The organism is Streptomyces sp. TAA040 (assembly GCF_000424845.1).
Genome location: NZ_AUKR01000005.1, coordinates 342,779 through 387,583, shown reverse-complemented (window position 1 = coordinate 387,583; position 44,805 = coordinate 342,779). Strand labels below are relative to the sequence as shown.

Genomic DNA, 44,805 nt, shown 5'->3' with positions numbered 1-44,805 from the left:
CACCGGTGACGAGACCACGAAGCGCCGGGAGGCCGCGGCCTTCCTCGCCAACGCCAGCCACGAGACCGGCGGCCTGGTGCACATCGTGGAGCAGGACACCAGCAACTACCCCCACTACTGCGACACCGGCCAGTCCTACGGCTGCCCTGCCGGTCAGGCCGCGTACTACGGTCGCGGCCCGGTCCAGTTGAGCTGGAACTTCAACTACAAGGCGGCCGGTGACGCGCTGGGCATCGACCTGCTCAACAACCCCTGGCTGGTGGAGAACGACCCGGCCGTCGCGATGAAGACGGCGCTCTGGTACTGGAACACCCAGAGCGGCCCGGGCACCATGACCCCGCACAGCGCGATGGTGAACGGCCACGGCTTCGGTGAGACCATCCGCGCCATCAACGGCTCGCTGGAGTGCAACGGCGGCAACCCCGGCCAGGTGCAGAGCCGGATCGACACCTACCAGCACTTCGTGCAGGTCCTGGGCACCACCCCGGGCGGCAACCTGAGCTGCTGAGCACACAGGGCCCGCCGCGGTGCGGGCCGGTGGGCGCGGCCGTCACGACGGCCGCGCCCAGCTCCACGTCCGGAGCCCTCGCCCCGACCGTCCGCGAGAGCCGGAGGGCCTGTGCACCACCGCCGCGGTCGCCGCCGCGAGCACCGCCGCCGTGGCCGGAGCGGCGTACCCGGCCCCGCCCCGCCGTTCCGCCGCCTGCCCGCAGGCCGCCGCGCCGACCGAGATACCGGTCAGCAGGGCGGTGACCGCCCAGGCCGTGCTCTGGTTCAGCCGGGGTGGCGGTGGCAGTCGCTGCACCAGGGTCATTCCGGTGACCGGGCGCGGACGCCCGGTAGTCGGCCGGGTCGGCTCCTGCGGGGCGTGTGCAGGACGAACGGCTGACACCCACCGATACCAAAGTGTCATCTGTTTTCATTACCATGTTGTGCAACCTTGTCCAGGGGTGTTGTGTCTGGAGAGTGGAAACACTGTGAGCCCGGGGGCGAGTGCAAGACGTGAGTAGAAGCGACGAGGCCGGAGCGAGCGGCGGTCAGGCGGACACGCCCGATTCCTCCGGCAGGTCAGAGATATCCGACGGACCCGTCTTCGTGGACGGGAGCGGCCGCCGCCGCCGGACGCTGCGCCGTTTCGGCTGGCTGCTGGGCCTGGCCTGCGCCTGCTATGCGGTGGTGCTCGTGGTCAGCCTGGCAGGCGGCAACTCGACCGCTCCCTGGCTGCCGATCACCGGACAGGAGGGCCCGAAGGCCGAGCGGGTCACCGTCGAACCGGAACCGGAACCGTCCGGGACGGTGAGCAGCCCCCCGACGGGGACGATGGACTCCACGCCGGTGGCGAACCCGTCCGTGCTGCCCGTCGACCCGGGCTCCGACCCGGAGGGGCGGCAGGCGGAAGCCCCTGCGGCCCCTGGGGGAGCCGAGCAGGACGGCACGACGGGCGGCGCCGAGGAGTCCCCGGACGCGTCCCCGAGCACGGGGACGGGCAACGGCGGTGGCGAAGGTGCCGGCGGCGGTGGCGGCGACACCGGCGAGGAGCCGGACGACGGCACGGGTGAGGGGACCGGCGACCCGGACGGGGAGCCGAGCCCGGAGGAGCCCTCGGAGGAGCCTGACCCCGGGGAAGAGACCGGCCAGGCGAACAGCAGTGGGGACAGCCCGTGAGTCCTGCCACCCGCAAACACAGCCGGGCCCGCCGCCGGCCGCGCCAGCGGCTCCCCCTGCGCTACCTGCTGCCCGCCCTGCTGCTCCTCGCCGTCGTGACCATGCTGCTGCTGCGCGGCTACGTGCACAGCGAGTTCCTCGCCGACCACCGGGTGAGCCCTCCGGTCGCCCAGGACCAGGTGCCGCAAAAGGTGCTCGAAGGGGGCCCGGTCGTCGACGCCCGGGGCCCCGACCCGCTGTCGTACGAGATCCCCGACGACACCATCGTGCTGACCTTCGACGACGGCCCCGACCCCGAGTGGAGCCCGAAGGTGCTCGACCGGCTCGCGCGGTACGACGCGCACGCGGTCTTCTTCGTCACCGGCACCATGGCCTCCCGCCACCCCGACCTGGTGCGCCGGATGATCGACGAGGGGCACGAGGTCGGTCTGCACACCTTCAACCACCCCGACCTCTCGCTCCAGTCGAAGGCCCGCATCGACTGGGAGCTCGCGCAGAACCAGCTCGCGCTGGCGGGCAGCGCCGGTGTCCGCACCTCCCTGTTCCGGCCGCCCTACTCCTCGCACTCCGACGCGCTGGACAACGCCTCCTGGCCGGTGACCGAGTACATCGGCAGCCTCGGGTACATCAGCGCCTTCAACGACACCGACAGCAAGGACTGGGCCAGGCCCGGCGTCGACGCGATCGTGGAGCGCGCCACCCCGAAGAAGCCGGGAGACGGCGCGGTCGTCCTGATGCACGATTCCGGCGGCGACCGCTCCCAGACAGTGGCCGCACTGGACCGGCTGCTGCCGCAGCTCAAGAGCGAGGGCTACCGCTTCAGCAACCTGACCGAGGCGCTGGACGCGCCCAGCGCCCACACACCGGTCAGCGGGTTCGACCTGTGGAAGGGCAAGGCGTTCGTCGGCGCGGTCGGGGTCTCCGAGCGCGCGATGTCCGTGCTGACGGTGGCTCTGGCGGTGGTCGGCTCGCTGGTGTTCGCCCGGTTCGGCCTGATGCTGGTGCTCTCCTTCGTGCACGCCCGCCGGGTGCGCCGGCCGGGGTTCCGCTGGGGCGAGCCGGTCACCGAACCGGCCACCGTGCTGGTGCCGGCCTACAACGAGGCCAAGTGCATCGCCAACACGGTCCGCTCGCTGATGGCCGGCGACCATCCGATCGAGGTCGTCGTCGTCGACGACGGCTCCTCGGACGGGACGGCCGAGATCGTCGAGGACCTGCGGCTGCCCGGGGTGCGGGTGGTGCGGCAGGTGAACGCAGGCAAGCCCGCGGCGCTCAACAACGGGATCGCGCACGCCTCGCACGATCTGGTCGTGATGATGGACGGCGACACGGTCTTCGAACCGTCCACCGTCCGGGAACTCGTCCAGCCGTTCGGCGATCCCCGGGTCGGGGCCGTGGCGGGAAACGCCAAGGTCGGCAACCGCGACAAGCTGATCGGGGCCTGGCAGCACATCGAGTACGTGATGGGCTTCAACCTCGACCGCCGGCTCTACGACGTGCTGCGCTGCATGCCCACCATCCCCGGCGCCGTCGGGGCCTTCCGCCGTGAGGCGCTGGAACGCGTCGGCGGCATGAGCGAGGACACCCTCGCCGAGGACACCGACATCACCATGGCCATGCACCGCGACGGCTGGCACGTCGTGTACGCGGAGAAGGCCCGGGCGTGGACCGAGGCGCCGGAGTCCGTGCAGCAGTTGTGGTCCCAGCGCTACCGCTGGAGCTACGGCACCATGCAGGCCATCTGGAAGCACCGCGCCGCGCTGCTCGAACGTGGCCCCTCCGGCCGGTTCGGACGGGTCGGGCTACCGCTGGTGTCGCTGTTCATGGTCGTCGCGCCGCTGCTGGCGCCGCTGATCGACGTCTTCCTGCTCTACGGGATCATCTTCGGCCCGACCGGCAAAACGGTCGCTGCCTGGGCGGCCGTCCTGGCGATCCAGGGAGCCTGCGCGGCGTATGCCTTCCGCCTGGACCGCGAGCGGATGGTCCACCTCCTCTCGCTGCCGCTTCAGCAGATTCTCTACCGCCAGCTGATGTACGTGGTGCTGCTCCAGTCGTGGATCACCGCGCTCACCGGCGGCCGGCTGCGCTGGCAGAAGCTGCGCCGCACCGGCGCGGTCGAGTCCGCGCCGCCGCGCGCCGGGAACGCCGCTCCATCGTCCGTGCACCGCGACAAGAGGCCCGTCGGATGACCGCCAACCCCGCCGGCACGGCCGGCTCCGACCGCCTCCCGCACCCCGCGGATCCCATGGACCCGGCCGCCCCGGCCGCCGACCCTGCGGGCGGGGCGCCGCCGCAGGCCGCCGCCCGGCCCGCGGGCCCGGTGCGGGACCGCTACCTGGACCTGCTGCGTGCACTGGCATTGCTGCGGGTCGTGCTCTACCACACCTTCGGCTGGGCCTGGCTGACCTTCCTCTTCCCCTCGATGGGCGTGATGTTCGCGCTCGCGGGCTCGCTGATGGCCCGTTCGCTCCAGCGCCCGGCGCTCGGCGTGCTGCGCAGCCGGGTCCGGCGGCTGCTGTTGCCGCTGTGGCTGTACGGCGTCCTCGTACTCGGGCTGCTCTTCGCCCAGGGCTGGGGCCCGGCCAAGGGCGAGGAGGGCTGGTTCTGGCTCCGGCTGGTGTGCTGGGTGGTGCCGGTGGGCAGCCCGCCCTTCCCCTGGCACATCGGCTCGGAGAGCGGTCTGCTGGACGAATCCTGGGCCGTGCAGGCCGCCGCCCCGCTGTGGTACCTGCGGGCGTACTTCTGGTTCGTGCTGCTCTCGCCGCTGCTGCTGAAGGCCTTCCGCCGGATGCCGTGGGCGACGCTGCTGGCGCCGCTCGGCCTGACGGGGGTGTTCGGCGCCGGTCTCGTGGAGATCCCCGGCCAGACTGGCAGTGCGGTCACCGACTTCGCGACCTTCGGCGCCTGCTGGGTGCTGGGCTTCGCCCACCACGACGGGCTGCTGCGTCGCATCCCGGCCTACATCGCGCCCTCGCTCGCCCCGTTCTTCATGGGCTTCGGACTGTGGTGGGCGTTCGGGCACCCGGGGGCCGACGGACTCGACCTCAATGACATCCCGCTGGCCCAGGCGTTCTGGTCCTTCGGGTTCTGCGTGCTGCTGCTGCGGATCAGTCCGTCCTGGGAGCGGCTGCCGGGATGGCTGGCGCGCTGGGACAAGCCGATCACGCTGGCGAACAACCGGGCGGTGACGCTGTACCTGTGGCACGAGATCGCGCTCATCGCGTCCATTTCGCTGCTCGACCCGCTCTGGAGCATCCCCGGAGTCTGGCCCGCCCACGCCGACCTGCTCACCGCCCTCTACCCGGTGCTGATGTTCGTCCTGATCTGGCCCCTGATCGGGGTGTTGATCCTGGCCGTCGGATGGGCGGAGGACGTCTCCGCGAAACGCCGGCCGCGGCTGTGGCCCACCGGGCGCCGCTCGCAACCGCAACCGCGTGGGCGTGCGGCGCGCCGGGGGTGATGACCGCCGCCCCCGGCCCGGTGCGTCCGGGGGCGTCCGTCCCGCCGCCCCGGTCAGGCGGGGCGAGGGGAGGACGTGCGGCCGGGTGGCAGCCCGGCGTCCGCCGCCCCGCCGCCGGTCCGCGCCTCCAGGTCGCGGCGCGTCTCGTCGCCGTAGGAGCCTGCCACGTCCCCGGTGACACCGAACAACGCCTGGTAGCGGGCGACGGCGCGGGCCAGGTCGTCGTCGAAGGTGCCGTCCACCCGGCGCTGTGGGTACACCTCGGGCAGACCGCTCAGGCGGGTCTGGATGTCCGCGACCTCCGGTCCGCTGTCGCCGAGTCGGAGCGGCTGTCCGGCGGGGGGCGTCTGCGGCGCGGGGGCGGCCGGAGGCGCCGGGTCCGCCGGCGGCAGGGGCGGGTCAGGGGCCGGTGCGGCGGGTCCGGAAGGCGGCGCACCGGGCTCCGCCGGTGACGAGGGGGCAGGCGAGGGCTCGGGCCCGGTCGGGCCCGCCTGCGGGGGGCCCTCCGGCAGGCCCCACTCCGAGACCGGAGCGATCGCCCCGGTCGTCTGGAGCACGAAGGCCAGCGCGAAGCCGGCCGCCCCGGTCGCCGTCGCCATGGCCAGCCCACGCAGCACCCGGAAGGGGCGGCGGTCGTCCCGCCACTCGACCGAACCGCCGACCGGGTCCTCGTCCACCAGCCGCCCGGGCGGCAGCAGCGGGGCCTCCATCAGCCGGGTGGGGTCCTCCGGCGGCGGGACGGGCCCCGGTGCGCCCCCGTCCGGGCGGAACAGATGAAGATCGTCCGCCCACCAGCCGGACTGCGGCCCGGATGACATCACTCGGCCTCCTTCCACGGGGTCCGTCGGAAGAGGTACGCACCGGAACGGCCGGGCGCTCAGACCCCACCGGGCGGGTGCCCCGCCGCCCGGCCCGTCTGCAGTGGGGCCGGCACAACCGCTTCAGGAGAGCCAGCCGTTCATGGCCGCCCGCACGCCGGCCTGGAAGCGGCTGGTCGCCCCCAACCGGTCCATCAACTGGGCGACGATCCGGCTGACCGAGCGTGGCGAGATGCCCAACTGGTGGGCGATCACCTCGTTTTTCTTCCCGTCGGCCATCAGGAGCAGCACGTCGCGCTCCAACTCGTTCGGCTCGATGCCCGGTTCCTGATCGGGGGCGGCGAAGGTCAGTCCGCGCTCCCAGTGGTGCTCGAACAACCGGTTCAGGAAGCTCAGCACCGCGGCGTCCCTGATCAGCACCGCGCCCGCCGCGGTGTGCTCCGGGTCCAGCGGGATCACGGCCGCTGACATGTCGTAGATCAGAACCCGGGACGGCAGGACCCCGCTGCTGCGCACCTCGGCACCGGCGGCGCCGAGGGTCGCGGCGTACTCGGCGGTCGGACGGTGCGTACGGGCGCTGTGCTGGAACAGCGTGCGCACCCGGATGCCCCGGCGCAGCTTCTCCAGGTCCAGCGGCGTTGCCGACCGGATGGCCTCCTCGCTCTGGCCGCCGCCGGGCACCATGGAGTCCAGCGAGCTGGTGCAGGTGCGGGCCAGGTCGTCGATGACCCACCGGATCCGGTCGATGCCCTCCACCACCTCGACGCTGCTCTGCGCGGAGTGCAGGCTCCTGGCCTCCAGGTAGTCGCCGGTGAGGGCGTGCAGCCTCGCCCTGGCGGTGGCGATCGCCGTCTGCCGCTGGAGCACCTCCTCCTGGGCCGGGGCGAGCAGCGCCGCCGCGGCCGTCTCCGGGCTGACGGCCGCCCAGCCGCCGGCCGGGGACGGCTGGAGCAGGCCGAGGGCCACCAGCCGGGCCTCCGCGTCCCGCACCTCGTCGGCGGCCAGTTCCGCACGGACGCCGAGTTGCTCCGCCGTCTCCGTGGCGTGCAGCACACGCAGCCGGTAGACCCGGGTGGCGACGGCGTCGATCTCGCCGAACTCCTGCACGGTCCTCACCTTCCTCGACGGCATTCTCGACGGTCTCCGCCGATCGGGCGACAACCTGCCAGGCGACATCTCGCCAGGGTGCAGGTCTTGGCTCCCGGCTGATTGCTCCGGATCATCGAATAGCAGTGCGGTAGTTCGGCATCCCCGATTGGACGTGGAAGAGAAACGCCATGAAGAAGATCTTCGCTGTTGTCGCCGGTGCGCTCTTCGCGCTGGTCGTTCCGCTGTCCGCTGCGGCGAGCGCCGCCGCGGACAGGGAGGCCGGCAGTATTTGGGACAGCCCGGCCGTCTCCGCCCCGTCGGCGACGGACGGGAGTATCTGGGACTGATCTCCCGGAGAACCCACCATGAACACGCTCGTCATCAACGGCGGACCCGGCAGCGACTTCGCGGAGATGCTCCCTGAACTCGCTTCCGAAATGGTGGTGTTCACCGCGAATCCGTTGCCGGCCCCGGAACGCTACGGGCATTACGAGCTGGTGGCCGGCTGCGGGTCGGTGCCGTACCCGGAACTGGCCGCGCTGCGAATGGCGACCAGGCGGGAGAAGCCGGCCTCCTTCACCCACGTACTCACCGGATACGAGTACGACCTGGAGCGGGCCGGACGTCTCCGGGATGCGCTGGCCGTGCCCGGCCAGAGCGAGGCGGGTGCCCGGGTCTTCCGCGACAAGGTCCTGATGAAGGACCGGGCCGCGTCGGGCGTGCCGGTGCCCGCCTACGCCCGGTTGCACCGTTTCACCGATCTGCTGGAGTTCCTCGGAGCACGGGATTTCCCGGTGGTCGTCAAGCCCGTGAGTCAGGGCGGCGCCCGGGATGTCGCGGTCCTGCGCTGTGAGGCCGACCTGCTGGCCTTCAGCAGCCGGGAGTGGCGGCCCGACCTGATGGTGGAGGAGTTCGTCCGGGGTGAGGTCTACCACCTCGACGCGGTCCTCGCACCCGACTTCAGGTTCGTCTCGACGGGCCGCTACTACACCGGCTGCCTGGAGGTCCTGTCCGGGGCCAACAACGGGTCGGCTCTGCTCCACCCGCACGAGCCCATGGCGGCGCGTCTCGCCGACTTCTTCGACGCGCTGCTGAAAGTTCTGCCGACGCCCGAGGTCGGCGCCTACCACCTGGAGGTCTTCCACACTCTTGATGATCGCCTGTTGCTCTGCGAGATCGCCTCGCGGGTCGGCGGAGCCCGCATTCCGCAGCTCATCCGCCGCACCTGGGGCATCGACCCGCAGGAGACCTGGTTCCGGCTGTCCACCGGCCTTCCGTTGCGGGCCGAGCCCGTCGAGGTGCCGCGGGCGGTGCACGGCGACATCGCCCTCACGCCCCGGCCGGGTCCCGTCACGACGGTGCCGGACCGGCCGCCGTTCGACTGGGTCAGGGCGCACGCGCAGACCGCGGTACCCGGTGACCACAGCGCAGGTCCGGTGCACAGTGCCTCCCACCTGTGCTGGACGGTAGTCGCCGGCGACGATTCCAGCCAGCTCATGGACCGACTGCACGCATGCGAGGGCTGGCTCGGGGAGTGCCTGGTCCGGGGCGCTCCGGAGCCGGCCACGTGAGACCACCCCCCACACCACCCCCCACACCACCCCCCACACCGCCCCCCCCCACGCCCACTGCCGTTCTGCTCAGCCCCCGCCTGCAGACGGTACGGGCGGCCCGCGGGGTCGGGGCCCACACTCTCGTGGTGGGCCCCGACCTCGCGGCGCCAGGCATGAGCCGCACCGTCGCCGCCGCCGACGGCGCGGTCGTGGTGGACTGGTCCGACCGGCGGCGGCTGACCGCCGCGCTGGGCGGATTCGCCGGCCGCGGACGAGTGGCCGTCTTCGGCTTCGACGAGGCCGGTGCGCTCTCCGCCGCCTGGGCCAACGCGATGCTGCGGCTGCCCGGGAACACGCCGCCCGCGGTCGCCGCGCTCGCCGACCCCGCCGCACTGCGCGACCGGGCCAACGCCTTCGCCGACCGCCCGGTGCGCTACGAGATCTGCACCGCGACCGCGCTGGCCAAGGCGGCCCGGACGATCGGCTTCCCGTGCGTGGTCAAACCGCGCGGACCCGGTCGCGCAGGGGTCCACCACCTTCCGGACCCGGGCGCCCTCCCCGCGGTGGCCCGGCTGCTCGCCGACCGGGCGGACCTGGTCGTCGAGGAGTACCTGCCCGGCCCCCGCTACCGGCTGGCGACCCACTCCTTCGCCGGTGCGCACACCGTCCTCTCGCTACTCCCGGCCGATGCCGCCCCATCGGCGGACGGCGGTGCGGAGGACCCCGACCCGCCCGTGCCGCACGGCCTCGACGTGCGGACCGTCGCGGGGATGTGCCGGCTGGTCGGGGACGTCCTGGACGCCGCCGACTACCGGATGGGCTCCTCCCTCAGCACGGTCGCCGCGACGCCGCGGGGACCCGCGCTCCTCGGCGCCCGGCCCTGCCCATCCGGGAGCAGCCGCCTGCACGCCCTGTCGGTGGCCGCCGCGCTGGACCTGCCCCAGCCGGCTCACCGCGCCGTCACCGGCTAGGTGAGAGCAAGGTTGCGCCGACGTCACGTCGGGGCACAGCCCGGAAACGCGCGCTCCCTACCTTCGGGACCGACAACCCGAAAAGGCCGAGGGCCGTCCCGCCGGCTCCGCGGGCCGGACCTCAGGGAGGCGCCATGACAGCACCGGTCATCACGCGCGGCACAGGCCGCTGGATCCAGCGATGGGACCCCGAGGACGAGACCTTCTGGCGGCAGGGCGGGGAGCGCGTCGCCCGGCGCAACCTGCTGCTGTCCATCCTTTCCGAGCACATCGGCTTCTCGATCTGGACGCTGTGGTCGGTCCTGGTGCTCTTCATGGGCCCGGAGTACGGGGTGGACCCGGCGGGGAAGTTCTTCCTCGTCGCGATGGCCACCCTGGTCGGCGCCTGCATCCGGGTGCCCTACACGTTCGCGGTGGCCCGGTTCGGCGGCCGGAACTGGACGGCGTTCACGGCGCTGCTGCTCCTGGTGCCGACCCTGGCGGCGTTCGCCGTGATGGAGCCCGGCACCTCGTACAGCACCTTCATGACGGTCGCGCTGCTGACCGGCATCGGCGGCGGCAACTTCGCGTCCTCGATGACGAACATCAACGCCTTCTTCCCGCTGCGCAGCAAGGGCTGGGCGCTGGGGCTGAACGCCGGGGGAGGCAACATCGGAGTGCCGGTGATCCAGCTGGCCGCCCTGGCGGTGATCGCCACCGCGGGGGCGGTATCGCCGCGGGTTCTGCTGGCGGTCTACCTGCCGCTGATCGTGCTGGCGGCCTTCTGCGCCTGGCGCTGGATGGACAACCTCGCCCCGGTGCGCAACGACACCGGTGCGGCGCGGGAGGCGGCACGCGACCCGCACACCTGGATCATGTCGTTCCTCTATGTCGGCACCTTCGGCTCCTTCATCGGCTACAGCTTCGCGTTCGGCCTGGTCCTGCAGAACCAGTTCGACCGGACCCCGCTCCAGGCGGCCTCGCTGACCTTCCTCGGCCCGCTGCTGGGCTCCCTGGTCCGGCCGCTCGGCGGCCGGTTCGCCGACCGCTGGGGCGGCGGCCGGATCACGCTGTGGAACTTCCTCGGCATGGCCGTCGCCACCGCCGTGGTGGTCGCCGCCTCACTGCGCGCGTCGCTGCCGGTCTTCCTGGTCGGTTTCGTCGCCCTGTTCGTCCTCACCGGCCTCGGCAACGGCTCCACCTACAAGATGATCCCGGGCATCTTCCACGCGAAGGCCCGTACGCTGGGGCTCTCGACGGAGGAGGCGTCGAGCCACGCCCGACGGCTGTCCGGTGCCGCGATCGGGCTGATCGGCGCGGTCGGCGCGCTCGGCGGGCTCGCCATCAACCTGGCCTTCCGGCAGTCCTTCCAGACCTCCGGGTCCGGCACGGGCGCCTTCGCCGCCTTCCTGGTGTGGTACCTCCTCTGCGCCGTGGTGACCTGGACCGTATACCTGCGGCGCGTCCCGGGGACGGGGGAGGGGAGCCCCGCCGCCGCGGGCGCGGAGGATGCCGGCGACCCGGCCTTCTCCGCCGGGGGCGCGGGCGCGGAGGCCGGGAGCCGTGCGCCGGCCGCCCGCCCGAAGTACATCGGGGTGTGAGCCGTACAGGCGGGCCGACCCGCCTCCCGTAACACCCGGGAAACCCCGGTGAACCGGGCCTGTCACCCTTCGGCGGCAGGCTCGGTGCACTGCCCGGGACAGACCGCAGGACGAGGGCCACACACATGCAGGAACTCAAACCGCTGGACGGCTTCACCATCGGCGTCACCGCCGCCCGACGGGCGGAGGAACTCGGGGCGCTGCTCCGGCGTCGCGGTGCGGAGGTGCAGCACGCCCCCGCACTGCGCATCGTCCCGCTCTCCGACGACCGGGAACTGATGGCCGCCACCGAGCAGCTCGTCGCCCACGCCCCCGACACCGTCATCGCGACCACCGCCATCGGCTTCCGCGGCTGGGTGGAGGCTGCCGAGGGCTGGGGGCTCGGCGAGGCGCTGCTCGCCCGCCTGGGCACCGTGGAGCTGCTGGCGCGCGGCCCGAAGGTCAAGGGCGCCATCCGGGCCGCCGGGCTCACCGAGCAGTGGTCGCCGGTGTCCGAGTCGATGGCCGAGGTACTGGACCGCCTGCTGGAGCAGGGGGTGGAGGGACGCCGCATCGCCGTGCAGCTGCACGGCGAACCACTGCCGGGGTTCAGCGAGTCGCTGCGCGCGGCCGGGGCCGAGCTGGTGTCCGTCCCGGTGTACCGCTGGCTGCCGCCGCTGGACCTCGCCCCCGTCGACCGGCTGCTCGACGCGGTGGTCGCCCGGGGGTTGGACGCGGTGACCTTCACCAGCGCGCCCGCCGCCGCCTCGCTGCTGCGGCGTGCCGAGGAGCGAGGGTTGTTGGACGGACTGCTCGACGCCCTGCGCCGCGACGTGCCGGCGGTCTGTGTGGGACCGGTGACCGCGTTGCCCCTCGGCGCCCACGAGGTCCCCACCGTGCAGCCCGAGCGTTTCCGGCTGGGACCGCTCGTCCAGCTGCTGTGCCGCGAACTGCCCGCGCGTGTGAAGCCGTTGCCGGTCGCCGGGCACCGGGTGGAGATCCGCGGCCACGCCGCGGTGGTGGACGGCGAACTGCGGGCGGTGCCGCCCGCCGGGATGGCGCTGCTGCGCTGCCTGGCCCGCCGCCCCGGCTGGGTGGTGCCGCGCGCGGAGCTGCTCCGGGTGCTGCCCGGGAGCGGGACCGACGAGCACGCGGTCGAGACGGCGATGGCCCGGCTGCGCGGAGCGCTGGGGGCGCCCAAGCTTGTGCAGACCGTGGTCAAACGGGGCTACCGGCTCGCCCTCGACCCCTCGGCCGACACCAAGTACACCGATCACGCAGCTGGTTGAGCGAGCAGCCGGGGCCCTCCGGCGCGTTGGGCGGGGCGGATTCCCGGCCCCGCTGAACACCCGCGCGCAGAACTCCGTATGAGAGTGACAAGAAAGCCTGCACTTCTCGACCGGGGGGCACGTGTGAGTGAGGATGCCGTCGTGGCCGACAGAACGTCCCAGGACGATGTCCTCATGAAAGCTCTCTACGACGAGCACGCCGGGCCCCTGCTCGGATTCGTCCTCAGGCTGGTGGGCGGGGACCGCCACCGGGCCGAGGACGTGGTGCAGGAGACTCTGCTGCGCGCCTGGCGCAACGCGGAGCAACTCCAGCGGGCTACCGGGTCGATCCGGCCGTGGCTGGTGACCGTGGCCCGTCGGATCGTCATCGACGGGCACCGCAGCCGCCAGGCGCGTCCGCAGGAAGTCGACGCGGCGCCGCTGGAGTCCATACCGGCAGCCGACGAGATCGACCGGGCCCTGCGCCTGATGACCATCTCCGAAGCGCTGGGGGACCTGACGGACGCGCACCGCGAGGCGCTCGTGGAGACATACTTCAAGGGGCGAACGGTGAACGAGGCGGCAGCGGTACTCCAGGTGCCTGCGGGTACGGTGCGGTCGAGGGTGTTCTACGCCCTGCGCTCCATGAAGCTCTCGCTCGAGGAAAGAGGAGTCACGGCATGACGTCGCAGCACACCGACGTCGGCGCCTACGCGATCGGGGCGCTCGACGCCGCCGACGCGGCCCGCTTCGAGGAGCATCTCGCCGCCTGCCGGAGCTGCGCGTTCGAGCTGGAGGAGCTGATGGGCCTCGGCCCGCTGCTGGCCGAGTACAGCTATACCGCACCGGACATTCCCTCGCTCACCCCGCGTCCCAGCCGACGGCTGATGGACAACCTGATGGGCGAGGTCGCCAGCCACCGCAGGCAGGGCCGGCGCCGCAGGCTGTACGTGGTCGCCGTCGCGGCGGCCCTGATCCTGGTCGGGCCCCCGGCCGGCGCGGCGCTTCTCTCCGACGACTCCTCCGGGAACGTCGACAGCTCCGTCCAGGCGATGTTCTCCGAGGGCGAGAAGATCAAGGGTGTCGATCCGGAGACCGAGATCGACGCCACCGTCTCGCTCAACGACAAGGAGTGGGGCACCGAGGTCGCGGTGAAGCTGGCCAACGTCTCCGGCCCCCGGGTGTGCGACCTGGTGGCGGTGGGCAAGGACGGAACCGAGCAGACCGTCACCACCTGGTCGGTGCCCGGGGAGGGCTACGGCTGGGAGGAGCCGCGCTACTACCACGGCGGTGCCGCCTACCAGCGGGAGGAGATCGACCGCTTCGAGGTCCGCACCCTGGACGGCGAGCACCTGGTGACGGTGAAGACCTGAGTCCGCGGCACCCGTCCTCCCGGCCCTCGGGAGGGTCCCGCCCGTCCAGGGCGGCCCCCACGCTCCTCCCGGTCCCGGCCGTCGTCCCCACCCGTGCGCCGCACCCGCCGCCCCGTCCGCCACGAGTGACGTGCCGTCCTCGCGTCCGCGTGTCCTTTCGCCCTCCGTTCGCGTACGGTTGACGGCTGCCCTGAGTACAGCAGAAGGGGGCCCTCGCGTGGAGACGCAGGACACAGGCGTGCGGGACCGGGAGGTCCGTCGCGAGCAGGCTCATCTGGACGCGGTGTACCGCCGTCTCGAGGAGAAGATCGACGAGGCGGAGTTCCTGATGGACGACGCGTCCCGGCGCGCCCAGGTGGGCACCCCCGGGGCGCTGGCCGAACGGGACGCCCAGGTGTTCCAGGCCGGGATGCACCTCAACCGGCTCAACAACGAGTTCGAGGACTTCCTCTTCGGGCGGATCGACCTCCTCGCGGGCAAGGACGGAGTGCGGGGGCCGGACGGTGCGTACACCTCGGTGGAGCCGGCCGACGGCACGGTGTCCGGGGACGGCTCCGCGGAGGTCGCCGAGACGCTGCACATCGGCCGGATCGGGGTGCTCGACTCCGAGTACACCCCGCTGGTCATCGACTGGCGGGCCCCGGCCGCCGCGCCGTTCTACCGCTCCACCCCGGTCGACCCCGGCCGGGTGGTCCGCCGCCGGGTGATCCGCTCCCGGGGGCGCCGGGTGCTCGGTGTCGAGGACGACCTCCTGCGGCCCGAACTCAAGGCGACACTGGGCGGCGAGGAGCTGCCGGCGGTCGGCGACGGCGCGCTGATGGCCGCCCTCGGCCGGGCGCGCAGCCACACCATGCGGGACATCGTCTCCTCAATCCAGGCGGAGCAGGACCTGGTCATCAGGGCCCCGGCCGGCTCGGTCACGGAGGTGGCCGGCGGCCCCGGCACGGGGAAGACGGCGGTGGCCCTGCACCGGGCCGCGTACCTGCTCTACCGGGACCGGCGGCGCTACGCGGGGGGCATCCTGATCGTCAGCCCGACCCCGCTGCTCGTCTCGTACACCGAGGGCGTGCTGCCCTCGCTGGGGGAGGAGGGCCAGGTCGTCATCCGCGCCCTGGGCTCGCTGGTGGACGGAGCCGAGGCCACCGACCTGGGCGCGGGGCCGGGCACGGCAGTCTTCGACCCGCAGCCGGTGGCCCGCGTCAAGGGCTCGGTGCGGATGGCGAAGGTCCTGCGCCGTGCCGCCCGCGGCACGCTGGAGACCGTGGCCGCCGGTCCGCCCCGGTCGGACGGCCCGTCCGATGGCGAGCGGCTGCGGGTGCTGGCGTTCGGGACGCGGGTGGAGCTGGGTGCCGAGGAGCTGGCGGGCGTCCGGGAGGGCGCGCTGAGCGGGACGGCCCCGGTCAACCTGCTCCGTCCGCGGGCCCGGAAGCTGCTGCTGGACGCGCTGTGGGAGAAGTCGGGTGCCCGCAGACACCACCCGGGCCCGGAACTGGCCGCGGAGGCACGGGAGGCGTTCGACGAGGACGTCTCCGCCGAGGACGACTTCCTCGACTTCCTCGCGCGCTGGTGGCCCGAGCTGACACCGCGCCTGGTACTGGCGGCGATGGCGGACGAGGAGCGCCTCGCCCGCTGGGCCCGCAGGCTGCTCCGTCCCCGTGAGGTCCGGCTGCTGGCCCGGTCGTTGGGACGGCTGGACGGGACGGGGCACGGGCCGCTGTCGGTGCACGACGTGGCGCTGCTGGACGAACTGCACACCGTGCTCGGCGCCGCGTCGCGTCCGCGGCGGCGCGAGGTCGATCCGCTGGAGGCCCTCACCGGCCTCGACGAGCTGACCACCTTCGCCGACCGGGACCCGACCCGGCGCCGGGCGCGGGCCGATCGCCCCGAGGAGGAGCGCCGCGACTACGCGCACGTCATCGTCGACGAGGCGCAGGACCTGACACCCATGCAGTGGCGGATGGTCGGGCGGCGCGGCCGGCAGGCGACCTGGACGGTGGTCGGCGACCCGGCGCAGAGCTCCTGGTCGGACCAGGAGGAGGCGGCCGAGGCCAGGGACGAGGCGCTCGGCGCCCGTCCGCGCCGGCGGTTCGAGCTGACGGTGAACTACCGCAACCCGGCCGAGGTGGCCCGGCTGGCCTCACGGGTGCTGGCGCTGGCGATGCCGGGCACCGAGCCGCCGCGGGCGGTCCGCTCGACAGGGCTGGAGCCGCGGTTCGCCGTGGCCGAGGAGCGGGCGCTGGACACGGCGGTGCGCGGCGAGGCCCGGCGCCTGCTGGCCGAGGTGGACGGCACCGTCGGGGTGGTCGTGGCCATGGCGCGGCGTGCGCAGGCCGCCGCATGGCTGGCGGACCTCGGCGAACGGGTGGTCGCGCTGGGCAGTCTGGAGGCCAAGGGACTGGAGTACGACGCGACGCTGGTGGTCTCGCCGGCCGAGATCGCCGACGAGTCCCCGGCGGGGCTGCGCGTGCTGTACGTGGCCCTCACCCGTGCCACCCAGCAGCTCACCCTGCTCTCCGCCGAACGCGACCTGCCGGACGCGGACGGGGTCCCGGACCTGCTCAGGGAGTGAGTGCCACCGGGGGCGGGTCCGGTCGGTCGACGGACCCGCCGCAGGGGGAGTGAGATGCGGCGGGTCTTTGTTAGCCTGGGGGTGGCACCGGCCCGATCCATGCCCCCGGGCCCAACCATCGTCGCTTCGAGCGACCACTTGCCGCGAGGCGAGCTGGCGGGTCGGTGCCACCCTTCATACTCCCTTCTCTTTCTCTCTCTCCCCCCCCCGGGAGCCGCTGCGGCCCCGCCTTCGCGGGCGGCTGTGGCATGGCGCGCACCCCTCTCGCATCGCGGAAACTTTATTTCCAAAACCTCGGGGCGGTTACCTCGTACCAGGCGGTAGGTGCGACTATTCGGGGGAACGGCGCGCGTGCGCGATTCAGTGGAGAACAGAGGAACACGACCATGGCAACGGCGCCCAGCGTCTCGTACTCGATGACCGTCCGGCTGGAGCTCCCCGCGGGGGGCAGCACGATCAGCCAGATCACCACGGTCGTGGAATCCTCCGGAGGCCACGTCACCGGTCTCGACGTCACCGCCTCCGGTCACGAGCGGCTCCGTATCGACGTCACCGTCGCCGCCTCCTCGACCGACCACGCGAACGAGATCGTCACCGCGCTCGGCGCCCTGGAGGGCGTCTCGCTGGGCAAGGTCTCCGACCGTACCTTCCTGATGCATCTCGGCGGCAAGATCGAGATGAGCTCCAAGCACCCGATTCGCAACCGCGACGACCTTTCTATGATCTACACCCCCGGAGTGGCCCGGGTGTGCACCCAGATCGCGGCGAACCCGGAGGACGCCCGCCGGCTCACCATCAAGCGGAACAGCGTCGCGGTGGTCACCGACGGCTCGGCGGTCCTCGGCCTCGGCAACATCGGCCCCAAGGCGGCGCTCCCGGTCATGGAGGGCAAAGCCGCCCTGTTCAAGCGCTTCGCGGGCATCGACGCCTGGCCGCTGTGCCTGGACACCCAGGACACCGAGGCCATCGTCCAGATCGTCAAGGCGATCGCGCCGGGCTTCGCCGGGATCAACCTGGAGGACATCTCCGCGCCGCGCTGCTTCGAGATCGAGGCCCGGCTGCGCGAGGCCCTCGACATCCCGGTCTTCCACGACGACCAGCACGGCACCGCGATCGTCGTCCTCGCGGCGCTGCACAACGCGCTGCGGGTGGTCGGCAAGGACCTCGGCACGGTGCGGGTGGTGATGTCGGGCGCCGGAGCCGCGGGGACCGCCATCCTCCGGCTGCTGATGGCCGCAGGGGTCAAGCACGCGGTCGTCGCCGACATCCACGGCGTGGTGCACGCCGCGCGGGCGGACCTCGTCGACGCGGAGGAGGGCTCCGCGCTCCGCTGGATCGCCGACCACACCAACCCCGAGGGCGTCACGGGCACCCTGCGGGACGCGGTGGCCGGCGCGGACGTCTTCATCGGCGTCTCGGCCCCGAACGTGCTCGGCGCCGAGGAGGTGTCCTCCATGGCGGAGGGCGCCATCGTGTTCGCGCTTGCCAATCCGGACCCGGAGGTGGACCCGGCGGTCGCCCGGCAGACCGCCTCGGTCGTGGCCACCGGCCGGTCGGACTTCCCGAACCAGATCAACAACGTGCTGGTGTTCCCCGGTGTCTTCCGCGGCCTGCTCGACGCCCAGTCGCGGACCGTCAACGACGTGATGATGCTCGCCGCCGCCCGCGCCCTCGCCGACGTGGTGGGCGCGGACGAGCTGAACGCCAACTACATCATCCCCAGCGTCTTCAACGAGAAGGTCTCCGGAGCGGTCGCGGACGCGGTCCGGGAAGCCGCCAAGGCCGAGACGGAGCCGGTCGAGGGCGGTGTGAGCACTGCCACGACGGTCTGAGACCGGCGCGTCGCGGGCCCCGTTACCCGGATGGCCCCCTTAGGGTTGCGGGAGACGTAACGGGAGCAACCCCTACGGAACGTCACCTCCGTGAGACACCGGGGCTTTTCGTGCGACTCGGCAGAGCAGCGGATTGGCTTTCCCGCCACTGGTGGGGGCAGGATGCGTTTCGGGCGCGAGGGTCTGAGTGCAGACCCGGGTCCGGGGACTGTCCGAAGGCCCTGGCAGCATCGGCTTCGATCTCACGCCTCATCGGCAAGAAGAACACGGGAGTAACAGACTATGAACCGCAGTGAGCTTGTGGCCGCTCTGGCCGACCGCGCCGAGGTGACTCGCAAGGACGCCGACGCCGTACTGGCCGCCTTCGCCGAGACCGTCGGCGAGATCGTCGCCAAGGGCGACGAGAAGGTCACCATCCCGGGTTTCCTGACCTTCGAGCGCACGCACCGTGCCGCACGCACCGCGCGCAACCCGCAGACCGGCGACCCGATCCAGATCCCGGCCGGGTACAGCGTCAAGGTCTCCGCGGGCTCGAAGCTCAAGGAAGCCGCCAAGGGCAAGTAAGCCGTTCGGGGCGGGCCCGGAGCTCACCCCGGCAGCGGGCGACGGGGCGGTGTCCACGGGACGGGCGCCGCCCCGCGGCCTTGCCTTGTGCGCGGGGCGCGGGGCCGGGCAGCCGGGCCCGTCGACCGGTCCCGGGCGGCGGATGCCGGCGCAGCCCACCCGCGGTGATCTCCCCGGAGATGCCGACCACGGCGGAACTGCGCGACCGGGCCGGTGAGGGCGAGGAGAGGGAACACGGGGACGCCACCCCGGCGTTCCAGGGCCCGCCCCTGTCGTGGTGAGCCCTCCATGAGGCCTGCCGGCAGCCCCGCGAGGACGCTGCTGCCGCTCCGTGCAGCACTGCACGAAGCCTGGTTCTGCTGTGCGACCGAGCGGGCCGCGTGCACTGCGCTGTCCCGGCCGAGGGCCCGGCGTCCTCACCTGTACACCGGATCGGCCGAGACCGGGGGACGTTGCTCGGAAGCGGTGACGCGTGCGTCGACGGGCGGGTCGGAACGGGGAATCGGGAGGAGACCGAGAGCGCGAGAGTGTCGCGGGGGCGGGAGGGCGCACCCCCGGGTGTTCGCGCGGCACGCGTCGACCGCCGGTGCCCGTGGCGAGCGCGGCGGGCGAGGGCGCGCGGCCGATGAGCGTCTCACCTGCGCCTCGCATTCACACCATTGGGGTGTTTATGGAGAATTATGACCTCATGGCCTCTCAGTGCCCGGATGATGGTGTTCGAGGGGAGTTCCGCTGTGGGGGTCCCCCGACGCGAGAGGACATTCATATGCGAGGCAGACGGGTAATCGGCGCGGGCGTTCTGGCTCTGGCCCTGGTGTCCGGTGCAGGCTGGGCGGCCCAGGCAACCACCAGTGAGTCCGTGGTCGGCCAGGCCGCCGCAGCCAAGGCGCCGACGCGGGCCGCAGCCGTGGACGGCTACCAGATCGTTCGGCTCCCCAACGCCAACGTGCCCAACTTCCAGCGCCGGACCGTCTACTGCCCGGGGGGCAAGCAGGTCATCGGCGGCGGTGCCGAGGCTCAGGGCAACGGCGCCGTGCTGGTCGGCAGCTTCCCCACGGAGGACGGGCGCGGCTGGATCGGGCTCGGTCGACAGGACGGCTACTCCACCGTCGGTATCAGCGTGTACGCGATCTGCGCCAACCCCTGACCGGTATCCCTGATACGGGGTGGCTCCCGCCGGCGGGAGCCACCCCGTATCACATGGGGTACGGAAGCACCCGTCTCTTTCGAGGCACCCCCGCGTGCCTCGCGCCACCGACGTCTCCGGACAGCGCACGGTGGTCAACGCGACGAGGTGGGAGACGCACAACGCGAGCGTCGCCGGGCGCCGGCCATCCCGCTTGAAGGCCCTCAGGGGCGTTCCACCTTGGCGCCGAGGGCCGGGAGCTTCTCCATGAAGTTCTCGTAGCCGCGGTTGATCAGCTCGATGCCGTGCACCCGGGAGGTGCCCTGGGCAGCGAGCGCGGCGATCAGGTACGAGAAGCCGCCGCGCAGGTCGGGGATGACCAGGTCGGCACCCTGGAGCTTGGTCGGGCCCGAGACCACCGCGGAGTGCAGGAAGTTGCGCTGCCCGAAGCGGCACGGCATGCCGCCCAGGCACTCCCGGTAGAGCTGGATGTGGGCACCCATCTGGTTGAGCGCCTCGGTGAAGCCCAGCCGGGACTCGTACACCGTCTCGTGCACGATCGACAGCCCCGAGGCCTGGGTCAGCGCCACCACCAGGGGTTGCTGCCAGTCGGTCTGGAACCCGGGGTGCACGTCCGTCTCCAGGGCGATCGCCTTGAGCGGTCCGCCAGGGTGCCAGAACCGGATGCCGTCGTCCTCCACCTCGAACTCCCCGCCGACCCGGCGGAAGGTGTTGAGGAAGGTCATCATCTCCCGCTGGCTGGCGCCGCGGACGTGGACACTGCCCTCCGTGGCCAGTGCCGCACACGCCCAGGAGGCCGCCTCCAGGCGGTCCGGCAGTGCGCGGTGGTTGTAGCCGCCGAGCTTGTCGACGCCGGTGATCCGGATGGTCCGGTCGGTGTCCACCGAGATGATCGCGCCCATCTTCTGCAGGACGCAGATGAGGTCCTCGATCTCGGGTTCCACGGCGGCGTTCGAGAGTTCGGTCACACCCTCCGCCAACACGGCCGTGAGCAGCACCTGTTCGGTGGTCCCGACCGACGGGTACGGGAGCTTGATCCTGGTGCCGCGCAGCCGCTGCGGGGCCTCCAGGTACTGCCCCTCGGGCCGCTTCTCGATCACCGCGCCGAACTGCCGCAGCACGTCGAAGTGGAAGTCGATCGGCCGGCCGCCGATGTCGCAGCCGCCGAGCCCCGGGATGAAGGCGTGGCCGATCCGGTGCAGCAGCGGGCCGCAGAAGAGGATCGGGATGCGTGAGGAACCCGCATGTGCGTCGATGTCGGCGACGTTGGCGCTCTCCACGTGGGACGGGTCGAGCAGCAGCTCAGCGGCCTCCTCGCCGCCGCGGACGGTCACGCCGTGCAGTTGGAGCAGTCCCCGGACCACCCGCACGTCGCGAATGTCGGGAACGTTGCGGAGCCGGCTCGGCCCGCTGCCCAGCAGGGCGGCGACCATGGCCTTGGGCACGAGGTTCTTCGCGCCGCGAACACGGATCTCGCCTTCCAGCGGGGTTCCGCCGTGCACGAGCAGGACGTCATCGTTGCCGGTCATGGAACTCGCGATCTCTTGGAGCGGGCGGGGACAAATGGAATGGTAATGGTCGAGCGGCGTGCATCCGTAGAACGGTGCGGGGACCGGTCGCGAGGCGGCACGCTCCGCTCGCGGGCGACCGCCGAACGTGACGACCGGAACCCGCGGAGCCCCGGCGCGGTACCCGTGCCGCGGGGGTGTGCCGAAACCGGGTCCGCACTTCGCTACCCGCGAGCGGCGGGTGTGCGGGATCATGGGGGCATGCCCGAGGCGTCCTTGCTCACGGGCCGGCTGCTGGTCGCGACACCGGCACTGGCCGATCCGAACTTCGACCGCGCGGTGGTGCTGCTCCTCGACCACGACGAGGAGGGCTCGCTCGGCGTGGTGCTGAACCGACCCACCCCGGTCGGCGTGGGCGACATCCTGGAGCCCTGGGCCGAGTTGGCGGGCGACCCCGGCGTGGTCTTCCAGGGCGGGCCGGTCTCACTGGACGCAGCGCTCGGAGTGGCGGTCATCCCCGGAACCGAGGGTCCGACGGGATGGCGCCGGGTGCACGGCGCCATCGGGCTGGTGGACCTGGACGCGCCGCCCGCGATGCTCGCCGCCGAGCTCGGGTCGTTGCGGATCTTCGCCGGGTACGCCGGGTGGGGGCCGGGCCAGCTCGCCGAGGAGCTGTCGGAAGGGGCCTGGTACGTCGTCGAGTCCGAACCGGGGGACGTCTCCGCGCCCGAGCCGGAGGGGCTGTGGCGGGCGGTGCTGCGCCGGCAGCGCAGCGAACTGGCGATGGTGGCCACCTACCCGGACGACGCCACGCTCAACTGATCCCCGCCCGCGGCCGCACGGGCGTTCCCCCGCGTCGTCCCGGCACCGTCGCCGGTGCTCGTGGGGGCGCGCCGGCGGCGCGGGGCGGCGGTTGCGGGCGGAGTCCCGCAGGGGGCACGGTGGCCAACGGGCTTGAGTACCCTTGGACACCATGAGCACTCTTGAGCCCGAGCGCGGAACCGGGACCGGCACCCTCGTCGAACCGACTCCCGAGGTGTCACACGGCGATGGCGACCACGAGCGCTATGCCCATTACGTCCAGAAGGACAAAATCATGGCCAGCGCGCTCGACGGGACCCCCGTCGTCGCGCTGTGCGGCAAGGTGTGGGTTCCCGGTCGCGACCCGAAGAAGTACCCGGTCTGCCCCATGTGCAAGGAGATCTACGAGTCGATGACCTCCGGCAAGGGCAAGGACGGCAAGGACGGCAAGGGCGACGGCAAGAAGTAGCCGCCGCGGAGGCCGGACGTTCCGCAGGGCTTGCCACGGCCCCCGAGGTGCGCTGTCCGGCGCGCCCGCCGGGGGCCGTCACACTGCCCGCGCGGCCTGCGGGGGCGGGGCACGGGAGCTGCCGGAGCGACACACAGGGGGCGGGCATGGCGGCAGAGGGTGCGGAAGGGGACATCGCCGACGAGGACCGGGTGCAACTGGTCCAGGAACTGTGCGCGGCGGGCCGCTACGGCCAGGCGCAGCTCATGCTGGACGACGCCTGGGTGCTGCGGTCCGGCAGCCGCGGCTACCTGCTGCGCGCCTACGTGTGGGCGCTCCAGGGGGAGCCCGCCCGCAGCCGGGAGGCGGTGGACTGGGCGCTGCTGCGCCTCGACGGCGAGCCGGCCGAGGTGCTCTGCTTGGCCGGGCACGTGCTGCTGGCGCTCGGCGACGAGTACCGGGCCGCCTCGGTTGCGCGGCGCGCGGGCAGTGCGGACCCCTCCGACTGGCGGCCGCTGGTGCTGCTGGCGGACGCCTACCGGGAGCTGGACCGGATGCCGGAGAGCATCACTGCCGCCCGGCGGGCGGTGCTGCTGGCCCCGCACGAGGGGGAGGCCCAGCTCGCCCTCGCCAGGTCACTCTCGCTGCGCCGCTCCCTCGCCGGTGAGCGGCGCCGGCGGGAGCGGGCCGAGCGGGAGCGGGCCTGGGAAGCGGCCGAGGCGCTCGGCGTGGACACCGGCCAGGTGCCGGAGGCGCGACCCTCCCTGTGGTGGAGGCTGCGCCGGCTGCCGGTCGTGCTGCTCTTCCTCGCGTCGCAGCTCGTCCTCCTCGCGGACTGGCGGTGGGCCCTGGCACTGACGGCCCTCCTGCTCGCCGTGCTCGCGGTGCTCTGGACGGCGGGTGTCCGTCGGACGGGGACGGGGCCGGGAGGACGGCTCCAGTCCGCCCGGGCCGCCGCCCGCGTCGAGCTGGCAACGGACCCGGTGCGGCGGCGCTGCCTCGTGCTGGCCGCGGGGTGGCCCCTGCCGGTGCTGCCGTTCCTGGCCACCGGGCCGCTGACCGCGGCGGCGGCGGACGGGCGTCCGTGGCCGCTCGCCGGGGTGCTCCTCGCCGTGGCCGCGGTGCCGGTCGTGCTCGTGGTACTCGCCGCCGCGGCGGGCTGGTGGGCGGGCGAGCGCCTGCTGCGGGAGGTGGTCCTGCGCAGTCCGCTGGTGGAGCTCCAGTCGCTGGCGCTCCTCCTGCTGTGCGGCGCGGTGTCGGGGCTGGCGCTGGCGGGTGTCACGACCGCCGAGTGGTGGCAGGCGCTCTTCCTCGGGCAGCTCGCCTGGTTCCTGTGCGCGGTGCCGGCCATCGGGTGGCGGCTCCGACGCGAGCGTGCCCGCCGCGGCGCGCAGTGAGCGGAGCACGCGGGCGCGGACCGACCGCGCTCCCGTGACGACCGCCGCGCACCCGCGCGACGCAGGCCCGACTCGCGCCCCCTTCCTGGAGTACACCCAGGCCCAGGTGAGCGGCGGTGAGCCGACCCGTTTCGTGGGACTGGCCAACTACGCCGATCTGTTCGGCGACAGCCGGTTCTGGACCGTACTCGCCGCCACCGTGTGGGTGTTCCTCTTCGACGCCGACTTCGGGCCGGTCAACAAGCTGCTCGGGCTGTCCGACTTCTCCTGGACCTACGGCCGGTACAGCGCCTTCCTGCTGGTCCTCTCGGCGTTCAAACCGGCCGGGGAGGTGCAGTCCAACGAGCCCCGCCCGTGGACCTGATCCCCACGCTGGATTCCTTCCGCCGGGTTTTCGAGCAGCAGGACTTCGGACGCCATTTCCTCAACAGCCTGCTGGTGGCGGTGCTGGTGGTGCTCGCCTCCGCACTCATCGCCTTTCTCGCCGCCACCGCGGTGACCCGCTTGCGGTTCACGTTCCGCACCACGCTGCTGATCATGTTCCTGGTCGCCCAGGTGGTGCCGATCGAGGCGCTGACCATTCCGATGTTCTTCCTCATGCGGGACGCCGGACTGCTCAGCACCCTCGGCTCCCTGATGCTGCCGCACCTGGCCTTCTCGCTGCCCTTCGCCGGGTGGATGCTGCGGGGCTTCGTGAAGGCCGTGTCGGACTCGCTGGAGGAGCAGGCGTACATCGACGGCGCGAGCCGGGCGCGGTTCCTGTGGCAGATCCTCTTCCCTCTGGTGTTCCCCGGGCTCGCCGCGGTCAGCGTCTTCTCGTTCCTCTCGACCTGGAACGACTCCCTGTTCGCGAAGTCCTTCACCATCAGCGCCACCGAGAACTCCACGCTGCCGATGGCGCTGCTCGTCTTCTTCGACACCGAGACCCCGGACTGGGGCGGGGTGATGGCGGCCTCGGCCGTGATGACCGTTCCTGTCCTGATCTTCTTCGTGTTCGTGCAGCGCCGCCTGGTTTCCGGCCTCGGCGGAGCGGTCAAGGACTGAGAGCGCCCCCGCACCCGTGCCGCCCCCGGGGGAGCCCACCTCCCGGGGTGGCTCTCCGGGGAGCAGCCGCCCCGGAGAGCCACCCGCCCCGTGCGCCCGGCCCGTTCCAGGCCGCACCCGTCCCACAGGAGGGACCGCGATGGACCCCACGCGCCCCGCAGTACCGACACCCGCCCCCGGCACGTCCGCTCCCGGCGGCTCCGCCCCCGAGGGGGCGGCCGGCTGCCTGCTGCCGGTGCCCCGGGAGGTGCGTGCCGCGTCCGGCAGCTACCCGCTGGACGACGCGTCCGGCATCGACGCCGGACCGGGCACCGAGGGGGCGGCCCGCTGGCTGCGCGGCGTCCTCGGCGACGCCACCGGACTGCCGCTGCCGCCGGCCGGTACGCCCGGCGCCGTAGGCGCCCCGGTGGCGCGACCGGACATCCGGCTCGCGGTGGCCGCCGCCGGCGAGGGGCCGAAGGGCCCGCCGGCGCAGTCCCCGGACGGAGATCCGGGGACTGCGCCGGCGGGCGGCGCGGAGGGGTACCGGCTGACGGTCGATGCCTCCGGGATCGACCTGGTCGGCGACGGGCCGGCCGGGGTCTTCTGGGGTGCGCAGACGCTGCGCCAACTGCTCGGCCCGGAGGCCTGCCGGCGGGCCCCGGTCTCCGGCCGCCGCCAGTGGGCGGTTCCGCACACTGGCGTCCGGGACGCGCCGCGGTTCGGCTGGCGCGGGCTGATGCTGGACGTGTCCCGGCACTTCACGCCCAAGGACGGCGTCCTGCGGTACCTGGACCTGATGGCCGCGCACAAACTCAACGTCCTGCACTTCCACCTGACCGACGACCAGGGCTGGCGCATTGAGGTCGGGAGCCACCCGGAACTCACCCGGGAAGGCGCCTGGCGCCGCCGCACCAAGATCGGGCACCGCGCCTCCGACCTCTGGGACGCGCGCCCGCACGGCGGCTTCTACAGCCGGGACGACATCCGGGAGATCGTCGCCTACGCGGCCGAGCGGCACATCACCGTCGTCCCGGAGGTCGACGTGCCCGGCCACTCGCAGGCCGCCATCACCGCCTGCCCCGAACTGGGCAACACCGACGTGGTGGACACCACTGCGCTGGAGGTCTGGACGGACTGGGGCATCAGCCCGCACGTGCTGGCCCCCACCGAGCGCACCCTGCGGTTCTACGAGGACGTGCTGGAGGAGGTGCTGGAGCTCTTCCCCGGCCACTTCGTCCACATCGGCGGCGACGAGTGCCTCAAGGACGAGTGGCGGGCCTCGCCGGCCGCGCAGGCCCGGATCGCGGAGCTGGGGCTGGCGGACGAGGACGCACTCCAGTCCTGGTTCATCCGGCACTTCGATACCTGGCTCACCGAGCGCGGCCGCCGCCTGATCGGCTGGGACGAGATCCTGGAGGGCGGTCTGCCGCCGGGTGCGGCCGTCTCCTCCTGGCGGGGCTACGCCGGCGGCATCGCCGCCGCGCGGGCCGGGCACGACGTGGTCATGTGCCCCGAGCAGCAGGTCTACCTCGACCACCGGCAGGCGGACGGCCCCGACGAGCCGGTGCCGATCGGCTACGTCCGCACCCTGCGCGACGTCTACGCCTTCGAACCGGTGCCGCCGGAGCTCGCCGGGACCCCGCAGGTCGCGCACGTCCTCGGAACCCAGGCCAACATGTGGACCGAGGTGACCGAGACCCGGCAGCGGATCGACTACCAGCTCTTCCCGCGGCTGGCGGCCCTCGCCGAGGTGGCCTGGAGCGCCCCGGAGCGGCGTGACTGGGCAGACTTCGAACGCCGCATGCACGACGCGCACTACGCCCGGCTCGACGCCTTCGGCGTGGACTACCGCCCGCCGTCCGGGCCGCTGCCCTGGCAGCGCCGCCCGGGAGTGCTCGGACGGCCGGTCGAGGGGGCGCCCCCGGCCGTGTGACAGAGCGGCGGCAGGCTCCCGGGGAAGCCCCGGGAGCCGACGGACGACAGCCGCTCCGGCGGGGAGCCCCGTGAGGGGCAGGAATGTTCCGTTAATCTCCCGAAGTGGCAGAAAAGCGGCGGAACGCCCGCGTCGCGGCCCTGGAACACCCCGTCGCTCACCGGCTGTCCGCTGTACGGACCCTGGCGTGAGGCCGGCCCGGAGATGTGCCAGAGTTGCCACGTCCGGGCTCTGAGCACGTACCGTACGGCTGGGCAGCCGGGACGACCGGGGAAGGGGCCGCTGGAGTGAGCACGCACGCACCGCATGTGCCGTACGGGCCGGGGGTCACGGGGCCCGTGGCGGCGCCGGCCACCCTCGACGAGGCCGTGGCCGCGCTCGCCGCCGCGCCCGCCGCCGTGCCCGTGGCGGGTGGCACCGACCTGATGGTCGCCGTGAACTCCGGGCAGTTGCGGCCCGCCGCCCTGGTCGGTCTGGGCCGGATCAGCGAGATCCGCGGCTGGGAGTACCAGGACCGGCACGGCCTGCTGGGCGCCGGTCTCACCATGGCCCGCATGGGCCGCCCCGACTTCGCCGCGCTCTTCCCCGCGCTCGCCGCCGCCGCCCGCGCCGCCGGGCCGCCCCAGATCCGCAACTCCGCGACGCTCGGGGGCAACATCGTCAGCGCCGCGCCGTCCGGCGACACCCTGCCCGTCCTCGCCGCGCTGGAGGCGACGCTGCTGGTCGCCGGTCCGCACGGCGTCGCGCGCGAACTGCCGGTCAGCCACCTGCTCGCGGGGATCGAGATGCTCCGGCCCGGTGAGATCGTCGGACACGTCCGGGTGCCGATGCTCTACGCGCCGCAGGCCTTCCTGAAGGCCACCGGCCGCACCGGGCCGGGCCGGGCGCTGGCCTCCGCCGCGGTCGTCCTGGATCCGGGGCGGCGCGGCGTGCGCTGCGCGATCGGCGCCGTGGCGCCGATGCCGCTGCGCCCACTGGACGCCGAGCAGTGGATCGCCTCGCTGATCGACTGGTCGGTGGTGACCGAGAAGGGGGCGACCGCGCTCGCCCCCGAGGCACTGAACGCTTTCGGGGTGTATGTCGCGATGGCGTGCATTCCGGATCCGCCGCCCGCGGAGGAGGGCGGGGAACCGGTGCCACTTCCGCCCGCGGCCCTCCAGTTGCGGCGTACTGTGGCCGCATTGGCCCGCCGGGGACTCGGGAGGGCGCTCGCATGAGCAACGACCAGCAGCCGGCTCCGTCCACCCCGACGGGCGGCTGGGGCGGCGAGTACGACGCCGACGCCACCGCCTTCATACAGCTTCCCGGTTCCGACCCCGGCGTCGGGCCCGGTGAGTCCCCGCTGGCCGCTCCCGGCGCGGGGCCCGACTGGGCGCCGCCGGTTCTCGGCCCGATGACGCCCGCCGCCTCGCTCGACCCCGCGAGCACCGGGCACTGGACCCTGCCCTTCGCGGATGCCGGCCCCGAGCCGGCGTCGCCCGAGGAGTCCGGTCCGCCGCCCGACGAGCAGCCGCAAGGCGCCGCGATGGGCCAGGGCGCTGCCGCCGCGCTGGCCGGCTCGCACGAGGCCCGCACCCAGCCCGCCCCCGGCGTCGACTGGGCGGAGGCCCCGCCCGCCGGCGAGCAGTGGCCCGCTCCCGGCGGCGGGCAGCCGCAGGACCCGTACGGCTACGCGCCGGCGGGCCACGGGTCCGGGGTGCCGCTCCCGTACGACCTGCCCCCGCCGCGGTCCGCGGACCCGGGCGCCCCGCCCGGAGCGCTCAGCACCCCGGCGGAGAGCGCCCCGCTCCCGAACGGCACCGGGGGCGGCCACAGCGTCGAGGGCTTCGGTCCGTACCCTGCGCCCGGGCAGGTGCTCATCCCCGGGCAGTCTTCCGGCCCCCCGGCCGGCGCACCCGGCGCCGACCCGGTCGCGGATCTCCCCGCCGAGGACGCGCCCGGCACCGCCGCCGCCGACGGCCCGGCGGACGGGGCAGAGCCCGACGGCCGCGACGGCGCCGAGGGCCCCGACGAGCTCGAGGCGCCCGCGGACGCCGACCGGTCCGAGGCGGACGACGAGCACCCGCTCGCCTCCTACCTGCTGCACGTCAACGGCGCCGACCGACCGGTCACCGACGCGTGGATCGGCGAGTCGCTGCTCTACGTGCTGCGCGAGCGGCTGGGTCTCGCCGGCGCCAAGGACGGCTGCTCGCAGGGCGAGTGCGGCGCCTGCTCCGTGCAGGTCGACGGCCGGCTGGTCGCCTCCTGCCTGGTGCCCGGCGCGACCGCGGCCGGGTCCGAGATCCGTACCGTCGAGGGCCTGTCCGTCGACGGGAACCCCTCCGACGTCCAGCGCGCGCTGGCCGAACGGGCGGGTGTGCAGTGCGGCTTCTGCGTGCCGGGGATGGCGATGACCGTGCACGACCTGCTGGCAGGCAACCACGCCCCGACCGAGCTGGAGATGCGCAAGGCGCTCTGCGGCAACCTCTGCCGCTGCTCCGGCTACCGCGGGGTGCTGGAGGCGGTCCGCGAGGTCGCCACCGGCCGCGCTACGGCCGCCCGGCACGCCGCGACGGACGGCAGGAACCCGCACGGCGAGGAGGGACCGCAGCCGCAGGGCGACGGCCCCGACGGTTCCGCCGAGCCCGCGGGATCCCGTATCCCGCAGCAGGCCGGGCCCGGTGACGAGGGAGGCGCACAGTGACGTCCAGTGACGCGGCCACCGCGACGCCCGCCGGCGGCACCCCGCTGCCGCCGCCGGTGTCCACCGAGCCGCACGGCATCGGCACCTCGCTGAAGTCCACCGACGCGCTCACCAAGGCGCAGGGCACCTACCCCTACGCCGCCGACCTGTGGGCCGAGGGCCTGCTCTGGGCCGCGGTACTGCGGGCTCCGCACCCGCACGCCCGGATCCTGTCGATCGACACCGCCGAGGCCGCGGCCGTGCCGGGCGTCCGCGCGGTCGTCACGCACGAGGACGTGCCCGGTGAGGCCAACTACGGACGCACCGTCGTGGACCGCCCGGCCTTCGCCCGGGACGTCGTCCGCCACTACGGCGAGGCCATCGCGGCCGTGGCCGCCGACCACCCGGACACCGCGCGGCTGGCGGTCGCCGCCATCGCCGTCGAGTACGAGGTGCTGGAGCCGCTGACCGACCCGGAGCAGACCTTCGAGGCGGAGCCGATCCACCCCGACGGCAACCTGATCCGACACATCCCGCTGCGCTACGGCGACCCGGAGGCGACCGGTGAGGTCGTGGTGGAGGGGCTGTACCGGATCGGCCGCCAGGACCCGGCCCCGATCGGCGCCGAGGCCGGCCTCGCGGTGCCCCGTCCGGACGGTGGCGTCGAGATCTACACCGCCTCCACCGACCCGCACACCGACCGCGACCTCGCCGCGGCCTGCTTCGGACTCGACCCCGAGCAGGTCAAGGTCGTCGTCACCGGGGTGCCCGGCGCCATGGGCGACCGCGAGGACCTCAGCATCCAGCTCCCCCTGGGCCTGCTCGCGATGCGGACCGGATGCCCGGTGAAGCTCGCCGCGGGCCGCGAGGACTCCTTCCTCGGGCACGCGCACCGCCACCCCACTCTGCTGCGCTACCGGCACCACGCCGACGCCGAGGGCCGCCTGGTGAAGGTGGAGGCGCAGATCCTGCTCGACGCCGGTGCCTACGCGGACAGCTCCGCGGAGGTGCTGGCCGCCGCGGTCTCCTTCGCCGCGGGCCCGTACGTGGTGCCGCACGCCCTGGTGGACGGCTGGGCGGTGCGCACCAACAACCCGCCCGCCGGCCACGTCCGCGGCGAGGGCGCCATGCAGGTGTGCGCCGCGTACGAGGGCCAGATGGACAAGCTCGCCGCACAGCTCGGCATCGAGCCGGCCGAACTGCGCGCCCGCAACGTGCTCGCCACCGGCGATCTGCTGCCCACCGGCCAGACCATCACATGCCCGGCTCCGGTCGCCGAGCTGCTCCAGGCCGTCCGGGAGGCACCGCTGCCCGCGCTGCCCAGCGAGCAGACCGAGGGCGAGTGGCTGCTGCCCGGCGGCCCGGAGGGAGCGGGCGACCCCGGCGCGGTCAGACGCGGCGTCGGGTATGCCCTGGGTATGGTGCACATGCTGGGTGCGGAGGGCGCTGACGAGGTCTCCACCGCCACCGTGAAGGTGGACGGTCCGGTCGCCACCGTCCTGTGTGCCGCGGTGGACACCGGCCAGGGCTTCACCACGCTGGCCCGGCAGATCGTCCAGGAGATCCTGGGCGTGGACGAGGTGCACGTGGCGCCGGTCGACACGGACCAGCCGCCCGCCGGGCCCGCCGCCCGGGGCCGCCACACCTGGGTCTCCGGCGGCGCCGTCGAGCGGGCGGCCAAGATGGTCCGCACGCAGCTCCTGCAACCGCTGGCGGCGAAGTTCGGGATGTCCGCCGAGCTGCTCACCATCGCCGACGGCAAGATCACCTCCTACGACGGCGTGCTGTCCACCACCGTCGCCGAGGCGCTGGACGGCAAGGAGCTGTGGGCCACCGCGCAGTGCCGCCCGCACCCGACCGAACCGCTGGACGACACCGGGCAGGGCGACGCGTTCGTCGGCCTCGCCTTCGCCGCGGTGCGCGCGGTGGTGGACGTGGACGTGGAGCTGGGCTCGGTGCGGGTGGTGGAACTGGCCATCGCCCAGGACGTCGGCCGGGTGCTCAACCCCGAGCAGGTGCGGGCCCGGATCGAGGCCGGACTGACCCAGGGCGCGGGTGCCGCGCTCACCGAGCACCTGCGGGTGGCCAAGGGCGTGGTCCGGCACCCCGACTTCACCGGGTACGCGCTGCCCACCGCGCTGGACGCCCCGGCCATGCGGATCGTGAGGCTGGTGGAGGAGCGGGACGTGGTCGCGCCGTTCGGCGCCAAGTCGGTCAGCGCCGTGCCGGTGGTCGTCTCTCCGGCCGCGATCGCCGCCGCGGTGCGGGCCGCCACCGGGCGCCCGGTGAACCGGCTGCCGATCCGCCCGCAGGCCGCCGTCGTCCTGCCCTGAGCGTCCGCCCCCGCAGCGGTGGCCCGACGGGCCGATCCCCTTCCCGCGGCCCCGCGCGCGCCGCACGCGAACGGGCGAGTGTGACCCGTACCGCACTTGCTTCCGGTCCGGGCGTCACCGGCGGCCCGGGCCGCCGGCAGCGGTAGGCTGACGCGGTTGCCGATCCCCGACCCAGCCCGACGGAGACCGTGACTACCACCGCCTCGCACCATCTGTCCCCGGCCTTCCCCGGCCGCGCCCCCTGGGGCACGGCCGGCAAGCTCCGCGCCTGGCAGCAGGCCGCGATGGACCAGTACCTGGAGAAGCAGCCGCGGGACTTCCTCGCGGTGGCCACCCCCGGCGCCGGCAAGACCACCTTCGCGCTCACCCTCGCCTCCTGGCTGCTCCACCACCACGTGGTCCAGCAGGTGACGGTGGTGGCGCCCACCGAGCACCTGAAGAAGCAGTGGGCCGAGGCGGCGGCGCGGACAGGGATCAAGCTGGACCCCGCGTACAGCGCGGGTCCGGTCGGCAAGGAGTACCACGGCGTCGCCGTCACCTACGCCGGTGTCGGAGTGCGTCCGATGCTGCACCGCAACCGCTGCGAGCAGCGCAAGACGCTGGTCATCCTGGACGAGATCCACCACGCCGGCGACTCCAAGTCCTGGGGGGAGGCGTGCTCGGAGGCATTCGACCCGGCGACCCGCAGGCTCACCCTGACCGGCACCCCGTTCCGTTCGGACACCAACCCGATCCCGTTCGTGGAGTACGCCGAGGGCAACGACGGCATCCGCCGCTCCGTCGCCGACTACACCTACGGCTACGGCAGCGCGCTCGGCGACGGCGTGGTCCGTCCGGTCATCTTCCTCTCCTACAGCGGCAGCATGCGCTGGCGGACCAAGGCGGGGGACGAGATCGCCGCCCGACTGGGCGAGCCGATGACCAAGGACGCCGTCTCGCAGGCCTGGCGCACCGCGCTGGACCCGCGGGGGGAGTGGATGCCGAGCGTGCTGCGGGCCGCCGACCGGCGGCTCGGCGAGGTCCGCAAGGCCATTCCGGACGCCGGCGGACTGGTCATCGCCAGTGACCAGGACTCCGCCCGCGCCTACGCCAAACTGCTCCGCGAGATCACCGGCCGCCCCGCCACCGTCGTCCTCTCCGACGACACCGGCTCCTCCCAGCGCATCGAGGACTTCACCCGCTCCGACGACCGCTGGATGGTCGCGGTCCGGATGGTCTCCGAGGGCGTCGACGTCCCGCGGCTGGCGGTGGGCGTCTACGCCACCACCATCTCCACGCCGCTGTTCTTCGCCCAGGCGGTGGGTCGTTTCGTCCGGTCCCGCCGCCGCGGCGAGACGGCGTCCGTCTTCCTGCCGACGATCCCCATGCTGCTCGGTTTCGCGCACGAGATGGAGGTCGAGCGCGACCATGTGCTGGACAAGCCGAAGAAGGCCGAGGAGGATCCGTACGCCGAGGAGGCCGACCTCCTCGCGGAGGCCGAGAAGCAGCAGGACGAGGACACCGGCGAGGAGCAGCTCCCCTTCGAGGCACTGGAGTCCGAGGCCGTCTTCGACCGGGTGATGTACGACGGCGCCGAGTTCGGCATGCAGGCGCACCCGGGCAGCGAGGAGGAGCAGGACTACCTCGGCATCCCGGGCCTGCTGGAGCCCGACCAGGTGCAGATGCTGCTCCAGAAGCGGCAGGCGAAGCAGATCGCGCACAGCCGCAAGCGGCCCGACGACGAGGCCGACCTGCTGGAGGTGCCGGCCGAGCGGCGCCCGGTGGTCACCCACAAGGAGCTGATGGAGCTGCGCAAGCAGCTCAACGGACTGGTCGGCGCGTACGTGCACCAGAGCGGCAAGCCGCACGGTGTGATCCACACCGAGCTGCGCCGGGTGTGCGGCGGCCCGCCCAGTGCGGAGGCCACCGCGGGGCAGTTGCGGCAACGGGTGGCCAAGGTCCAGGAGTGGGCGACCAGAATGCGGTGACGCGCAGCCGCCGTGTGAAGAACATTTCCCCGCACAGCGGGTCACATCGCGCGGATATTGCCCGGATTCTGGACGGAGTCTTCCGGTGAGCGGTGCCGGTCGCTAGGTTTCCCGTCACGCACACGCCCCGTGGCAGCGCCGCCGCGGAGCGCAGCCGGTGCGGCCTACCAGAGCGACCGGTGGCCTTCACAGCGCATGCCGCTGCCCGCCGGGACGGGCGGCGGACTGCGGACTGCGTTCGGGGGAGGCCGCCGCCGCCACTCACGCGAGGAGAGGGCGTCGTGACCGCGGAGACTTCTCAGACGCTCGACCGGGGACTGCGGGTCCTGAAGCTGCTGGCCGACACGGACCACGGACTGACCGTGACCGAGCTGTCCACCAAGCTCGGCGTCAACCGGACCGTGATCTACCGACTACTGGCCACACTGGAGCAGCACACCCTGATCCGCCGCGACCTGGGCGGCCGGGCCAGGGTCGGGCTGGGCGTGCTGCGGCTGGGCAGGCAGGTCCAGCCGCTGGTGCGGGAGGCGGCGCTGCCGGCACTGCGCTCGCTGGCGGAGGACGTCGGTGCCACGGCGCACCTGACCCTCGTCGACGGCAGCGACGCTCTCGCGGTCGCCGTGGTGGAGCCGACCTGGACGGACTACCACGTCGCCTACCGGACGGGGTTCCGCCATCCGCTGGACCGCGGCGCGGCGGGCCGGGCGATCCTGGACGGCCGCCGTCCCGACCAGGAGCGCTGCGACGGCTTCGTGCTCACCCACGGCGAGTTGGAGGCCGGAGCCAGCGGAGCCGCCGCCCCGCTGCTCGGCGTGGGCGGGATCGAGGGCAGCGTCGGTGTGGTGATGCTCTCCGACTCGGTGCCCGCCCAGGTCGGCACCCGGGTGGTCACGGCTGCGCAGGAGGTCGCGGACGCCCTGCGCTGAACGGCGCCCGGGCGGGTGCTCTAGATTGCAGGGGTGATGCCTCGCCTCTCCCTCCGTGCCGCCGTCCCCGCGCTCTGCGCCGCCCCGGTCGTCGCGCTGCTCGCGGTGGCCGCGCTCGCCCCGCTGCCCTACGCCGTCGCCCAGCCCGGCATCACGACCGACGTCCTGGGCGAGGACGGCGGCCGCCCGGTGATCACGGTCGAGGCCGCCGCCCGCCCGGCGGGCGGGGATGCGGGTGAGCTGCTGATGACCACCATCGCGGCCACCTCCCCGGACGACACCGTGCGGCTGCCCGAGGTGGCCGGCGGTTGGCTGGCCGGGGACCGCGCGGTGATGCCGCTCGACGCCGTGTACCCGGTCGGCGACGACCTGGAGGAGATCCGCCGGCACAACCGGGCGGAGATGACGGAGTCCCAGAGCGCCGCGGTGACCGCCGCTTTGCGGCAGCTCGGCACCGACGAGGACGAGGTGGACGTCGAGTTGCGCCTGGAGGACGTCGGCGGTCCCAGCGCCGGTCTGCTCTTCGCGCTCGGCGTTGTCGAGAAGCTTGACGGCGACGGTGCCGGCGGCACCCTCACCGGCGGCCGGACGATCGCCGGTACCGGCACCATCGCCGCGAACGGCGAGGTCGGCCCGGTGGGCGGGGTCGCCCTGAAGACGCAGGCCGCCGCCCGGGACGGTGCGACCGTCTTCCTGGTGCCTGCGGCCGAGTGCGCCGACGCCCGGGCCGAGCGGCCCGAGGGACTGCGCCTGGTGCCGGTGACCACCCTGGAGGGGACGCTGGAGTCGCTCGCCGCCCTGCGGGCCGGCGATCCGCTGCCCGGCTGCTGACCACCCGGACCCGAGGCTCCCGGCGCCCGGGTACCGCTGGGCGAACCCGCCCGGGCGCCCGCGGGCAGTCAGTCGGCCGGTGCCGTGCCGTCGGCGCGGTCGCCCGCCGCCTCCCCCGCCCGGTGCACGGCCCGCCGCACCAGCGGCAGGATTCGCAGCGGCACCGGGTTCTCCATGACGATGGCGGTGGACGCCCGCACGATGCCCTCGAAGCCCACCACCCGGTCGATGACGCCCTGGAGGCCGCTGTTGGAGCGGGCCACCAGCCGGCAGAGCATGTCCCCGTGGCCGGTGATGGTGTGCAGCTCCAGCACCTCCGGCACGCCGGCGAGGTGGGCCCGCACATCCGGGCCCTGGCCCTGCTTGATCTCCAGGGTGGCGAAGGCCGTCACCGGGTAGCCGAGCGCGGCGGGGTCCACCTCGGGGCCGAAGCCCCGGATGACGCCGCCGGACCGCAGCCGGTCCATCCGGGCCTGCACGGTGCCGCGGGCTACGCCCAGCCGCCGCGAGGCCTCCAGCACCCCCACCCGCGGCTCCTCGGCGAGCAGTTCCAGCAGCCGGCCGTCCAGTGCGTCGATGCCCATCGGGTCCCTCCGTTCTCCGGCGACTCAGCCGTCCCGGACTGGTCATCCTGTACAGATCGACCGGCATTTTCCGGGACGCACTGTGCAGCATGCCCAGTAGATGCGGTCACTATTGCGCACCATGCCGATCGGGGAGAGCCTGCGGTCATGACTGAGACCCTTGAGAGCTCCTCGACGTCGCGGCAGGCCGATCCCTTCCCGGTCAAGGGGATGGACGCGGTCGTCTTCGCCGTCGGCAACGCCAAGCAGGCCGCGCACTACTACTCCAGCGCCTTCGGGATGAAGCTGGTCGCCTACTCCGGACCGGAGAACGGCAGCCGGGAGACCGCCGCCTACGTCCTCGAATCGGGCTCCGCGCGCTTCGTCCTGACCTCCGTCATCAAGCCGTCCACCGAGTGGGGCGCGTTCCTCGCCGACCACGTCGCCACCCACGGGGACGGGGTCGTGGACCTCGCGATCGAGGTCCCGGACGCCCGCGCCGCCTACGCCCATGCGGTCGGCCGGGGCGCCGTCGGCCTGGTCGAGCCGCACGAACTCAAGGACGAGCACGGCACCGTCGTCCTCGCCTCCATCGCCACCTACGGGCGGACCCGGCACACGCTCGTCGAGCGCACCGGCTACGAGGGCCCCTACCTGCCCGGCTTCACCGCGGCCGAGCCGCTCGTCGCGCCGCCTGCCAAGCGGACCTTCCAGGCGGTCGACCACTGCGTCGGCAACGTCGAGATCGGCCGGATGAACGAGTGGGTGGCCTTCTACAACAAGGTCATGGGCTTCACCAACATGAAGGAGTTCGTCGGCGACGACATCGCCACCGAGTACTCCGCCCTGATGTCGAAGGTGGTCGCGGACGGCACCAAGAAGGTCAAGTTCCCGATCAACGAGCCGGCCGTGGCCAAGAAGAAGTCCCAGATCGACGAGTACCTGGAGTTCTTCGGCGGCCCCGGCGTGCAGCACATCGCCCTGGCCACCAATGACATCGTCGCCACCGTCCGCACCATGCGGGCCTCCGGTGTCCGCTTCCTCGACGTGCCGGACTCGTACTACGAGACGCTGGGCGAGTGGGTCGGGGACACCCGGGTGCCGATCGACGAGCTGCGCGAGCTGAGGATCCTCGCCGACCGCGACGAGGACGGCTACCTGCTCCAGATCTTCACCAAGCCCGTCCAGGACCGGCCGACGGTGTTCTTCGAGCTGATCGAGCGGCACGGCTCGATGGGCTTCGGCAAGGGCAACTTCAAGGCCCTCTTCGAGGCCATCGAGCGCGAACAGGACCGGCGCGGCAACCTCTGACCCGCGGCGCTCCCGCCGCGGCCTGGACCGACCGCGCGGAACGGCGCCCCGATCCCGGGGGTGCCGTTCCGCGCGCGCTGTTGTCCGGCGCACCGCCCGGTGCCAGGCTGGGCCCATGGGTGCACTGATCGAACGGTTGCGGGACGGGCTCCCGGACGACGCCGTGCTCACCGACCCCGACGTCACGGCGGCCTACACCCGCGACATGGCCGGCTTCTGCGCCGCGGGCGCCCCCGCGGCGGTGGTGCTCCCGCGCACGGTGGAGCAGGTCCAGCACGTCCTGCGCACCGTCACCGCGACCCGGACACCGGTGGTCCCGCAGGGCGCCAGGACCGGTCTTTCCGGCGGCGCCAACGCCACCGACGGCTGTGTGGTCCTCTCGCTGCTGCGGATGGACCGCATCCTGGAGATCGACCCCGTCGACCGGATCGCCGTCGTCGAACCCGGGGTGGTGAACGCCGTGCTCTCCCGGGCCGTCGCCGAGCACGGTCTCGCCTACCCGCCGGACCCCTCCAGCTGGGAGGAGTGCACCATCGGCGGCAACATCGGCACCGCGTCCGGCGGGCTGTGCTGCGTCAAGTACGGGGTGACCGCCGAGTACGTGCTCGGGCTGGAGGTGGTGCTGGCCGACGGGCGGTTGCTGACCACCGGCCGCCGCACGGCCAAGGGCGTGGCGGGCTACGACCTGACCCGGCTGTTCGTCGGCTCCGAGGGCAGCCTGGGCGTCGTCGTACGCGCGGTGCTTGCCCTGCGTCCGGTACCGCCCCCGCAGTTGGCACTGGCCGCCGAGTTCCCCTCCGCCCGCGCGGCCGGGGACGCGGTCTGCCGGATCATGGCCGCCGGGCACACCCCGTCGCTGCTGGAGCTGATGGACCGCACCACCCTGCGTGCCGTCAACGAACTCACCCGGATGGGGCTTCCGGAGAGCACCGAGGCCCTGCTGCTCGCCGCCTTCGACACCCCGGACCCGGCCGCTGACCTCGCCGCGGTCGGTGCGCTCTGCGAGGCGGCCGGGGCCACGGAGGTGGTGCCCGCCGAGGACGCCGCGGAGTCGGAGCTGCTGCTCAAGGCCCGCCGCTCGGCACTGGTCGCGCTGGAGGCGGTCAAGGGCACGACGATGATCGACGACGTCTGCGTGCCGCGGTCCGCTCTCGCTGCCATGCTGGACGGGGTCGCTGCCATCGCCGAACGGAATCGGCTGACCATCGGTGTCTGCGCACATGCGGGGGACGGCAACACGCACCCGACCGTCTGCTTCGACGCATCCGACCCGGACGAGTCCGCGCGGGCCAGAACGTCCTTCGACGAGATCATGGGCCTCGGGCTGGAACTCGGCGGCACCATCACCGGGGAGCACGGGGTGGGTGTGCTGAAGAAGGAGTGGCTGGCCCGGGAGATCGGCCCGGTGGGGATCGAGCTTCAGCGCGGGGTGAAGCAGGTGTTCGATCCGCTGGGCCTGCTGAACCCGGGCAAGCTGTTCTGAGGCGGCGGCCTCCCGCCGCCCCGTCCCCCGCCGGACTCCGGCCCCCGGCCCGCTGCTTCCCGGCCCGTTTCCCCCGCGGTTCCGGTCAGCCGCTCGCCTCACCGGACTCCTCCGCGCCCCGGCCGCCCCGGCACTGGTCGAGGTCCTCGCCCGCGGTCCGGGCGAGCAGCTCCCGCAGCCCGTTGTCGAGCCCGAGCTGCTCGCCCTCGCTCCCCGGCGGAACCAGGTCGAGGGTGCGCTCCAGCCACGCGGAGACCGCCACCGAAGGTGCCTGGAGCAGTGCGTCGCCGTCCGGTGAGCTCAGCGCCACGCAGATCACGCGGCGGTCGTCCGCCTTCGCCGGCCACACCCGGACGTCCCCGTAGCCGCAGGGCCGGAAGACCCCTTCGACGAGCAGTTCGCGGGAGAACGTCCAGTGCACCGGGTCGGGGGTGCCGATGTGGAAGGCGAGGTGCACGGCATAGGGGTCCTCGGTCCGGTAGCTGAGCCGGGCCAGCACCGGAATGCTTCGTTCCGGTGACAGCACCAGCTTCAGTTCCAGCTCTCGTTCGACAACGGTGTGCATGCGAGGTTCCCCTCTCTCGGTGCCGCGTGGTCCGGCCACGCGCTCGGTGGTTCCGCACCGGGTAGAGAGTGGCCAGGGCGCCCGTTCTTACGCCGGTTCGGTGGAAACTTTTCCGCCGCGTCCGAGTGAAACGGCCGCGGGATTCGTCAATACGTATGGGGACCGCCGACGTCGGGGCGGCGGGGGCCCGGACTCTGGTAGATGTGGAGCCGGCGCGCTGGACACGACGGGTGCCCGGGACGCCGCACACCGCACATACGACGACGCAGCCGGCTCGCGAACGGCCGAGCAGAACACGGGACGGGACACATGAGCGCGCCCCCCTCAGGAACCGCCGACGGCCGGACGCCGGCCGGGTACTACCCGGACCCGTCCATCCCCGGCTACATCCGCTACTGGGACGGCCTCGCCTGGGTTCCCGGCACCAGCCGACCGGAGCCGCGCGCCGGTGAGCCGATGCCGCAGGCGCCGCCCGGGGTGGTCCCGCAGGGGCCGCTCCCCGGCGCCTCCGCGACGGCGCCGTCGGCACCGTCGAACACGGTTCCCGCCTCCGAGCCGGAGCCGGTACGGGAGGAGACCGGCCCGGTCTTCCTGGACGAGGAGCCCGCCCCCGCGGAGTCGTCCGGTCCGTCCCTCCCGGCGGTCACCGACTGGGACGACCCGAGCCGGCTGCACGGGCGGCAGCCCGAGCCCGCCTCGGCGTGGCAGGCCGACGCCTCCCGGCAGGAGGGTTTCGGATCCGCCCGCGGTGACCGGATCTCCTGGGGTTCCGCAGCCGCAGCCGCAGCCGCAGCCGCAGCCGAGTCCGCCGGGTCCGCACCCGAACCGGGCGCGGCGCGACCCGGGTCTGCCTCCGGAGCGCCCGTCGGGCAGCGGTCGCCGGAACCCGCCGGAGCGCGGTCGCCGATGAGCGGCGCGCCGGCGGAGGCGCGGACGCCCTCCCCGGCTGGTGGGACGGCGCGGGGCACCGGTTCCGCCGACGAGCGCCCGGACCCGGCGTCGCCCGCCGCGCCCGCCGTCGCATCCGGCCCGGCGGCTGCTGACCCGGCCCACGGCGGCGGGAGCCCAGTCCTCCCCGCCGCCCGGCCCGCCGGCGCCGCCGACTCCGGGCGCGCGGCGGACTCCGCGCCCGCCTCCGTCCGGTCGGAGCCGAAGGGCGCGGGCGACGGCAGGGAGTGGCCGGTGCCCGACGGCGGTCGGGCCTCCGCCGGGGCGGTCGCGACCGGTACGGGCTTCGGCCCCGGCGCCCCCGAGGCTCCGGCCGCCCCCGGCGTCCCCCGGAGTCCGGGCGGCCCCGGGGGTCCGGGCGCCGCTCCGCGCGCGGTGCCGCCGTCCGCGGCGTCCGCCGCCCGTCCTGCCCCCGCCGGCGCTTCGGCCGGTCCGGCGCCCGGGTCAGGCCGGGCGAGTGCCCCGGCGGCCGGGCAGGGGTGGGCCGACCAGGTGCGCGAGCTGGCCGCCCCGGCCGCACGCGTGCCCGCCGACGGGACGACCGGGGGCGGGCGCGGCCCCGCGGAGGGTGGGCCGGTCACCCCGTGGAGGCCACCGGCCGACGACCCCTTCCTGCGGGCCGCCCAGCGGCAGATCCGCCCGGCCGGAATGGGCCGGCGGCTGCTCGCCCGGTTGATCGACAGCGTCGTGCCGCTCGCGGTGGGCGCGGCGGTGGCGGCCCCGCTGGTCCCCGCGGCCGTCGACCACATCCGCGGCAAGGTGGAGGCGGTCGAACAGGCCGGGGTGACCCGGGAGGTCTGGTTGCTGGACGCCACCACCGGCGGTTGGCTGGCGATGGTGGTGGGGGCCTTCCTCCTCGCAGGCCTGCTCTGGGAGGGGCTGCCGACCGGTCGCTGGGGGCGCAGCCTCGGCAAGAAGCTGTGCGGGCTGCGGGTGCTCGACCTGGAGCAGCAGAACCCGCCCGGGATGCGGGCCGCGCTGCTGCGGCAACTCCTGCACGGGCTGCTCTGGGCGCTGGTGGTGGGAGCGGTGGACGCGGCCTGGTGCCTCGTCGACAAGCCCTGGCGCCAGTGCTGGCACGACAAGGCCGCCCGCACCTTCGTCGGCCGGGACGCCCGCGCCGGTCTGTGACGCTCGGGCCGTCCGCGCCGGGCGGTGGCCCGCGGGCTCGCGGCCCACCGGGTCGTGGCCCGTACCCGTGGGCTCGCGGCCCCCACCCCGGGGCACCCCGCGCGACACGGCCGGGCCCTGCTCCGACGCGGCGCATGCCTCCGGACGGGTGAGCGGGGTCGTCCGAGCGGCCGCCGCCGGGGTGCGGACCCGGCCGCGGGGCGTTCGACTCGGGCCATGAGCGACGAGCAACGGCCCGGACGGCCCGACGACGACCCGTTCCGCACACCGGCCCGGCCCCCCGCCGGTTCGCCCCACGGCGAACCTGCCCCGGGGGACGGGCCCTACGCCGCCGCGCCGCCCCCGCCCGAGCCCTACGGCGAGAACCCCTACGGCAGTGCCCGCGGGGCGTCGGACCCGACGGCCGGGCTGCCGCCGCTCGCGTCCCGGGGGCGCCGGCTGCTCGCCCGCATCGTGGACAGCTTCGTGGTGGGAATCCCGGTCAACATCCTGCTCTGGCTCACCGGCGTCTGGGACTTCGCCGGAGACGACGGTACCTGGGGCACCGGTGCGGACGTCGGGGGGCAGGTGACCGGTACGCTGGTCTACGCCCTGGTGTACTTCGTCTACGAGGCCCTGATGCTCACCCGGCGGGGCCAGACCGTCGGCAAGATCCTGCTGCGGATCCGGGTGGTCATGCCGACCGACGGCTCGGTGCCGGCTGGCACGCCGGGCTGGGTCCGCGCGGCGGTCTACTCGCTGCCGCCGGTGGTGCCGCTCCTCGGTTCGCTGTTCTGGTTGGTGAATGTGCTCTTCTGCACCTGGGACAAGCCGTACCGGCAGTGCCTGCACGACAAGACGGCCGGAACGGCGGTGGTCGCCGCCTGATCCGGCGCACGCGAGCCGCCGCGGGCTACCGGCGCAGCGACGGCTGCGGCACCCGTGCCCCGGCGTCCTGCGGACCGGGGACCGGCTCCGCGGCCGGAGCGACCGACCGGGCCGCGTGGGCCGGTTCGGCCGCGGCCTGCTGCCCGGCGGCAGCGGGCCGCCGGCGCCCGGCCGGCGAGCCGACCGCCACCACCAGCCCCGCCACCAGCGCTCCGCTCGCGACCAGCACCGCTCCGGTGCCGGACTCGGCGCCGGTGAGCAGCAGGAGCAGGAGAGTCGTCAGGACGACGGTGGCCGAACCGTAGACGAGCTGTACGAGAGTCGGACGCGGCATGGCGGGATCCGTCCTCGGGGGGTCAGAAGCGGGAGTCGTTCGGCCGCGTCGCGTGCCGCCGGACGACTCTACGTTGCGAGATGCCCGAGAGGAACGTCCGGCAACCGCGTCCCGGTGCGGGGCTCGGCAGCACAGGGGGCGCACGGAGTCATGCCGAACGGGTCGGCCGGGGAACCTACTTGATTGACGTGTCTAAAACAAGGTCTGTCTTTTCTTCCGACACTCGGGTCAAATGCGTCCCGTCAAGTCACCGCACTTGCAGGGAGGACGTTGCACCCGTGACCATTCCACGGAGATCCATGAGATCGAGAACTGCGGCCCTGGCCACCGCCGTCGCCGCGCTGGGAGCCGCCGCGCTGCTGCCCGCCACCGCGGCGCAGGCGCAGGAGCCCGAGGACCATCAGCATCCGCAGTCCGAGTCCCCTTCCACGGTCGAGCACGTCGAGCACGACCTGGAGGGGCCGCTGACGAAGAAGCAGAAAGCCGAGCGGCAGGCGGCCCTGCAGAAACTGGCGTCGGGGGAGAAGCCGCAGTCCAGGAACGGCTCCAAGGTCATGAAGCTCGGCGAGAAGAAGTTCGTCGAGATGGAGCAGGTGAAGACCGACAAGATCTTCACCATCCTGATCGAGTTCGGCGACGAGGTCGACGACCGCTTCGGCGGCGATCCCGGCCCGCTGCACAACGAGATCGCCGAGCCCGACCGCAGCGAGGACAACACCACGCTGTGGAAGGAGGACTTCGACCGTGACCACTTCACGGACGTCTACTTCGGCGAGGGCGAGAACTCGCTGAAGAGCTACTACGAAGAGCAGTCCTCCGGCAAGTACACCGTGGACGGCGAGGTCTCCGACTGGGTCAAGATCGACTACAACGAGGCCCGGTACGGCAACAACGCCTGCGGCTCCAACGTCTGCGACAGCGTCTGGGACGCGGTCCGCGACGGCGTGAACACATGGGCCGAGGGCCAGAAGGAAGCCGGCCGCAGCACCCAGGAGATCGCCGACGCGTTGGCCGAGTACGACGTTTGGGACCGCTACGACCACGACGGCGACGGCGACTTCAACGAGCCCGACGGCTACATCGACCACTTCCAGTTCGTGCACTCCGGTGAGGACGAGTCCGCCGGCGGCGGCGCGCAGGGCGAGGACGCGATCTGGGCGCACCGCTGGTACGCCTACGGCACCGACTTCGGCAGCACCGGACCGGACTTCAACAAGGCCGGCGGTACCGAGATCGGTGGCACCGGCGTCTGGGTCGGCGACTACACCGTGCAGCCGGAGAACGGCGGACTGGGGGTCTTCGCTCACGAGTACGCCCACGACCTCGGGCTGCCCGACCTCTACGACACCTCCGGCACCGGTGAGTCGTCCGTGGCCTACTGGTCGCTGATGTCCTCCGGCTCGTGGCTCGGCAAGGGCGAGGACGCCATCGGCGACTCGGCCGGCGAGATGACCGCCTGGGACAAGCTCCAGCTGGGCTGGCTCGACTATGAGACCGCGGAGGCGGCGAAGGTCTCCAAGCACACCCTGAGCGCGGCGGCCGAGTCCAAGGCCAAGCGCAAGAACGCGCAGGCCGTCCTGATCGAACTCCCCGACAAGGAGCTGACCACCACCGTGGTGGCGCCCGCGGCGGGGGAGCGCCACTGGTGGAGCGGCATGGGCGACGACCTGCGCAACTCCCTCACCCGCACCGTCGACCTGACGGACGCCTCCGAGGCCTCCCTCGGGCTCAAGGGCTGGTGGGAGATCGAGGCGGACTACGACTACCTCTACACCCAGGTGTCCACCGACGGCGGCGAGACCTGGACCGCGCTGGACGGCACCGTCGACGGAGAAGCGATTCCGCGCGACGGCAGCGACACCCCGGCGCTGCACGGCGAGTCCGGCGGCTACACCGACCTCGC

At 73.4% G+C, this 44,805-nt stretch carries 38 protein-coding genes and 1 pseudogene (1 of these 39 running past the window's edge); 32 read left to right on the top strand and 7 right to left on the bottom strand.

Going from position 1 to position 44,805, the window contains the following annotated elements; all coding sequences use genetic code 11:
* The coding region (locus H300_RS0105695) for a chitinase (RefSeq protein WP_028426669.1) at positions 1-508 on the top strand (508 nt) is incomplete at its 5' end.
* A gap of 42 nt (positions 509-550) precedes the next feature.
* Here H300_RS0105695 and H300_RS0105690 read toward each other — a convergent pair.
* The gene (locus tag H300_RS0105690) at positions 551-814 is read right to left on the bottom strand and encodes a hypothetical protein (RefSeq protein ID WP_028426668.1); all 264 of its coding nucleotides are present in this window, start codon (positions 812-814) and stop codon (positions 551-553) included.
* A 188-nt stretch (positions 815-1,002) separates the two neighbouring features.
* Here H300_RS0105690 and H300_RS25130 point away from each other — a divergent pair, with 188 nt between their 5' ends.
* From H300_RS25130 to H300_RS25125, 3 genes are read left to right on the top strand one after another with little or no spacing between them, the layout of a single operon-like run.
* The gene (locus tag H300_RS25130) at positions 1,003-1,665 is read left to right on the top strand and encodes a hypothetical protein (protein WP_158678320.1); all 663 of its coding nucleotides are present in this window, start codon (positions 1,003-1,005) and stop codon (positions 1,663-1,665) included.
* On the top strand, positions 1,662-3,854 hold the full coding sequence (locus H300_RS0105680; protein ID WP_028426667.1) for a bifunctional polysaccharide deacetylase/glycosyltransferase family 2 protein: 2,193 nt from the start codon (positions 1,662-1,664) through the stop codon (positions 3,852-3,854). The genes H300_RS25130 and H300_RS0105680 overlap by 4 nt, the downstream gene beginning before the upstream one ends.
* On the top strand, positions 3,851-5,125 hold the full coding sequence (locus H300_RS25125; protein WP_078515732.1) for an acyltransferase family protein: 1,275 nt from the start codon (positions 3,851-3,853) through the stop codon (positions 5,123-5,125). Before H300_RS0105680 ends, H300_RS25125 begins: the two co-directional genes overlap by 4 nt.
* 53 nt (positions 5,126-5,178) lie before the next feature.
* Here the strand turns inward: H300_RS25125 and H300_RS29105 are convergent, their stop codons facing one another.
* Both H300_RS29105 and H300_RS25115 read right to left on the bottom strand, forming a co-directional pair.
* Positions 5,179-5,943 carry a peptidoglycan-binding domain-containing protein gene (locus tag H300_RS29105; RefSeq protein WP_051269508.1) on the bottom strand — a complete coding sequence of 255 codons (765 nt, stop codon included), beginning with the start codon at positions 5,941-5,943 and terminating at the stop codon, positions 5,179-5,181.
* 123 nt (positions 5,944-6,066) lie between these two features.
* Positions 6,067-7,050, bottom strand: a complete 984-nt coding sequence (locus H300_RS25115) for a helix-turn-helix domain-containing protein (protein ID WP_051269506.1) — start codon at positions 7,048-7,050, stop codon at positions 6,067-6,069.
* Between the two features lie 170 nt (positions 7,051-7,220).
* Between H300_RS25115 and H300_RS31400 the strand changes: the two genes are divergently transcribed.
* The 11 genes from H300_RS31400 to H300_RS0105605 all read left to right on the top strand — a co-directional run bounded on the left by H300_RS31400 (position 7,221) and on the right by H300_RS0105605 (position 19,868).
* Entirely contained in the window at positions 7,221-7,379 is a 159-nt protein-coding gene (locus tag H300_RS31400) for a hypothetical protein (protein WP_158678319.1), read from the top strand.
* An 18-nt stretch (positions 7,380-7,397) separates the two neighbouring features.
* Positions 7,398-8,603 (top strand): hypothetical protein, encoded by a 1,206-nt coding sequence (locus tag H300_RS25110; RefSeq protein WP_051269504.1) that lies wholly within the window; start codon positions 7,398-7,400, stop codon positions 8,601-8,603.
* Positions 8,604-8,731: 128 nt separating this feature from the next.
* Complete coding sequence (locus H300_RS0105650; RefSeq protein ID WP_158678318.1) at positions 8,732-9,556, top strand: hypothetical protein; 825 nt, start codon at positions 8,732-8,734, stop codon at positions 9,554-9,556.
* Positions 9,557-9,690: 134 nt separating this feature from the next.
* A complete protein-coding gene (locus H300_RS25105; RefSeq protein WP_078515730.1) occupies positions 9,691-11,136 on the top strand; it encodes an MFS transporter in 1,446 nt (481 codons plus the stop codon).
* A gap of 125 nt (positions 11,137-11,261) precedes the next feature.
* Positions 11,262-12,404, top strand: coding sequence for a uroporphyrinogen-III synthase (locus H300_RS0105640; protein WP_028426665.1), 1,143 nt, complete (start codon positions 11,262-11,264; stop codon positions 12,402-12,404).
* Between the two features lie 78 nt (positions 12,405-12,482).
* Positions 12,483-13,067 (top strand): sigma-70 family RNA polymerase sigma factor, encoded by a 585-nt coding sequence (locus H300_RS0105635; RefSeq protein ID WP_078515729.1) that lies wholly within the window; start codon positions 12,483-12,485, stop codon positions 13,065-13,067.
* On the top strand, positions 13,064-13,756 hold the full coding sequence (locus H300_RS0105630; protein WP_028426663.1) for a zf-HC2 domain-containing protein: 693 nt from the start codon (positions 13,064-13,066) through the stop codon (positions 13,754-13,756). Before H300_RS0105635 ends, H300_RS0105630 begins: the two co-directional genes overlap by 4 nt.
* Before the next feature lie 190 nt (positions 13,757-13,946).
* The gene (locus H300_RS0105625) at positions 13,947-16,325 is read left to right on the top strand and encodes a UvrD-helicase domain-containing protein (protein WP_028426662.1); all 2,379 of its coding nucleotides are present in this window, start codon (positions 13,947-13,949) and stop codon (positions 16,323-16,325) included.
* Between the two features lie 386 nt (positions 16,326-16,711).
* Complete coding sequence (locus H300_RS0105620) at positions 16,712-18,157, top strand: NAD-dependent malic enzyme (protein WP_028426661.1); 1,446 nt, start codon at positions 16,712-16,714, stop codon at positions 18,155-18,157.
* Between the two features lie 282 nt (positions 18,158-18,439).
* Positions 18,440-18,721, top strand: a complete 282-nt coding sequence (locus H300_RS0105615) for an HU family DNA-binding protein (protein WP_007382399.1) — start codon at positions 18,440-18,442, stop codon at positions 18,719-18,721.
* 766 nt (positions 18,722-19,487) lie between these two features.
* Positions 19,488-19,868, top strand: coding sequence for a hypothetical protein (locus H300_RS0105605; protein ID WP_028426660.1), 381 nt, complete (start codon positions 19,488-19,490; stop codon positions 19,866-19,868).
* Between the two features lie 203 nt (positions 19,869-20,071).
* Here the strand turns inward: H300_RS0105605 and murA are convergent, their stop codons facing one another.
* Positions 20,072-21,397 carry a UDP-N-acetylglucosamine 1-carboxyvinyltransferase gene (murA, locus tag H300_RS0105600; RefSeq protein ID WP_028426659.1) on the bottom strand — a complete coding sequence of 442 codons (1,326 nt, stop codon included), beginning with the start codon at positions 21,395-21,397 and terminating at the stop codon, positions 20,072-20,074.
* A gap of 240 nt (positions 21,398-21,637) precedes the next feature.
* On the opposite strand from murA, the gene H300_RS0105595 reads away from it, so the two are divergent.
* The 12 genes and pseudogenes from H300_RS0105595 to H300_RS0105545 all read left to right on the top strand — a co-directional run bounded on the left by H300_RS0105595 (position 21,638) and on the right by H300_RS0105545 (position 35,700).
* Positions 21,638-22,198 (top strand): YqgE/AlgH family protein, encoded by a 561-nt coding sequence (locus tag H300_RS0105595; protein ID WP_028426658.1) that lies wholly within the window; start codon positions 21,638-21,640, stop codon positions 22,196-22,198.
* 151 nt (positions 22,199-22,349) lie between these two features.
* Complete coding sequence (locus H300_RS0105590; protein WP_028426657.1) at positions 22,350-22,646, top strand: DUF3039 domain-containing protein; 297 nt, start codon at positions 22,350-22,352, stop codon at positions 22,644-22,646.
* Positions 22,647-22,792: 146 nt separating this feature from the next.
* Positions 22,793-24,022 carry a hypothetical protein gene (locus H300_RS0105585; protein ID WP_028426656.1) on the top strand — a complete coding sequence of 410 codons (1,230 nt, stop codon included), beginning with the start codon at positions 22,793-22,795 and terminating at the stop codon, positions 24,020-24,022.
* A gap of 34 nt (positions 24,023-24,056) precedes the next feature.
* Positions 24,057-24,329 (top strand): annotated as a pseudogene (locus H300_RS32180) (hypothetical protein); the annotation flags it as partial.
* Positions 24,330-24,376: 47 nt separating this feature from the next.
* A complete protein-coding gene (locus tag H300_RS25100; protein WP_486583565.1) occupies positions 24,377-25,066 on the top strand; it encodes a carbohydrate ABC transporter permease in 690 nt (229 codons plus the stop codon).
* Between the two features lie 139 nt (positions 25,067-25,205).
* Positions 25,206-26,981 (top strand): beta-N-acetylhexosaminidase, encoded by a 1,776-nt coding sequence (locus H300_RS0105575; protein WP_037979140.1) that lies wholly within the window; start codon positions 25,206-25,208, stop codon positions 26,979-26,981.
* 287 nt (positions 26,982-27,268) lie between these two features.
* A complete protein-coding gene (locus H300_RS0105570; protein WP_028426654.1) occupies positions 27,269-28,198 on the top strand; it encodes an FAD binding domain-containing protein in 930 nt (309 codons plus the stop codon).
* A complete protein-coding gene (locus H300_RS0105565) occupies positions 28,195-29,664 on the top strand; it encodes a 2Fe-2S iron-sulfur cluster-binding protein (RefSeq protein WP_028426653.1) in 1,470 nt (489 codons plus the stop codon). The genes H300_RS0105570 and H300_RS0105565 overlap by 4 nt, the downstream gene beginning before the upstream one ends.
* Complete coding sequence (locus H300_RS0105560) at positions 29,661-31,976, top strand: molybdopterin cofactor-binding domain-containing protein (protein WP_028426652.1); 2,316 nt, start codon at positions 29,661-29,663, stop codon at positions 31,974-31,976. Before H300_RS0105565 ends, H300_RS0105560 begins: the two co-directional genes overlap by 4 nt.
* A 188-nt stretch (positions 31,977-32,164) precedes the next feature.
* The gene (locus H300_RS0105555) at positions 32,165-33,943 is read left to right on the top strand and encodes a DEAD/DEAH box helicase (RefSeq protein WP_028426651.1); all 1,779 of its coding nucleotides are present in this window, start codon (positions 32,165-32,167) and stop codon (positions 33,941-33,943) included.
* A gap of 281 nt (positions 33,944-34,224) precedes the next feature.
* Positions 34,225-34,869 carry a helix-turn-helix domain-containing protein gene (locus tag H300_RS0105550; protein WP_028426650.1) on the top strand — a complete coding sequence of 215 codons (645 nt, stop codon included), beginning with the start codon at positions 34,225-34,227 and terminating at the stop codon, positions 34,867-34,869.
* 36 nt (positions 34,870-34,905) lie between these two features.
* Positions 34,906-35,700 (top strand): S16 family serine protease, encoded by a 795-nt coding sequence (locus tag H300_RS0105545; RefSeq protein ID WP_028426649.1) that lies wholly within the window; start codon positions 34,906-34,908, stop codon positions 35,698-35,700.
* Between the two features lie 68 nt (positions 35,701-35,768).
* Here the strand turns inward: H300_RS0105545 and H300_RS0105540 are convergent, their stop codons facing one another.
* The gene (locus tag H300_RS0105540; protein WP_028426648.1) at positions 35,769-36,284 is read right to left on the bottom strand and encodes an Lrp/AsnC family transcriptional regulator; all 516 of its coding nucleotides are present in this window, start codon (positions 36,282-36,284) and stop codon (positions 35,769-35,771) included.
* Between the two features lie 147 nt (positions 36,285-36,431).
* Here H300_RS0105540 and hppD point away from each other — a divergent pair, with 147 nt between their 5' ends.
* Together hppD and H300_RS0105530 are read left to right on the top strand one after the other, a co-directional pair.
* Complete coding sequence (hppD, locus tag H300_RS0105535) at positions 36,432-37,574, top strand: 4-hydroxyphenylpyruvate dioxygenase (RefSeq protein ID WP_028426647.1); 1,143 nt, start codon at positions 36,432-36,434, stop codon at positions 37,572-37,574.
* Between the two features lie 115 nt (positions 37,575-37,689).
* Positions 37,690-39,057, top strand: coding sequence for an FAD-linked oxidase C-terminal domain-containing protein (locus tag H300_RS0105530; protein ID WP_028426646.1), 1,368 nt, complete (start codon positions 37,690-37,692; stop codon positions 39,055-39,057).
* 85 nt (positions 39,058-39,142) lie between these two features.
* Here the strand turns inward: H300_RS0105530 and H300_RS25095 are convergent, their stop codons facing one another.
* Positions 39,143-39,622, bottom strand: a complete 480-nt coding sequence (locus H300_RS25095) for an SsgA family sporulation/cell division regulator (RefSeq protein ID WP_037979136.1) — start codon at positions 39,620-39,622, stop codon at positions 39,143-39,145.
* A 309-nt stretch (positions 39,623-39,931) separates the two neighbouring features.
* Between H300_RS25095 and H300_RS25090 the strand changes: the two genes are divergently transcribed.
* Together H300_RS25090 and H300_RS0105510 are read left to right on the top strand one after the other, a co-directional pair.
* Positions 39,932-41,701: an RDD family protein gene (locus H300_RS25090; RefSeq protein WP_037979135.1), complete on the top strand. Its 1,770-nt coding sequence runs from the start codon at positions 39,932-39,934 to the stop codon at positions 41,699-41,701.
* Positions 41,702-41,917: 216 nt separating this feature from the next.
* Positions 41,918-42,568 (top strand): RDD family protein, encoded by a 651-nt coding sequence (locus H300_RS0105510; RefSeq protein WP_028426645.1) that lies wholly within the window; start codon positions 41,918-41,920, stop codon positions 42,566-42,568.
* 25 nt (positions 42,569-42,593) lie between these two features.
* On the opposite strand, the gene H300_RS0105505 is transcribed toward H300_RS0105510, so the two are convergent.
* Positions 42,594-42,902, bottom strand: a complete 309-nt coding sequence (locus H300_RS0105505) for a hypothetical protein (RefSeq protein ID WP_028426644.1) — start codon at positions 42,900-42,902, stop codon at positions 42,594-42,596.
* A 278-nt stretch (positions 42,903-43,180) separates the two neighbouring features.
* Between H300_RS0105505 and H300_RS0105500 the strand changes: the two genes are divergently transcribed.
* On the top strand, positions 43,181-44,805 hold the 5' portion of the coding sequence (locus H300_RS0105500; protein WP_028426643.1) for an immune inhibitor A domain-containing protein. It continues 730 nt past the right edge of the window; 1,625 of the gene's 2,355 nt are visible here — the first part of the coding sequence; the start codon lies at positions 43,181-43,183; its stop codon lies beyond the right edge, outside the window.

Bases quoted from the DNA above. Each gene is read 5' to 3' on its own strand.
- H300_RS0105690 (WP_028426668.1), bottom strand. From the start codon at position 814: ATGACCCTGGTGCAGCGACTGCCACCGCCACCCCGGCTGAACCAGAGC.
- H300_RS25125 (WP_078515732.1), top strand. From the start codon at position 3,851: ATGACCGCCAACCCCGCCGGCACGGCCGGCTCCGACCGCCTCCCGCAC.
- H300_RS29105 (WP_051269508.1), bottom strand. From the start codon at position 5,943: ATGTCATCCGGGCCGCAGTCCGGCTGGTGGGCGGACGATCTTCATCTG.
- H300_RS31400 (WP_158678319.1), top strand. From the start codon at position 7,221: ATGAAGAAGATCTTCGCTGTTGTCGCCGGTGCGCTCTTCGCGCTGGTC.
- H300_RS25110 (WP_051269504.1), top strand. From the start codon at position 7,398: ATGAACACGCTCGTCATCAACGGCGGACCCGGCAGCGACTTCGCGGAG.
- H300_RS25105 (WP_078515730.1), top strand. From the start codon at position 9,691: ATGACAGCACCGGTCATCACGCGCGGCACAGGCCGCTGGATCCAGCGA.
- H300_RS0105640 (WP_028426665.1), top strand. From the start codon at position 11,262: ATGCAGGAACTCAAACCGCTGGACGGCTTCACCATCGGCGTCACCGCC.
- H300_RS0105635 (WP_078515729.1), top strand. From the start codon at position 12,483: ATGAGAGTGACAAGAAAGCCTGCACTTCTCGACCGGGGGGCACGTGTG.
- H300_RS0105630 (WP_028426663.1), top strand. From the start codon at position 13,064: ATGACGTCGCAGCACACCGACGTCGGCGCCTACGCGATCGGGGCGCTC.
- H300_RS0105620 (WP_028426661.1), top strand. From the start codon at position 16,712: ATGGCAACGGCGCCCAGCGTCTCGTACTCGATGACCGTCCGGCTGGAG.
- H300_RS0105615 (WP_007382399.1), top strand. From the start codon at position 18,440: ATGAACCGCAGTGAGCTTGTGGCCGCTCTGGCCGACCGCGCCGAGGTG.
- H300_RS0105605 (WP_028426660.1), top strand. From the start codon at position 19,488: ATGCGAGGCAGACGGGTAATCGGCGCGGGCGTTCTGGCTCTGGCCCTG.
- murA (WP_028426659.1), bottom strand. From the start codon at position 21,397: ATGACCGGCAACGATGACGTCCTGCTCGTGCACGGCGGAACCCCGCTG.
- H300_RS0105595 (WP_028426658.1), top strand. From the start codon at position 21,638: ATGCCCGAGGCGTCCTTGCTCACGGGCCGGCTGCTGGTCGCGACACCG.
- H300_RS0105590 (WP_028426657.1), top strand. From the start codon at position 22,350: ATGAGCACTCTTGAGCCCGAGCGCGGAACCGGGACCGGCACCCTCGTC.
- H300_RS0105585 (WP_028426656.1), top strand. From the start codon at position 22,793: ATGGCGGCAGAGGGTGCGGAAGGGGACATCGCCGACGAGGACCGGGTG.
- H300_RS0105575 (WP_037979140.1), top strand. From the start codon at position 25,206: ATGGACCCCACGCGCCCCGCAGTACCGACACCCGCCCCCGGCACGTCC.
- H300_RS0105565 (WP_028426653.1), top strand. From the start codon at position 28,195: ATGAGCAACGACCAGCAGCCGGCTCCGTCCACCCCGACGGGCGGCTGG.
- H300_RS0105545 (WP_028426649.1), top strand. From the start codon at position 34,906: ATGCCTCGCCTCTCCCTCCGTGCCGCCGTCCCCGCGCTCTGCGCCGCC.
- H300_RS0105540 (WP_028426648.1), bottom strand. From the start codon at position 36,284: ATGGGCATCGACGCACTGGACGGCCGGCTGCTGGAACTGCTCGCCGAG.
- hppD (WP_028426647.1), top strand. From the start codon at position 36,432: ATGACTGAGACCCTTGAGAGCTCCTCGACGTCGCGGCAGGCCGATCCC.
- H300_RS0105530 (WP_028426646.1), top strand. From the start codon at position 37,690: ATGGGTGCACTGATCGAACGGTTGCGGGACGGGCTCCCGGACGACGCC.
- H300_RS25095 (WP_037979136.1), bottom strand. From the start codon at position 39,622: ATGCACACCGTTGTCGAACGAGAGCTGGAACTGAAGCTGGTGCTGTCA.
- H300_RS25090 (WP_037979135.1), top strand. From the start codon at position 39,932: ATGAGCGCGCCCCCCTCAGGAACCGCCGACGGCCGGACGCCGGCCGGG.
- H300_RS0105510 (WP_028426645.1), top strand. From the start codon at position 41,918: ATGAGCGACGAGCAACGGCCCGGACGGCCCGACGACGACCCGTTCCGC.
- H300_RS0105505 (WP_028426644.1), bottom strand. From the start codon at position 42,902: ATGCCGCGTCCGACTCTCGTACAGCTCGTCTACGGTTCGGCCACCGTC.